Origin of the sequence: Halorubrum aethiopicum, assembly GCF_001542905.1 — an archaeon.
Taxonomy (GTDB): Archaea; Halobacteriota; Halobacteria; order Halobacteriales; family Haloferacaceae; genus Halorubrum; species Halorubrum aethiopicum.
This window is the reverse complement of the sequence record NZ_LOAJ01000001.1, coordinates 497,132-554,191: the sequence shown is the minus strand read 5'-3', so window position 1 is coordinate 554,191 and position 57,060 is coordinate 497,132. Positions and strand designations below refer to the sequence as shown.

Sequence of the window (57,060 nt, the reverse complement as noted above, 5' to 3'; positions counted from 1 at the left end):
TCCCCGCAGTCGAGTCCCGACCAGAAGTTACCTCGCCTCCCCGGGTTCCTGGTCGCGTCGAACAGGCTGTCGACCAGCGTCCTCGCGGTCCCCCGGTCGACCGACGGGTTCCCCTCGAGAAGCTCCATGACCCTCGTTGCGCTCGGCGAGTCCTCGCGTTTCGCCAGCAGCTCCAGTTCCCCCGGCGGCTCGCTCGAGTACAGTCTGCGTCCCGTCAAGGCCAGGAACCCCAGGAACAACGCGGACATCGCGAGGCTCTTGACCGCGTCGCCTCCCCCGACGGCGTCCAGGACGGCCAAGGCCAGCCCGCCGACGAACAGGTACACGAGGAAGTACAGCGCTATCATTCGGAGCTGACTCTTGACAAACCAGTAGTAGCGTGTGAGCCGGTTCATATGGATGACTCTCCTTGTTATAAGTTGACATTTGCCAACATGTGTGATAAAACTTCGGCGGGCCGTCGTCGCCGCGGATCCGCCCTCGGCGAGCCGAGCGGGCCTACTCGAACCGGTACGTCGCCCCGTCCGGGCCGTCCTCGATCTCGACGCCAACGTCGCGGAGCGCGTCCCGGAGCTCGTCGGCGCGCTCGTAGTTGCCGGCCTCGCGCTCGGCCTCGCGGACGTCCAAGACGAGTTCGACTACGTCGCCGGCGAGATCGACGTCGCCGTCGGTGGGGGTCTCGAACTGGAGCCCCAACACGTCGCCGCCGAGTTCCTCGAACGCCTCGACGGCCTCGCGGAGCCCGCGGTAGTCGTAGGGGGGCTCCGCGTCGACGTGGCGGTTCACGGCGTCGGTGAGTCGTAGCAGGGCCGCGGTCGCCTCCCGGAGGTTGAGGTCGTCGTTCATCGCCGTCTCGAAGTCGTCGCGGGCGTCGGCGACCGCCCGGCGAAGCCCCTCATCGACCGTCTTCGCGTGCGCGTCGACGGAGTCGAGCGCGTCGACAGCGCGCTCGTGGGCGCGAGAGAGCCGGTCCCACCGTTCCTCGGCCTCCGCGATCGTCTCCTCGGTGAGCGCCTGCTCGGAGCGGTAGGCCGCCCCGGCGTAGAACGTCCGGACGGCGTTGACGCCGAGCTCGTCCAAGGCGTCCGGGACGGTCCAGAAGTTGCCGATCGAGGAGGACATCTTCTCGCCCTCCATCGCCAGCAGGCCGACGTGGAGCCAGTGGCGGACGAACTCCTCGCCGGTCGCCGCCGTCGACTGGGCGATCTCGTTCTCGTGGTGCGGGAAGACCAGGTCGCGCCCGCCCATGTGGATATCGAGAGTGTCGCCGAGGTGCGTCGTCGACATCGCGGAACACTCCACGTGCCAGCCGGGGCGACCCTCGCCCCACGGCGACTCCCACGTCTCGCCCTCGGGGACCGCGTCGCCGTGGTCGTGTTTGGCGTGGTCGCGCGCGGCGGTCTCGCTCACCCCGCCGGCCTTCCAGAGCGCGAAGTCCGCGGGGTGGCGCTTCTCCGACCGCTCGTCGGGTTCGCCCTGCGCCTCCAGCTCCTCGACGTCCTGGTTCGAGAGCGTGCCGTAGTCGTCGAACGTCGTGACGTCGAAGTAGACGGAGCCGTTCGACTCGTAGGCGTACCCCTTCTCGACCAGCGTCTCCACGAGGTCGAGTATCTCCGGGACGTGCTCGGTGACGCGGGGGTACACCTCCGCGCGCAGCAGGTTCAGCCCGCGCATCGCCTCGAAGGTGCGCGCCGTGAACGTCTCGGCCACGTCCCGCTCCTCGGTCCACTCCTCGCGTTCGCCCACGCGGGCCGTGATCTTCTCGTTGACGTCGGTGACGTTCTCGACGTGGCGCACGTCGTAGCCGAGGTGCTCGAGCCACCGGTGGAGCACGTCCGCGTGGAACCAGAGGCGGGCGTGCCCGAGATGCGGGTCGTCCGACACCGTCAGCCCACAGACGTACAGCGTGACGTCGCCGTCGGCCGTGAACTCGACGCGCTCGTCTTCCAGGGTGTCGGTAACGACGAGACTCATTACGCGCCGGTACCCGCGGGGAGGCTTTGAAATCGTCGGATCGTCGTCGGATCATCGCCGGAGCGGGGTGTTCGAACCGGCTCGATCGGGTCGGCCCGCCCGAAGGCTACAACGAGAGCGTGAGTCTCCCGACGGGTTATGACGCCGGAACCGAAACGTCGATCCACCATGGGTCAGCACGCGACCATCGGAGCCGACGCCGACGACGCCGTCGACGACACGGGCCGCGGTGACGCCGCCGGCGACGCGGTCCGAGCCGACGGCGACGCGACCCTCCGAACCGAGACCGTCGACCTCTCCGACGGCCGCGAGGTCGCCTACTCGGTCCGTGGCCCCGCGGACGGCTCGGCGGTCGTCCTCCATCACGGAACGCCCGGCTCGCGGCTGTTCGCGGCGCTGCTCGCGGACGCCGCCGTCGACGCGGGGATCCGGATCGTCACCCCCGACCGCCCGGGATACGGGCGCTCCTCGCCGCCGCCGGACGGTTGGGGGTGGAACGAGTGGCGCGAGGACCTGACGAGGGTCCTCCGCGCGGAGTCGATCGACCGCGCCGGGATCGTCGGCTTCTCCGGCGGCGGCCCGTTCGCGGTCGCGGCCGCGGAGAGCGATCGGGCCGCTCGGCTCGCGCTCGTGAGCGCGGTCGTTCCGCCGAGCGACGAGGGGCTCGCCGGTCTCGCCCGGATCCCGTACGCGATCCGGCTCCTCTTCCCGCTCTTCGGGAGGGTCGCGTCGATATTGGGGCCGGACGCGGTCGTCTCCCAGTACACCGACCGGTCGGTGTCGCCGGCGGTCGCGCGGGCGACGGCCGCGGACTTCCACGAGGCGCTCTCCGGCGGACTGCTCGGGAGCGGCGCGAGCGCGGTCGAGCGCGAGAGCCGGTCGTTCGCGAACGACCCGGTCGACCCCGACCGGATCGCCCTCCCGGTCCGCGTGTGGCACGGTACCCGAGACGACAACGCCCCGATCGCGCCGGTCGAGGCGTTCGCGGACGCCTGCGGCGGGACGCTTCGCTCCGTCGACGCCGACCACCTCGGGACGCTTCTCGACCGCGGTTCCGAGGTCCTTCGGTGGGTCGCGCCCGAGTAGGCGGTCCCGATCCCCCGCGCTACTGCCGGGAGCCGACGTCGGTCCGGGAGGTCACCTCGTAGCCCGCCTCGCGGACCGCCTCGACGACGCGCTCCATGTGGGCCGGACCGTTCGTCTCCACCTCGAAGACGAGGTCGGCGTCGCCGACGGGGAGGTCCGGCCGGCTCCGCTCGTGGCGGACGGTGCGGATGTTCGCGCGCTCGCCGCCGATCAGCGTCGCGATCTCGCCCATCTTCCCCGGCGTGTCGTCGATGCGGACGGTGAGCTCGACCAGCTGGTGGCGGTCGACCAGCGCGTGGGTCAACACCTCCTGGAGCGACGTGATGTCGATGTTGCCGCCACACAGAAGCGGGACGACCGTCTCGCCGGCCAGCTCCAGTTCCTCGACGATCCGGTCGTCGAGGAGCGCGGCCGCGGCGGTCGCGCCCGCACCCTCGACCATCTGTTTCGCGCGCTCCAGAAGGAGGAGGATCGCGGCGGCCACGTCGTCGTCGCTGACGACCACCACGCCGTCGAGGTGTTCCTCGAGGAGGTCGAAGGTGAGGTCGCTCATCCCGCCGGTGGCGATCCCGTCGGCGATCGTGTCGGGCTCCTCGCGCGTGACGAGTTCGCCGGCGGCGAGGCTCTCCGAGAGCGTCGAGGCCCCCTCGGTCTGGACCCCGACGACGCGCACGTCGGGGTCGCGCGCCTTGATCGCGGTCGCGACCCCGCCCGCCAGCCCGCCGCCGCCGACGGGGACGAGCACGGTGTCGACGTCGGGGGCCTGCTCGAGCACCTCGAGCCCGATGGTGCCCTGTCCGGCGACGACGTCCGGGTCGTCGAAGGCGTGGACGAACCGCGTTCGCGGGTCGTCGACGAGCGTCCGCGCGTGGGCCATCGCCTCGGCGAAGACGGCCCCCTCGAGGACCACGTCGGCCCCGTACGACCGGGTGGCCTCGATCTTCGCGCCCGGCGCGGACTCGGGCATCACGATCGTCGAGTCGAGCCCCGCCGCGGTCGCCGCCAGCGCGACCCCCTGTGCATGGTTGCCCGCGCTCGCGGCGACGACCCGCTCGGCCGACGGGTCCGACTCCACGAGCCGGGAGATCGCGTTGTACGCGCCGCGCGGCTTGAACGAGCCGGTGCGCTGGAGGTGTTCCATCTTCAGTCTGACCTCCGCGCCGCACCGCTCGGAGAGCGACCGGCTCCGCTGGACGGGGGTGCGCTGGACGATGTCGGCGTCGGCGAACCGCGCCGCCGCGGCCTCGACGTCGTCGATCGTGACTCGGGACATGGGCGGCCGGTTCACGCCCGGACGCGAAAAGGACTCGGTCGCGGAACCCGGTTTTTCCGTAGTGGCGCGTGCCGTGAGCGGCCCGGTGGGCCGCGAACGCACCGCGCGAGGGAGGCGACCGACCGGAGCGAAGCGGAGGGCGGTCGCCGAGGCTGGGGAGGCGTGAGGTGCGGGGCTGTGCGGCTGGGGCTTTGGCGGTGTTCTCCGCGCTTACCACGACCTACGGCCGAACGACCGGGGCGTTGACGACGTCATCCGCGACGTATCGATCACGCACTCACTCGTCGTCGTCGCCCGGGACCGCGGCCAACACGTCCTCGACGACCCGGAGCGCGGTCGCGCCGTCGCGCCGGTCCACGACCGCGACGAGCGAGCCGTCGGCGTCCCCCGCGACCTCGCCGTTCTCCGCGACCGCGACGCCCGCGGCCGCGACCGCCACGCCCGCCGCGTCGAGCCGGCCGAGCGCGGCGGCCAACGCGGCGGCGTCGACCTCGCCGGTCGCGAGCAGCGCGGTGTGTGAGCCCTCGGGGACGACCGCCGCGCCGCCGACCCGGAGGAGGGGATCGCCGGTCCTCGAGTCACCGGCTCCTCCGGACTCGTCGTCGCTCACGACGCCGACGCCGCTCCGCATCGTGACGCTCGCCTCGCGCCGGGCGGTCGCGTACGCCGGGAGGTCCTCGCGGAACCGGCGGAGCGCGGTCGCGACCGCGTCCGCGTCGCCGTCGAGGTCGGTCGACTCGAGAAGCCACGCGGCGGCCGCGCTGTGGTTCAGGACCCCCGCGCGGAGCGCGTCGAGCAGGAAGGGGTGATCCCGCACCGCCTCGCGGGTGTCGGCTGCCAGCGACATGCCCCTCCCTGCACGTGCGGTCGGCATGGCGGTTTCGGTCGGTGCGTGCCGTTTCGGTCGGTGCGTGCCGTTTCGGTCGGTGCGTGCCGTTTCGGTCGGTGCGTGCCGTTTCGGTCGGTGCGTGCCGGCTCGGCCGGTGCCCGTCGCTCGTCGAGCGTTCCCGCGCGCTCGCAGCCTCCGAAGTCCCTAAGAGCGGCGCGCCCCCAGATCGGGTATGCAGTCGCTCGTCATCGTCGCGCACGGCTCCCACCTCAACCCGGAATCGAGCGCGCCGACGTACGACCACGCCGACACGATCCGCGCGTCCGGCGCGTTCGACGAGGTGAAGACCGGCTTCTGGAAGGAGGAACCGCACTTCCGGGAGGTGCTCCGCACCGTCGAGGGCGACGAGGTGTACGTCGTCCCGCTGTTCGTCTCCGAGGGCTACTTCACCGAGCAGGTGATCCCCCGCGAGCTCCGCCTGGAGGGGTGGGACGTCTCCGAGTGGGACTCAGACGGGCTCTCCGCCGACCAGGCCACCCTCGTCGCCGAGGACGTCGGCCGCGAGGTCCACTACTGCGGCCCCGTGGGAACCCACCGCGCGATGACCGACGTGATCGAGCGCCGCGCGGAGTCGGTCACCGGCGACCCCGACGTGGGCGAAGGGTTCGGCCTGGCGGTCGTCGGGCACGGCACCGAGCGCAACGAGAACTCGGCGAAGGCGATCGAGTACCACGCCGACCGGATCGCAGAGCGCGGCCGCTTCGACGAGGTGAAGGCGCTGTACATGGACGAGGATCCCGAGGTCGACGACCTCCCCGAGCACTTCGAGAGCGACGACGTCGTCCTCGTCCCGCTGTTCATCGCCGACGGCTACCACACCCAGGAGGACATCCCGGAGGACGTGGGGCTCTGTGAGGACCACACCGAGGGATACGACGTGCCGACCGCGGTCGACGGCACCCGGATCTGGTACGCGGGCGCGGTGGGCACCGAACCCCTCATGGCCGACGTGATCTTAGAGCGCGCGGCCGACGCCGGCGCGGACCTCGGCGACGCGCTCGCGGCCGTGCGTGAGACCACTCGCGTCGCCGCGGGGGACTGACCGTGGCGGAACCGACCCCCGACGCCGCTCCCGCGACCGATGACGACGGAACGGCGACGACCGACGACGAGCTCACGGTCCCCGAGATCGACCTCCCGAGCGACGCGTTCGACGCGGTGCTCGACGCTCTCTCCGACCTCGCGCCCGACGAGCGGCTTCGATTCGAGGGGTTCGCGGTCGGGCGGGACGCCGCGGACGAGGACGCCGCCTACGTCCTCGACCCCGCCGGCGACGACGCCCGGACGGGCCTGAGCGAGCGCGACCTCCACGCGGCGCTCGTCGACCGCGCCGCCGCCGTCACCGACTGGTACGTCTTCGAGCGCGTCGTCGGCGAATTCGGCCCCCGGCGGGCGTTCCTGCGGTGGATCGAGGACGCCGACGGCGCGACGGTGGAGGCCCGATACGCCGCGCTCGCGGCAGGGATCGAGCGCGCGTGGGGCCAGCTCCGGATCACGGCCACGATCACCGACCGCGGCGAGCGCCGGTACGAGGTGCGTCACGAGGCGGACGCGGGCGTCTCCCGCGAGGAGCTGACCGCCCACGACGACCCGCTCGACGCCCGCGAGATCGTGAAGCTGGACGGGACGGGACGGTACCGGCCGCTCAAGACCGCCCCCACGCTGCGGACCGGGTGGGTCTTCCCCGACCTGGGGCCGAAGGTGGTCTACGAGACGGTCGAGACGATCTATCCGGCCACGGTCGCCAACTGGCACCGCGAGCGCGAGGGCGAACTCGACGTGAACCACTGGCGCGAGACGATGGAGCGGCAGTCGGGCATCTACGGCGTGATCCAAACCTGGGACCGCGGCGAGGGCCATGAACACGTGAACTGGGTCGCCGAGGCCTGCTGTGACGACTCGCAGTGTCTGAAACGCCGAGAGTGGGAGTACGACGACGACACCGACCTCGACGTCGACGGCGGCGACGGGGTCTTCCCCTGCCGGGAGCCGTGCTCGGTCGTCGTGAGCGCCGCCCGCAAGTGGACCCGTCTGGAGAGCGAGCAGCCGCGGACCTACGAGTTCGAGCTCACTCCGAGCGAGAAGGACCAGCTCGAGGCGATCGTCGACGCGGTCGCGGACGGCCGGATCGACGAGATCCGTGAGGCCGACACGAAGGAGGGCGCGAACCGCTACCGGACGCGGTTCCTCCGCGCGAAGCTGTTCGACGACGACGGGAACCTCGGCGGCGTGCCGACCGACCCGGACGACGCCGAGTAGGGGATTCCGGAGAGCGACGAGTGCTCTGGGATCGCAGCGGCGACCTCACCTGAAGTCCGCGATGCCGGATCATCCGTTTCGCCCGAATCCTTCTATTATACTTCTGGTTATCGCTGAGATCGCTAGAAATGAGATCTCAAATCAAAAATATATCCATCAAGATTCGGAGCTGAATTTCACACTAAAACCATTATGAATTGAAATGCGGCATATAGAAGTGCAATCAACACAATGGCTTTGATGATTAGGCCGGGCGCATTGTTTGGTATCTCTTCCCATTGCTGAGCTAGACCGGGTTGGCCCGAAGAGCCTCCACTTACTGTATGATTGCCTCCAAAGATGTCTTCTCCAAACATTTGTTCCATTTCTCTATCCTGCCGATCCATCATAGCTTCAAATTCGTTGTAGTCGTCAAACCGATTTTTGACGGTACTAACGTATGAAGCACTACAATCACAAGCTTCGGCGATCTGCTTGTTTGTTGCATTCGGATTCTGGTACCACGCCAGTAGTATATCTCGTTGTAATTCTGTTTTTTGACTGCCTGACATGGTCATGCCAACACATCCCAATATTTTAATTCTTTTTGATAGTCATGTTCTCATCAAACTCCCGAAACAGGAATTCGTATTTGTATTTAAAGTCGTAAACTTGGACACGCACATGCCGCCGGTTACTCTTGAGGAGCTCTCAATAGATCTCGACTCGTGACTCTGTTGAAATTCTATTTTTCGGACACAAACGCTTCTGAAACAGCGAATTCATGAAGAATGCCTATCGAACGGGTGTTTCGACGGAGATCGAGGTGGGCAGAACGGGATCGTTGCTGGAGCGGTGAACTCTTCCAAAGCCCCAGCCACGAGAACTCGCGCGGCTCGCTGTGCTCCTCGCTCAGTCGCTCGTTTCACTCGTTCCTTCGCTGCGGTGCTTACGTCGCCGTGCTTCGTCCTCGCGGCTGCCCCTTTGGTCCCCCCCGCTCCGCACAGCCCCGCACCTCACGCCTCCCCAGCCTCGCTGCTCACTTCGTTCGCAGCGTCCCTCGCGGGCTCCTCGCGCCCCTTGGGCGCTCGGAGGCGCGCCACTGCTCCGGAGATCGATCGTTGCTTAGGCTGTACAGATCGTAAGGAAAAGGAAATGTCTATCTCTCTAACGATTTCAACAGAGTCGGATTAATCTATAACCAACCAGTAATGATGGCCGCTCACATGAAGTCCGCGATGCCCGACTGCTTGTTCGTGTCGTCCTCGAAGATCGACTCCAGGGCGTCCTCGAGCACGTACAGCCGCTGTTTGGTGTAGGGCCGGCAGCCGAACCGCTCCGCGACCTCGATGGCGGTGTCGACGTACTTGCTCACGGAGCCCTCGTGGACGGTGAGGTTCACACGGCCTCCGCACTCGCGACAGTCGCCCGAGAGCGGCATCCGGCGGTACTTCTCGCCGCAGTCGAGACACCGCGTCTCCTGGCGCGAGAAGGCCCGGAGGTTCCCGATGATGTCCGGCAGGAAGTGGTACTCGATGACCCGCTCCGCCACGTCGGTCTCGTCGACCGCGCGGACCTTTCGGGCGAGTTCGAGTTGGGCGTCCATCTTCTCCATCATGTCGCCGAGCGTCTTGTACGCCGACAGATCCGGCCCCATCGCGATGTCCGTCGTGTCGTGGGTGTGGTCGAACCCGCGGTACTCGTCGTCGGTGCCGAGCGTGTCCTCGCCGAGCTTGATCCGGTCCTCGACCGCCTCCGGATCCGCCATCTCGCGGGTCGCCTCGTAGAACTCCAGCGGGTACCGCCGCACGATGTCCATGTTGTGCGCCTCGTCGTCGATCTCCGAGGGGTCGATCCGCGAGGACATCACGAGCGGCGCGTCCATCTTCCCGCCACGCTGGTTCGGCAGAAACGTTTTCGAGAAGTTGAGAAGACCGTCCATGAGGAGCATCACGCAATCCTCGTCACCATCGCAGTTCCGACGCTTCGCGGCGTGAAAGTACGGATGAGCGTATCCGACCGCGGCCGAGGTGAAACCAATCACCCTTCCGACAGTAGCGGCGCTCGTGTGGGGAGCCATCCCGAACACGAGCTCGCCGACGAGGTCGTCGCGCTCGTTGACCTCGTAGAAGCGAGGCAGGTCGTAGAACTGCTCGAGGAGGTCGTCGACGAAGTCGGCGGTCCGCAGCATGTGTTCGGCCGCGCCGTCCGAGAGCACCACGTCCTGGACCTTGAGCTCGACGAGCTGGTCGTCGTGACGGAGCGGGTCGCCGTCGATGTCGGTCTCGTAGCCCAGCTCCCGGAAGTGGTCGGCCGTGACGTCGAGCTCCTCGGGCCGGACCGACGTGACCGGGAGGTCGGTCATGTCGTACCGGACCGTCCCGTCCTTGAACGAGGTGACGCCGTTCTTCGCGCGGAGGATCCCCTTCTCGATGGGTTCGGGCGTCTTGTTCGTCGAGGTGAGCCCCTGGACCCCCTTCAGTATCTCGAAGGCGGACTCCCGCTCGCCGACGGACTCCAGCGCCGAGCGGTAGGCGTCGTTGAGGTCGACCTCCTGGCGGGTCGCGGCGGTCACCTCCCACTCACAGCGCGGGCACTCGACGCGGCCGGCCTCGTCGGGCTCACAGACGGTGCCGCAGTCGCCGCACTCGTAGTGGGGCTCGGTGTGGGTGCCGCAGTCGGGACACGCCGACCGGTAGGTGTGGGTGCCGCAGTCGGGACACGCCCGGTCGGCGACCTCGAGTTCGTGGCGGCCGCGTCGCCCGCGGTCGTCCATCGTCCGGGCCGCCTCCGCCACGTCGCGCTGGGGGCCGCCGGCCTCGTTGATCGGGAACAGCGTGTGGACCGCCGGGGAGAGGTCGCGGCTCTCCGACTTCTCCGGGCGGCCCATCCGGTTGCCGATCCGGACCGGCGCGCGCTCGCGGACCGCGAAGGGCGCGACCGCGTTGACCGCCTTCACCGCGTCGTCGCCGCCGTCCCACTCGCGGGCCTCCCGCGGGAGGTCCTCCGGGGTCCACTCCTTCCGCAGCCCGTCGTCGACCCCGAGCGAGCGCGCGAGCGGCCGCCACGTCGGGATCCGGAGCGCGTCGGGCGTGGCGGCGTGCTCGACGAGCAGGGTCTCGAGCGACCGCGCGACCCGCTCGGTGTGTTCGATCGCCAGCACCCCCTCGACGACCTCGCCGCCGGCGACCGCCTCCGCGAGCGCCTCGAAGTCGGCGACCGACACGTCGTGCCAGAGGTAGGTGTAGGCGGGGTGGAGCGGGCAGTCGTACGCCTCCGCCCACTCGAGCGCCGCTCCGGGCCCCGGGCGTTCGAGGTCGACGTTGGGGTCGTCCGCGAGCGCCTGGACGTCCGCGCCCGCGGCCTCGAACTCCTGAACCCACCACTCGTAGACGTACGACGCGGGCGCGAGGGGGTGGTTGTTCTCGACGAACTCCCCGTAGTTGACGAGGTACTCGCCGAGATCGAGGATCTCCTCCACGCCGTTGCGGACCGCGAGCGCCTCCTCGGGATCGTCGATCCGGCGGACCTCGCCGTTCGCGAGCTTCACCGTCGGCCCCTCGATGGAGTCGACGGGGACGACGCCCGCGGCCTTCCCCGGCCGTTCGGTCTTGATCTGCGTCCCGGTCGCGAGGAAGTCGTCCACGAGGTGCATCGTCGCCGGGTGGACGCCCGCGGTCGCGAACCCGTGGTTTCTCGCGCGGCCGTACCGGAGCCGGAACCCGCCCTCCTCAGAGGGGTGTGTGAACACGGGGCGTCCGGCGATCAGGTCACGCAGGAACTTCTGTGAGGGCTTCGGTCGGAGGGGTCCGGCGGCCTCGTCGTCGCTGTTCCCGGCCTGCGTGTCGTCGCCGTCGCCGCTCGCCTCGTCGCCATCGTCGTCCGTGCCGCCGTCCCCGCCGCCCGCGTCGTCGCCATCGGATCCCTCGGCTCCCTCCGCCCCGCCGTCCTTCCCGATCGTCCCGTCGATGAGGTCCTGGAGCCACGGCCAGTCGACCTCCTCCAGGTCGCGGGTGTACCGCTGGATCTTCGGGGCCTTCAGCGCGATCCCCTCCGCCGCGACGAGACACATCCCGCCGCGCGCGGAGTTGGTGTCGACCCGTTCGAGGTCGCGGAAGCCGGAGACCTCCTCGTCGCCGGTGGCCTCCCCGTCGAGCATGATGGGGATGTTCTCCGCGATGAACTTCGCCTCCTCGTCCTTCGGCGTGTACTGGAGCCCGGTCTCGCGGTCGTAGAGGGCGATCTCCTCGGCGTACCGCTCGATCTCCTCGGTTCGAGCGTGGTACTCGTCGATCCCCAGAAGCGCCCGCGCGTAGTCGGCCACCAGCACCGACAGCGCCTGTGCGGTCCCGCCCGCGGAGCGGATCGGTCCCGCGTAGTAGACGTTGATGAACTCGGTGCCGTCGTCGTTCTCCAACAGCTCGACGCGGTCGATCCCCTCGATCGGCGCGGCGACCACGCCCTCGGTGAGCAGGGCGACGGCGGTCCGGACCGCCCCCTCGATCTTGCCGGCGCGGGAGTCGTAGTCGCCGACGGTCCCCTCGACGAAGTCCGTGACGAGCTCGAGGGCGGCCTCCTCCCGGGACATCTCGCCTTCGAGTTCGCGGACGCGCTCCGCGACCCCGTCGATCCCGAGGATGTTCTCGACGCGGTCGGCCATGTCGCGCGCGACCGGGATCTCGATCTCCGGCTCGGGGTCCTTCCCCTGTGCCTTCGCCGTCTCCGCCACCTCGAACGCCTCGTCGAGCCGCTCCTCGAGCCGCGCGAAGTAGCGCTCGTCGTCGGCTCTCATCGCGGCCGCCGGGTCGGTGCGGTCGGTCCCGCTCTCAGAGCCATAGGTCCAGGTCGGTGACCGGGTCGTGTTCGCGCTCGAGCGGTTCGGCGAACGACCGGAGGTGACACTCGCCCGCCCAGACGGTCGCCGAGTCGAGGTGGCCGGCGAGCGCCTGCCCGCTCGGCCGCGACAGCACGGCGTGGGTGTGCGCGAACACGTCCCCCTCCAGAAGCGCGACGTTGCCGACGCAGGCGGCGACCTCGAGCGGCTCGTCGAAGGTCACCGACCGGTACTCCGTCTCCTCCTGGTCGTAGAACCAGACCTCCGCGTCCTGTACCGCGCCGAGCGCCGAGAACCACCCGGCGTCGACGTCCTCCTCGCGGGCGAGGTCCTCGATCTCCTCGCGCCAGTCGGCCCCCGTCTCGAACCGCGCGACGTACTCCGCCGTCGGTTCGACTTCGCGGTACTGCATAGGAACCGGTGACGGGCCGCGGGACAAAAAGCCTTCAGTCGGGCGGGACGAGCGCGACGATCCCGTTTTGATATCGCGACATACGATTTATCAAGACGATCGATACGGATTCGAGGTCGAACGAGCGATCTCGAAGAACGCGGCCGCTAGGCCGTACGGCAGAAAGACGGCAGAAGACCGTTCAAAACGGGTTTAGAAGGGGGCCTGCGGCCCCTCGTCGTCGTCGCCGTCGGTCGTCTCGCCGGGGAAGGAGGGGGACATGCCGCCCCCGCCGGTGCCGCCGAGGTCGCCGTCGGCGCCCGCGCCCATGCCGGTGTCGGCGTGGACGGTCTCGATCTCGGGGATCTCCTTGACCATCCGGGACTTGATCGCCTGGATCGTCATCGGGGAGATGCCGCAGCCGGAACACGCCCCGCCGAGCTGGATCTGGACCTCGCCGCTCTCGCGGTCGAGGTGGCTGATCGCGGCGCTCCCGCCGTGCATCTGGATCTGCGGGAAGTTCCGCCGCAGGAAGTTCGTGATCCGCTCGCGGAGGTCGTTGTCCGCGTCGCTCGTATCCGTGCTCATGTCCCCGAGTTGGCGGTCGGTCGGCTTATGCCTTTGGTTCGTGGGTATCTCCCGGCTATTCGGGGGCGTCGACGCCGAGCGTCCGGTAGAGCTCCGTCTCGATCCGGTCGACGTACTCCTCGAGCGTCGCCTCGAACTTCTCGTCGTCGACGAGGACGCCTTGGAGCCGCTCGCGGGGGTTCTCGGGCAGTTCGACGCGGAACTCGCCGTCCTCGTACATCGGCTCGGACTCGTTGAGCACCATCTGATCGATCCCGTGGATCAGCTCGGAGTCGTAGCGCTCGTTCATCTGGTTGAACGCGTTCTTGTACGCCCGCTGGAGCTCGGGGAAGTAGTGGACGTACTTGTCCTCGAACTTCTCGGGGTCGAACTCGTCGGCCATGCCGAGAGCGAGGGGCTGCCGGGGAAAAAGCCGGTCGATCCGCCGGAACCGGCGACGCGATCGACCGACCTGCCGGCGTACGTCGATCCGGAAGGTTCCGGATCCTGTCCGTTCGTATATTGTATATCGCGATATGAAAACGAGAAATGAGCCGTCCGTGAGGCTGCGCTCGCGACGCTCGCGGCGTCGGGTGGAAACGGAGGATCCGAGTGGAAACGTGGTCTACCGGTTCAGCGTGTGGATCGCCTGTCCGCGGGCGTTCTCGGCGGCCTCCATCACGGCCTCCGAGAGCGTCGGATGGGTGTGAACGGTCGCGGCGACGTCCTCGAGGGTCGCGCCGAGCTCGATCGCGAGCCCGACCTCCGCGATCAGTTCCGAGGCCTCCGGACCGACGATCTGCGCGCCGAGGACGAACCCCTCGTCCGCGTCGGCGACGATCCGGACGAAGCCGTCGGTGTGGCCGGTCGTCAGCGCGCGGCCGGAGGCGTTGAAGGGCATCTCGCCGACCGCGACGTCGAAGCCGGCGTCCTCGGCGTCGGTCTCGGTCATCCCGACCGTTCCGATCTCGGGATCGGTGAAGACGGCGGCGGGGATCGCCTGCTGGTCGAGCGCGGCCGGCTCGCCGGCGATCGTCTCGGCGGCGACGATCCCCTCCTTCGAGGCGGCGTGCGCGAGCATCGGCTCGCCGGCGACGTCGCCGACGGCGTGGACGTGTTCGACCGCGCTCCGGGTCCGGTCGTCCGTCTCGATGAACCCGCGATCGTCGGTCTCGACGCCCGCGTTCGCGAGGTCGAGCCCGCCGGTGACGGGCTCTCGACCGACCGCGACGAGGACTCTGTCGGCGGGGTACGTCGACTCTTCCCCGTCCTCGGTCTCCGTGTGGACGAGGTAGCCGCCGTCGTTCGCCTCCGACCAGCCGGTCGCGCCCTCGCCGAAGCTGAACGCGATCCCGAGCTCCTCGGCGCGCTTCCGGACGACGCGTTTCACGTCGTCCTCGTAGGGGTCGAGGACGTCCTCGAGCATCTCGACGACCGTGACCTCGGCACCGAGCTTCGCGTAGACCGTCGCGAGCTCCATCCCGATGTAGCCGCCGCCCACGACGACGAGGCGCTCGGGGACGCTCTCGGCCGCGAGCGCGTCGGCGGAGCTCCAGACGTGTTCGTCGGCGAACGAGAAGCCGGGGATCTCGACCGGCCGGGAGCCGGTGGCGACGATCGCGTGCTCGAACTCGATCGACTCGGAGCCCTGGCCGTCGCCGCCGTGGGCGACCCGGACCGTGTGGTCGTCGACGAACCGCGCGGTCCCCTCGACCAGGTTCACGCCGTTGGCCTTACACAGCTTCTCGACGCCGCCCGTGAGCCGGTCGACGACCCCCTCCTTCCACTCGATCATGCGCGAGAGGTCGACGGCCGGGTCGGCGTGGATCCCCATCTCCTCGGCGGTGCCCGCCTCGTGGGCGAGCCCGCTCGCCGTGATGAGCGCCTTCGAGGGGATACAGCCGCGGTTGAGACACGCCCCGCCGTAGGCGTCCTTCTCGACGAGCGTCGCGTCGAGCCCCTTCTGTGCGGCGCGGATCGCGGCGACGTAGCCGCCGGGTCCCGCGCCGATGACAAGTACCTCCGTTCCCGTCGAGATGTCTCCGACCACCATCACTCGTTCAACAGCAGCAGCGGCTCTTCAAGGTGGTCCATCACGACGTTCGCGAACTCGGCGGCGACCGCGCCGTCGACGACCCGGTGGTCGATCGACAGCGACAGCGGCAGCGTCGAGGCCGGGACGACCTCCTCTCCCGCTCCGTCCTCGGACTCCCGCACGACGGGCCGCTTCTCGATCGCGCCGAGTCCCAGGACGGCGGTCTCGGGGTAGTTGATGATCGGCGTCGCGTACTCGCCGCCGATCGCGCCGAAGTTGGTGAGCGTGAACGTGCTCCCGCGGAGCTCCTCCGGCGCGAGCGACCGGTCGCGCGCCCGCGACGCGAGGTCGCTCACTTCGGCGGCCAGCTCGAAGAGCCCCTTCTCGTCGACGTCCTCGACCACCGGGACCATCAGTCCCGCGTCGGTCGCCACCGCGACGCCGAAGTGGTACTCCCCTTTCAGGAGGATCTCCTCGTCCTCCTCGCGGAGCTCGCTGTTGAGGATCGGGTACTCCCGCAGTCCGGCGAGGACCGCCTTCATCACGAACGGCAGGTAGGTGAGCGTCACTCCCGCCTCCGCCGCCCGCGGTTTCAGCCGCTCGCGGGCCGCGACGAGGTCGTCGATCTCGGCGGTGTCGTGGTGCGTGACGTGCGGTGCCGTGAACTTCGACTGTGCCATGCGCTTCCCGATCGTCCGGCGGACGCCCCGGTACGGGATCGTCTCTCCCGGCCCGTCGGTCGTTCCGGCGTCGGCGTCGATCGACGCCGTGGTCGCGGTCGACGTCGGCGCGTCGGTCGCCGGATCGGCCGGCGTCGGCTCCGTTTCCACGCCCGGTTCGTCCTCGCCGGCGGGCGGCGCGGCCTCGGCGTCCGGCCGCGCGCTCGCCTCGGCGTACGCCCGGACGTGCTCCGCCGCGACGAACGCCTCGCCCTCGCGCGTCTCGCCGGTGGGCACGTCGTCGAGGTTGACGCCCAGGTCGCTCGCCAGCTTCCGGGTCGCCGGCGTCGCGAGCGTCCGATCGCGGCCGGCGGGTTCGGGACCCGAACCCGGTTCCGCCGCGGTCGTCATGTCCGTCCCCGCCGCGGAGCCGCGCTTGCTCACCGCCGACGTCCGGTCGCCGGACCCGATGTCGACCGGCTTCGGGCCGGTCGCGGCGTCCTCGCCGTCTCCGTCGTCCGCGGGGCCGCCGGAGTCGGCGTGCTCGCGAACGTCGCGCTCGGAGATCCGGCCGCCGGGACCGCTCCCGTCGACCGCGGAGAGGTCGACGCCGAGCTCGCGCGCCAGCCGACGGACCGACGGCGGGGCGAACGTGCGACCCGACGGGGAACCCGGTTCGTCGCTCTCGGCAGGGGCGGGAATAGGCTCCGAGTCGGTCGATTCCGCGTCGGCCGACTCCGCATCGGTCGATTCCGCGTCGGTCGACTCCGCGTCGTCCTCGCCGACGCGGAACGAGATGATGACGTCGCCGACGGGGACGATATCGCCCTCCGCGACGAACAACTCCTCGACGACGCCGTCGTAGCTGGAGGGGACCTCGACGAGCGCCTTGTCCGTCTCGACCTCGGCGACGGGCTGGTCCTCCTCGACGCGGTCGCCGGGCGCGACGAGCCACGAGACCAGCTCGCCCTCCGCGACCCCCTCGCCGACGTCCGGGAGGCGGAACTCCTCGATCGTCATGGCTCGAACTCCGCGGCCTCCCTGATACCCTCCTCGATACGCGTCGCGCTCGGGAGGTAGTAGTCCTCGAGCGCGTACAGCGGGTACGGCACGTCGAACCCGGTGATCCGCTCGATCGGGGCCTCCTGGTACAGCAGCGCCTCCTTCTGGAGGATCGCCGTGATCTCCGCGGCGAGCCCGGCCGTCTTCGGGGCCTCGTGGACGACCGCCGCGCGGCCGGTCCGCTCGAAGGCGTCGACGATCGCCTCCCGGTCGAGCGGGGATATCGTCCGGAGGTCGAGCACCTCACAGTCGATCCCCTCCTCGGCGAGCGTCTCGGCCGCCTCGAGGGTGGGCCGGGTCATCGCGCCGTAGGTGAAGACGGCGACGTCGTCGCCCTCGCGTCTGGTCGCCGCCTCGCCGATCGGGACGGTGTACGCTTCCTCGGGGACCTCCTCGCGGAACGCGCGGTAGATCAGCTTCGGCTCGAGGAAGATCACGGGGTCGGGATCGCGGATCGACGCCGCGAGCAGCCCCTTCGTGTCGTAGGGGGTAGAGGGGACCACGACCTTCAACCCCGCCTCGTGGGCGTAGAAGGCCTCCTTCGACTCCGAGTGGTGTTCCGGCGCGCGGATCCCGCCGCCGTAGGGGGCTCGGAGGGTCATCGGCAGCGTGAACCGCCCCCGCGAGCGGGCCCGGAACCGGGCCATGTGCGAGACGATCTGGTCGTAGCCGGGGTACATGAACCCCGAGAACTGGATCTCGGGGACCGGCCGCATCCCCATGGCGGCCATCCCGACCGCGCAGCCGACGATGGCGGACTCCGCCAGCGGCGTGTCGACGACGCGGTCGCCGCCGAACTCGTCGTACAGTCCCTCGGTCGCGCGGAAGACGCCGCCGTTCTTCCCGACGTCCTGACCCATCACGACCACGTCGTCGTCCGCGCGGAGCTCGCCGTGGAGCCCGTCCCGGACCGCCTGTACCAGCGTGAGGTTCTGCGTGTCGCTCATTTATTCACCCAGGAAGGCCGCGTCGCCGCGCTCCTCGCGGAGCGCCGTGAGCTCCGCGTACTGTGCCTCCAGTTCGGGCGGGAGTTCGGCGTAGGCGTGCTCGAACAGCGCCCGCGGCTCCGGCCGAGGGGCCGACTCCGCCGCCTCGATGGCGTCGGCGACGCGCTCCTCGACCTCGGCTTCGATCGCGTCGACCCGGTCGTCGTCGAGGATCCCCTCGTCGCGGAGGTACCGCTCCAGCCGCGGGATCGGGTCCTTGCGCCGCCACCGCTCGACCTCGTCGTCGTCGCGGTAGACGGTGGGGTCGTCGGCGGTGGTGTGCGCGCCGAAGCGGTACTGGACCGCCTCGATCAGCGTCGGACGGAGCCGGCCGTCCGGCGGGTCGCGCGCCTTCTCGACGGCCGCCTCCGTGACCGCGTACACCGCGAGCGGGTCCATCCCGTCGACCTGGACGCCGTCGAAGCCGTACGCCTCCGCCTTCTGCGCCAGCGTCGCGCTCCGCGTCTGCCGCTCTCGCGGGACGGAGATCGCCCACTGGTTGTTGTTACAGAAGAGGACGGTCGGGGTGTCGAAGACGCCCGCGAAGTTACAGGCCTCGTGGAAGTCCCCCTCGCTCGTCGCGCCGTCGCCGAAGTAACAGACGAAGACGTCGTCGTCGCCCCGCAGCTTCGACGCCCACGCGCCCCCCACCGCGTGGGGGACGTGCGAGGCGATCGGCACGGCGATCGGGAAGACGTTGACGTCGTCCGGCGCGCGCGCGCCGTCGCCGTGGCCCATCCAGTAGAGCAGCGTCCGCTCCGGCGGGAGCCCGTGGACGAACGCCGCGCCGTGTTCGCGGTAGGAGGGGACGATCCAGTCGTCCTCGGCGAGCGCGGTCGCCGACCCGACCTGCGCGCCCTCCTGGCCCGACAGCGGCGGGTACGTCCCCATCCGCCCCTGGCGTTGGAGGCTCACCGCCCGGCCGTCGAAGTGCCGGGCCAGCCGCATGTCGCGGTAGATCCCGACGAGTTCCTCCGTCTCGAGGTCGGGCACGTCGCCGACGACCGTGCCGTCCTCGTCGAGGACGCGAACCGGGTCGTCGTACGCCCTGTCGAACACGTTCACGGTCGGAGCCACCCCTTCATGTCAGTACAGTCCGACGCCCGGGTAATATCCTTTTCGTCAGTCGGTTTACGATGGCCAGAAATCCCGCCGATGAGATGACGGTTCGTTCACTCGATCGAATTCTGACTGATGATGTATAGACAAACGGGCTCAGAAGTGAACTCCTTTCGTCGGAGCGCCGCGTTCGGTGAATATACTGAACGAACGTGATGGTTCGGGGTCGACGGGACGATCGGATGCGGAAGTCGTCGGTGCGGTGGCGCGCCCGGGAGCGGGCCGAAGGCCCGCGACCGCCCGCGAGGGACGCCGCGACCGGAGGGAGCGGCGAGGCTGGGGAGGCGTAAGGTGCGGGGCGGCGCGGTTGGGTGGGACTCAAAGGGGCGTCGCCCTCGCGGCTGGGGCGTTGGCGGTGGTCACCGCACCAGCAACGATCTCCACGCGATCGAGAACGCTCCGCGGCGAACGGGCGTTTCGGACGGGAACACGTCCGAAAAGCAGACTCTCGACGGACCCGAAGGGAACTCTACGGCTCGGCGAGGCGGATCGAAAGGCCGGGAGACTATCCGAGCCGGAAGGAGGGCTCGTCGGGCTCGCCGTCGAGGTCCTCCAGCTGGATCACGTCCTCGTCCTCGTCCTCGAGCTGCTCGCGGAGGTAGTTGACGTAGCGTTTGTGCTCCTCGAGCTGCTCGCGGAGGTGGTCGGCCTCGAGCTCCAGGCGTTCGTGCTCCCGAACGAAGCTCTTCGGAACCTCGATCTTCGGGGGGAACGACTCGCCGCTGTCGCCCATGCTCTCGAGCTCCGCCTCGGGAATGACGCGGACCTGTCCGTCGTGGGCAACGAGCGTATCCACGTAGTCCCGGAAGACGGCCGAAAGCGAGATGTCCCGCTCCTCGGCGATGTCCCGGAGGGTCTCGAAGGCGTCCTCGTTGACGCGGAACGAGATCGTCTTGTTCTTGTTGCCCATCACCGTCCGATCGTCACGCGGACTACTTAAACATTTGTCAGACGGTGGCAGGGCTCCGCTCGCGCCGGATCCGGAAAAGGACCCGTCGAGGGGGCGTCGGATCCCGGACGCGCCGGGCGATCAGATGCCGGCCGCGTCCGGCGTCTCCGCGTCCTCAGCCGCGTCGTCCCCCGCGGCCGACCCGTCCGTGACGGGGCCGTCATCCCCGCCGTCGGCGAGCTCGTCGGTGTCGTCGAGGTCCTCGAGCGCCGACAGCGCCGCGGCCTTGTACGTCTCGGGATCGAGGTCGTACTGCTCGCGGGCCATCCGCGCGTACTCGTTGCCCTCCTCGTCGAAGGCGGCCACGCGCTCGACCGTCCGACTGGCCGTCTCGGCGACCCAGCGGTCGCGGACGGTCGCGTCGACCTCCGTGATCGACTCGGGGCGGACCGAGACGCGGACCGTCCCGTCGTCGGTCTCGTACGTCCGCGGTTTGCCGACGACCGCGACGTACGCGGGCGGCTCCAGGTCTCGGAGCTTCGAGGCGGCCTCGGGCTGGTACTGGCCGGCGTAGACGAAGAACGTCCCCGTCGGATCGACGACCCGGCCCCGCCAGTACTCCGAGTCCTCCCCGACGTCCTCCTTCTCGGTGAGGGTGCCGACGAAGAAGACGCGGTTCGCGGACTCGCCCGTCGGCAACAGCAGGTAGACGGGGGCGCGCTCGTCGTCGGACTCCTTGAACGTGTAGCCGGCGTCGTTGAACTCGCTCGCGAACACGCGCCGGGCGACCTCTCGGGTGGGGGTTGACTGGCTCATTTCAGATCGACCTCGCTTCGATGAGCGCGCTCTCGACGTCCACGCTCCCGGACTCCTCCATCTCGTCGACCAGGACGTACCGGCCGAACGTCGGCCCGGTGACCCGGTAGTAGCGGCCGAGCACGTCCTCGGCCATCTTCTCGGCGACGACGGTCGTGTCGAGCGCGTCCATCGCCATGTCCTTGGCCTCCTCGAGGCCCATCCCGGTGAGCTCCTCCGTGGCCTCGCGGTCGAAGATCACCTCGGTGACGGTCTCGCCGTCGTCGAGGACGCCCTTGATCCGCAGGTCGAACTCGCCGTCGACCTGGCCGTGTTCGGAGCACCGGCCGTTCTGGAGGACGCGGGTACAGTCCTCCTCGGGACAGCGCTTTATCAGCCCGGAGCCGGACTGGATGTCGACCAGCGCGCCCTCGACGGTCTCGGCGTTGTCGCCGACCTCGATCTCCTCGTCGATCTCGGTGATCCCCGTCGTGCGGTTGAGCTTCACCGAGTAGCTCCCCTCGTACTCGTCGGTGACGACGTTCGAGAGCTCGTAGGAGGCTCCTTCCTCCAACTCGGGGAGGTCGGAGGTCTCGAAGGCGACGAACTTGATCGTGCCCGACTCGTCGCCGACGAGCCCGACCTGCGAGATGGAGTCGCTCCTCGGCTCCCAGAGGTCGACGAGTTTCACGCGCAGGTCGACCCACTGCTCGTCCTCGTCGATGTCGTTCACCCGGACCCGCTCGGTGCCGCCGCGGCCGAGCTCGTCGCGCTCCATCCCGGCGTCGTCGAGGTAGCTGTTGGTGACGCTCCGACGCGCCTCCTCGAGCGGCACGCGGTACTCGTTGACCAGGTTTTCGAGCCGCTCTTCGACTTCGTCGGGGCCCACGTCGAGGTGGTCCGAGAACTGTTCCGCTATCGCTTCCGCTTCCTGTCGCAGTTCGCTCATGGGTGTCTCGCCTCCGGTCGTGTTTCAATGGGAGGCGTACGACGGTTGGTTCCTCATGGTATTAAAACGACGGTGACCGCGGTGAAAGTGGCGCTCGACCGACCGACCGCGGCTCGAGTCGCCCGATCGCGACGGTTCGTTCGAGGGAGCGTCGGGCGAGCGTCCGACGCGCGTCAGCCGCACGCGGGCTGCGTTTCGAGTGGAACGTTCACACGAGTCGCGTTCGCGGACGCAGACACGGTTGCTCGTGAACGGGAACGATCGATGCGGACGGAAACGATCTGCGGACGGGAGCGTTCACGAGCGGCGCGCCTTCGGTCGGGTCGTCGGCAACGGACCTATACTCCGGGCGGTCGAACCCCGCGGTATGGACGACCGGCTCGAACGGGTGATCCGCCAGCAGCTCCGGAAGGCCGGCCGGCAGTTCGAGGAGGCCAGGCGGGCGTACGCGGAGGGAAGAGCGGACCCCGACGGCGAGAACGCCGGCACGGAGCGGTACGACCTGCCGACCGACGAGGACGGGCGCGCGCGGATCGTCTGCCGACGGCACGCCGAAAAGCGGGCGGTGACCGTCGACGCCGAGGGACGCCCGGCCTGTTTCGAGCCGGATCACGCCGACTGCGAGGGGTGTGCGGAGGACGTGCGTGACGGCTACGTCGAGACGTGGTGATCGCGCCGCGGTCGGCCCGGGGAGATTTTATATATCGAACGCGTGCGAACCGGCCATGGACCGGACGCGGGTCGTCGTCGCCCTGCTGCTCGTGGTCGGAGCAGGGCTGGTCCTCTCGGGGCTGCTCGGCGGGACCGTCGAACGGCCGGAGCCCGGCGAGGTCCCCGAAGAGTCGCTCATCGAGGTCGAGGGCGACTACGAGCTGTGGCCGTACACGAGCCGGAGCCGATCCGTCTACGGACAGACCCTCGCGATAAACGTCGTGTTCCGGAACGACGCCGAGACGATCGAGGGGACGCTGACCGCGGACCCGAACGCCGACTGGCGGGAGACGGAGGAGGCGGAGGAGACCGACGAGTTCGGCGACAGGGCGGAAGGCGACAACGGGACGGCGCTGACGGATCCCGTCGATCCGGATGGACCGGATCCGGTTCGTGACCTCGTGGAGGGGAACTGGGAGAGCGCCAGCGGGTCGGAGCGCTACTCGTATTTCAGGGGACCCGACGGCGGCGTCTGGAAGGCGGTCACGTTCGAGATCCACGACGGGACCTACCTCGGCACGCGCGATCACATCCGGGCCTACGAGTCGCCCGCCGGGGAGTACACGGCGGTACAGATCCACGAGGAGTACTACGACTGGTTCCGCCTCCGTCACACCGTCTCCGACATCGACGATCCGGCGACCCGGCTCGAGGACGAGTTCATCGACAACCCGACCGCCGCCGAGGTGACACGGGAGTACCGCGGGATCGAGGGCGGCTGGAGCGACGGCTGGCTCTCCGTGATCGAGGTCATGGTGTTCCTCCCGACGGCGGGGGCGCTCCTGCGACGACGGACCCGCGAGGCGACGTTGGAGGCGGCGTACCGCCTCCGCCGGGAGGGGAACCGACACGGTGCCGCGCTGGCCCTCGCGGTGACGCTCGCGGCGGTCTTCGCCTCGGTCAGATACGTCGGGGTCGCCGTGGAGACGGCGTACCCCGCCCTCCCGCCGAAGGCGATCGCCGCGCCGCTGTACCTCGTGATCGCGGTCGGGCTCCCGACGATCGTCGTCATCGGGAGCGAACGGGCCGACCCGACCGCGGCGTTCCTCGGGGTCGTGTTGGGGCTCGGCGCCGGGTTCGTCCTCGACTTCGCCGCGGTCGGGGTGGCGGTGCCGCCGGGACTCATCGTCCACCGCGTGGCGGTCCTCGCCGCGCTCGGGCTGATCGCGGTGGGTCGGGCCGCCGAGGACCGGCCGGTCCTCGTCGCCGGGGCGGTCGCCTGGGCGATCGGGCTCGCCCTCCCGCTCGCGGACGTGATCTGAGATGCCGGACGACGCTCGTCGACGGGCGAACCCGGGAGACGGGAGCGGGGACGACACCATAGAACTGATATAGTTTCGGGAACGAGTCCGGCTGGAGAATGACGGGACCGATCAGTCGTCGTGAGGCGCTCGCGGGTATCGGCCTCGCCGCCGGGAGCGCCGGCTGTGTCGGTCGCGCGCGGAACATCGCCGGACGGGACGGGTCCTCACAGCTCGTGTTGGAGATCCGGACCACTCCCGCCGACGAGGACCCGAACGGGATCCGGATCGCGCGGGCGCTCGCGGAGAACCTCTCCGCTGTCGGCGTCGACGCACGGGTCGAGACGATGAACGGGACGGACCTCCACCGGACGGTGCTCCTCAACCACGACTTCGACGTGTACGTCGGCCAGTACACGGAGGTGCTCCCGTTCGATCCGGACGAGCTCTACGGACTGATCCACTCGCGGTTCGCCGCCGAGGCGGGATGGCAGAACCCGTTCGGGTTCACCGACCTCGAGACCGACGAGCACCTCGAGGCACAACGGACCGCCAACGGGTCCGACCGGGTCGACGTCGTCGCGGACCTCCTCACCGGCACGTGCGAGAAACAGCCCTTCACGGTCGTCGCCTTCCCGGACGCGCTCGCGGCGACGCGGACGGACCGGTTCGTCGGCTGGGCGACGGGACCGCCCGTCTCCGCGGTCGGGCTCCTCAACATGGAGTACGTCGACACCGAGAGCGGAGACGGCGCGGATCCGGTCACCCTCCGTCTCGTGACGACCGACGGGCGCATCTCCGAGAACTGGAACCCGATCGCGGCGGAGTACCGGCGATACGGGACGTTCATGTCGATCCTGTACGACCGGCTCACGGTCGTCGACGACGGGAGCGCGATCCCGTGGCTCGCTCGCAGTTGGGGGTGGCACGATCCGGAGACGCTCGAGGTCGAGCTGCGGCCGTCGACGTGGCACGACGGGGAGCCGCTGACTGCGGCGGACGTGGCGTTCACCTACGAGTTCCTCCGGGACACCTCGATGGGAAACGCCGAGACGCCGATCCCCGCGCCGCAGTTCCGCGGGCGCGGCTCGATCGTGGAGTCGGCCACCGCCGTCGACGACTCCACCGTCAGACTGCGGATCGGCGACACCGCCGCGGACGTGGCGAAGCGGGCCCTCCAGGTCCCGATACTCCCCGAGCACGTCTGGCGCGATCGGGCCGAGACCGCGACGGTCGGCGGGTTCGAGTTCGACCTCGAGACCACGGAGGCGCTCGTCATCCCCAACGAGGAGCCCGTGGGGAGCGGCCCGATGCGCTTCGTCGAGGCGACGCCCGGCGAGCGGGTCGTCTTCGAGCGCAACCCCGACCACTTCCTCGCTCGCGCCGGACCGGTCGACGCGGACGACGGCCGGTCGGGCGGATCGACGGTCGCGGACGAGGGCTGGGGGTCGATCCCGGACGCGTATCGGGGGAAGCCGTCGTTCGACCGGCTCGAGGTGTCGGTCGTCGGGTCGGACGTGGAGGCGGTACAGTGGGTCGCCGACGGCCACGCCGACGGGACCGTCTCCAATCTGGGACCGGACTCGGTTCCGCGGATCGGTCGGGAGGACGACATCCGTCTCGTGAGCACGCGGTCGGCCGCGTTCTACTACGTGGGATACAACGCGCGTCGCGCGCCGCTCTCGAACCCGCGGTTCCGCGGGGTCGTCGCGTCGCTCGTGGACAAGGCGTCGCTCGTCGACGACGCGTTCGCCGGGTACGCACACCCGGCGAGCACTCCGCTCGCGGCGTCGCCCGAGTGGGTCCCCGAGGACCTCCGCTGGGACGACGAGCGCGACGAGGACCCGGTACACCCGTTCCACGGGGAGGGCGGGTCGCTCGACGTGGCCGCGGCGCGCGAGGCGCTCCGCGAGATCGGCTATCGGTTCGACGAGTCCGACAGGCTGCTCGCGCGGAGCCCATGAGTCCGCTCCTCTCGATCGTCACGAGCGTCCTGTTCTGGGTGACCGCGATGTGTCTCGTGGCGGGGGTCGCGATCGTCGGCCCGCGGCGGCTGTACGGGATCGGCGGGAACCTCGTTCCGCACCTCCGCGAGTCGCGCCGCGAGGTCGCCGCCCTGCTCGTCGTGCTCGTCGTGAGCGGGATCGGCCGGCCCGCGCTCCAGTCGGTTTCCGAGGTGTTCGGCCTGCGACTGACCGGCGCGATCATCGCACTCGAGGGCGACTTCGTTCCGTGGCTCCAGGCGACCTTCCAGAGCCCGCGGCTGACGCTGTACTTCTCGTCGGTCTACGTGTTCGGATACGCGTTCCTGCTCGTGTTCCCGTTTCTCGCGTACGCGGCGCTTCCGGAGCCGAAGACGCTGAAGCGGCTGATCGTGGCGTACACGCTCAACTACGCGATCGGGCTCGTGTTGTACACCGTCGTGTTGGCGTACGGCCCGAGAAACGTGATGCCGGACCTCGTGACCTCGCTTTTGTACACGTTCAACCCGGACTTCCAGACGCTCACCGGGGAGGTGAACGTCGAGACGAACGTGTTCCCTTCCCTTCACACCTCCCTGTCCGTGACGGTCGCGGCCTTCGCCGCGCTCACGCACGACAGGTATCCGAGGTGGACGCCGGTCGCCTGGTGGATCGCGGGCTCCGTGGTCGTCTCGACGATGTACCTCGGGATCCACTGGCTCACGGACGTGGTCTTCGGAACCGCGCTGGCGCTCGGCTGCGTATACGCCGCCTGCCGATACGTGGATCCGGGCGGGGACGGGTCCGACGACGCGGAACCGGACGGAACGGAACCCGGAAACGCGGAGGCGAACGCCTGACCGCCGCGGGACGGAGCTACGCTCCCTCGATCAGCCGACGGAGGTGCTCGGGCGGGACCGCGCCGCGGGCGGCGTGGCCGTCGTACGCGAACGTCGGGACGCCGGTGACGCCGCGACGTTTCGCCTCCTCGAACAGCTCCGTGACCTCCTCCCGCAGCGTGTCGTCGTCCAGCGCGGAGCGAACCTCGCCGGGGTCGACGCCGGCGTCCTCGGCGAGCGAGACGAGGAGGTCGCGGTCGCCGATGTCCTCGCCGTCCTTCCAGAGCGTGGCGAAGACGGCTTCGTCGAACGCGAGCCACGTCTCGTAGGGGTGGTGTTGTTTCAGGTAGTAGGAGACGACCTGCGCGTCGAGCGAGTCCACGTCGGTCGCGATCTCGAGATCCATCTCGGCGTCGTACTCCTCCTGGAGCCGGCGGACGTTCTCTTTCGCCTGTTCGTAGTAGTCCTCGTCCTTCCCGTCGTCGACCGATGTATCGATGCTCCCGTCGGGTCGACGCTTCCCGCTCCGGAGGTCGAAGGGGTGCCAGTCGATCTCGAGGTCGCTCGCGTCCTCCCCGCGCGACTCACGGTACCGCTCGAGCGAGCGGCGGCCCAGGTAGCAGAACGGACAGACGTAGTCCGAGAATATCGTGACGGTGACTGGGTCTCCGCCGCTCCCGTCGCCGGCCGTCGCGCTCGCGTTCTCGCCGTCGTTTTCGGTATCGCTCATGCCCGCCCTCCGCCCTCGACGCGGAAAGCCCGTTCGGCGGCGGCGATCGCCAGCCACTAGTAAAACCGACGAATACCACTCGGATATGACACCTTCCCTCGATCCCGTCTCGCCGCCCGTCGCGCTGACGATCGCCGGCAGCGACAGCGGCGGCGGAGCGGGGATACAGGCGGATCTGAAGACGATGACGACCCACGGCGTCTTCGGCACGTCGGTCGTGACGGCGACGACCGCCCAGAACACCCGCGGCGTCCACGACGTGGTCCCGCTGTCGGCCGAGCACGTGACCGCCCAGTACGACGCGGTCGTCGAGGACTTCGCGCCCGAGGCGGCCAAGACCGGAATGTTGGCGACGCGGGAGATCGTCGAGGCGGTGACGCGGAAGGTACGGGGGTTCGACGGCCCGGTCGTCGTCGATCCGGTGATGGTGGCCGCGACCGGCGACCGGCTGCTGTCGGCCGGGGCCGAGGCCGCCTACGAGGACCTGGTCGCGTCGGCGACGCTCGTCACGCCGAACGCCGACGAGGCGGCGATCCTCGTCGACGGCGCGGTCGAGACGCCCGCCGACGCCGCGGCGGCCGGGCGAACGCTCGTCGAGCGCGGTGCCGACGCGGCGCTCGTGAAGGGCGGGCACCTCGACGGTGACGGAGAGGTCGTGGTCGATACCCTGGTGTGGGGAACCGAGGGCGAGGACCCTCGCGTGCGGCGGATCGAGAACCCGCGGATCGACGCCGCGGCGACCCACGGCTCCGGCTGTACGCTGTCGAGCGCGATCGCCTCGCGGCTGGCCCGTGGCGAGCCCCTCGAGGAGGCCGTCGTCGCCGCGGTCGACGGGATGGGCGAGGCGATCCGGCGCGGCTACGACGTGGGTGAGGGCCCGGGGGCGGTGAACCCGACCGCGACGGACGCGCGGTGAACGGCTCCGCCCGCGACGGACGCGGAGCGATCGCCCGACGGGGTCGCGAGCGACCCGTAGGGTTTTAGCCGCCGACGGCGGGAGTACGGGTATGCCAACGGGGATCGTCGGGGAGTTCCTCGAACTCAAGGAGTCGACGGACGCGGACGTCCTCGCGATGCAGTGCGGCGACTTCTACGAGTTCTTCGCCGACGACGCCGAGCTGGTCGCCGACGAGCTCGACTTGACGGTCTCACAGAAGTCCTCGCACGGGTCGTCGTACCCGATGGCGGGCGTCCCGCTCTCGGAGCTGACGCCGTACCTGAAGGCGCTCGTCGAGCGCGGCTACCGGGTCGCCGTCGCGGACCAGTACGAGACGGAGGACGGCCACGCGAGGGAGATCACCCGAGTGGTCACGCCGGGGACCCTCCTCGAGACGAGCGACGACGACGCGCGGTACCTGGCGACCGTGGTGCGCGGGGGCGGCGGGAGCGGCGGAAACGGCGGCGACGCCGCCGACGGCCCCTACGGCGTCGCGTTCGCGGACGTCACCACCGGCCGGTTCCTCGCCGCCGAGCTCGCCGACCGGAGCGACCTCCGCGCGGAGCTGTACCGGTTTGACCCCGCGGAGGTGCTGCCCGGCCCCGACCTCCGGAACGACGACGCCTTCCTCGGGGCGGTCCGCGAGGACCTCTCGGGGTCGGTCTCCGTCTTCGACGCGGAGGCGTTCGCGCCGGGGCGGGCGGCCCACGCGGTCCGCGAGCAGTTCGGCGCGGAGACCGCCGACAGCGTCGGACTCGACTCCGACCCCGCGACGCGGGCGGCCGGCGCGGCGCTGGCGTACGTGGCCGAGACGGGCGCGGGCGTGCTCGCGTCGATGACCCGCCTGACGACGTACGCCGCGGCGGACCACGTCGAGCTCGACGCGACGACTCAGCGCAACCTGGAGATCACGGAGACGATGCGCGGGGAGGCGGCGGGATCCCTCTTCGACGCCGTCGACCACACGGTCACCGCCGCGGGCGGACGGCTGCTCCGCGAGTGGCTCACGCGGCCGAAACGGGACCGCGACGAGCTCGACCGCCGGCTCGACGCGGTGGAGGCGCTCGCGTCCGCGGCGCTCGCGCGCGACCGGCTCCGCGAGACGCTCGGCGACGCGTACGACCTCGAGCGGCTCGCCGCCCGGACGACGAGCGGGAGCGCGGGCGCGCGGGAGCTCTCGGCGGTCCGGGACACCCTCGCGCTGCTGCCCGCGCTCGCGGAGGCGGTGGAGGGGACGCCGCTCGCCGACTCGCCGGTCGCGGGGATCCTCCGGCGGCCGGACCGCGACCGCGCCCGCGACCTCCACGGCGAGCTCGACGGGGCGCTCGCGGCGGACCCGCCGAAGACGAAGACCGAGGGCGGGCTGTTCCGGACGGGGTACGACGACGAGCTCGACGACCTCATCGAGCGCCACGAGGCCGCCCTCGAGTGGCTCGACATGCTCGCCGAGCGCGAGAAGCGCGACCACGGCCTCTCTCACGTCACGGTCGACCGCAACAAGACGGACGGCTACTACATTCAGGTCGGCAAGTCGGTCGCGGACGGAGTCCCGGAACACTACCGGGAGATCAAGACGCTGAAGAACTCCAAACGGTTCGTCACCGACGAGCTGGAGGAGCGGGAACGGGAGGTGCTCCGGCTGGAGGAGGCGCGCGGCGAGCTGGAGTACGAGCTGTTCGAGGAGCTCCGCGAGCGGGTCGCCGAGGCGGCGACGCTGCTCCAGAACGTCGGCCGGGCGGTCGCGGAGGTGGACGCGCTCGCGTCGCTCGCGACGCATGCGGCGGGAAACGACTGGACGCGGCCGACGCTGACGGAGTCGCGGACCCTCTCGATCGAGGCGGGCCGGCACCCGGTCGTCGAGCGGACGACGGACTTCGTGCCGAACGACCTCGAGCTCGACGCCGAGCGCGGCTTCCTGATCGTCACGGGGCCGAACATGAGCGGGAAGTCGACGTACATGCGGCAGGCCGCGCTGATCCAGCTGCTCGCGCAGGCGGGCTCGTTCGTCCCGGCGCGGTCGGCCGAGGTCGGGCTCGTCGACGGGATCTACACCCGCGTCGGCGCGCTCGACGAGCTGGCGCAGGGGCGGTCGACGTTCATGGTCGAGATGCAGGAGCTGTCGAACATCCTCCACTCCGCGACCGCGGACTCGCTGGTGATCCTCGACGAGGTGGGCCGCGGCACCGCCACCTACGACGGCATCTCGATCGCGTGGGCGGCCACGGAGTACCTCCACAACGAGGTGCGCGCCCGCACGCTCTTTGCCACCCACTACCACGAGCTGACGACCCTCGCCGACCACCTCCCGCGCGTCGAGAACGTCCACGTCGCGGTCGACGAGCGCGACGGCGACGTGACCTTCCTCCGGACGGTGCGGGACGGGCCGACGAACCGGTCGTACGGCGTCCACGTCGCGGACATCGCGGGCGTCCCCGAACCCGTCGTCGACCGCGCGGACCGGGTGCTCGACCGGCTGCGCGAGGAGAAGGCGATCGAGGCGAAGGGCGGCTTGGAGCGCGGGGAGGGGGGCGGCGGGACGAGACAGGCCGTCTTCGACCTCTCGACCGGCTCGTTCGCGGGGAGCGAGGACGGGAAGACCGACGCGCGAAACGGAACCGAAGCCGACCGCGGCGACGGCACCGACCACGGCACCGACCGCGGCGACGGATCGCCCGGCGCGACGGCCGCGACCGTCGGGGACGCCGGGACGGAGGTCGAGGACCCGACGGAACTCGATCCGGAGGCGCGCGCGGTGATCGAGGAGTTGGCCGACGTCGATGTCGCGGCGACCGCGCCGGTGGAGCTGCTCTCGCGGGTCCAGGAGTGGCAGGAGCGACTCGACGAGGACGACTGACGCCTCGAATTCCCGCTCGACGAGGGCGACTGACGCTCCCGACCTCCCGCTCGACGGGCGGACTCGATGGCCGTCGACGGGCGGATCCGGCGACCGCGTCTGACGTAAGAACTAATGTGCGACCTCGTCGTAACACGGGTATGGGCATTATGAGCAAGATCCTCGGCGGGGGCGGACAGCGCTCCGTCGACGACTACGTCGAACTCGACATAGACGACTTCGCCGAGGCGAGCGCGGAAGCGGGCATGAAGGTACACATCGCGGAGATCGGCGACCAGAGCGACGTCATCCCGATCAAGGACGCGGTCTACGACGGCGACTTCGTCATCGCGGACATCACCCGCCACTCCACGTCGGACCGGACCGTCGAACACATCATCGACGAGCTCCGCCAGGTGGCGGAGGAGGTCGACGGCGACATCGTCCAGAAGGGCGACGACCAGCTGGTGGTCGCGCCGACGGGCGTCACCGTCTCGCGCCAGAAGCTCTCGTGAGCGCGCCGCTCCCCGGGAGCGTGAGCCGTTCCGTGCGGGTCCGAATCGTCGCGTGAGCGCGCGGACCGGCGATCGGCGCTCTCGGCGGTCGAACCGTGTCATATATGCCGTCCTCGCGTCCATAGTAGGCTGAATGGACGATCCGGTCCTACTCACTGGCGCGGGCGGGCGGGTCGGCCAGGCCATCCTCGATGGCATCGGCGAGGAGTACGACTGGCGGCTCCTCGACCGCGAGCCGCTCCCGGCCGCGAAGGTCCCCGACCGGGTGACCGACGCCGACCAGTACGTCGCGGACATCACCGACGAGCGCGCCGTCCGCGAGGCCATGCGGGGCGTGAACGCGGTGATCCACCTCGCGGGCGACCCCCGGAAGACCGCGCCGTGGGACTCCGTCCTCCGGAACAACATCGACGGGACGCAGGCCGTGATGCGCGCCGCCGCCGAGGCCGGCGTCGAGAAGTTCGCGTTCGCCTCCTCGAACCACGCCGTCGGCGGCTACGAGACCGACGACCGGACCCCCGACCTGTACCGCCCCGACGACGACTACCGGCTCGACGGCGACGAGCTCCCCCGACCGGGCAACCTCTACGGCGTCTCGAAGGCGACCGGCGAGTTCCTCGGGCGGTACTACCACGACGAGTTCGGGATGGCCGTCGTCTGCGTCCGCATCGGCAACCTCACCAAGGACCACCCGCCGCGCGAGTACGAGCGCGGCCAGGCGATGTGGCTCTCACACGGCGACTGCGCGCACCTCTTCGAGCGGTGTCTCCTGGCGGAGTACGGCTTCGAGATCGTCTACGGCATCTCCGATAACGACCGGAAGTACTACTCGATCGACCGCGCCCGCGAGGTCCTCGACTACGACCCGCAGGACAACTCCGCGAACTACACCTTCGAGGGCGAACCGATCGCCGAGGACCCGCCGACAGACGAGCCCTGAGGGTCCCACGCGGCCGACGTCGCCGTCGTTACCGCCGACGCACCTGATGTCGCCCTACCGCCGACGCGCCCGTTCACTCGAAGAGTCCCGACACGTCCCGTCGCTCGCGACGGTCCCGGTCGACGTGGTCGGCGATCCGCGCCGCGATCTGCGGGCGCGCCTCCGCCCGCCGGAGGTACGCGAACACGAGCTCCGTGACCCGCGTCCGGCCCGTTCCGCGTTCCTCGCGCGCGAGCCGCGCCGCCGCCGCCAGCGTCTCCGGCTCTCCGGCGTCGATCGCGGCCGCCAACGCGGGCGCGGCCGAGAGCGTTGCCGCGAGATCCAGGTCCCCGAACCCGACGGCGACGCCGTCGACCCGGAGCGTCGGACGGTCGGAAGCGTCGAGCGCGTCGGAAGCGTCGAGCGCGTCGGAAGCGTCGAGCGCGTCGGAAGCGTCGGAAGCATCGGGTGCGTCGGGGACGGACCCGGCCGCGTCGACGTCGGCGGCGAGCAGTCGACACCACTCGCGAACCGGCTCGAGGGCGAGGCCGCGATACGTCCCGCCCGTCCCCTCGAGGAGGTTCAGCGCGCGTGTTCCCTGCTCTGCGGCGTCGGACCGCTGCACGCCTCGCGTGCGATCCGACCGATCCTCGTCCGATCGATCCCCGTCTCTCGCGTGGTCGGTCGCGGTCGCGGCCGCGATCAACCCCCGCAGAACCCGCGCTTCCTCGTCTTCGGGCTCGGCGTCCTCGGCGATCGCGCTCCGCGCCGCCTCCCACCGATCGCGCGCCGCGAGGACGTATCCGGCGTTGAACAGGGCCGCTCCCGCCTCGAACGCCGCGTCGATGGCCTCGTCGCCGGCATCGCCGTCGCCGTCGACGGTGCCGCCGCTGGCATCGTCGGGGTCGTTGCGGGCGTCGCGATCCCCGCCGTCGCCGCGAGCGTCCCGTGTCACGTGACGGTCTCGGTCGGGAACGAAAATAAACCCCGAGTTCGACCGGTCCGGAACCAACACGGTAATGTGCGGTGGCTACAATAGTCGGACAGACGTGTCAAGTAGCCTCCTGCCGGTCGTCGCGGTCGTCCTCGTCTCGGGCCTCGGCGTACAGCTCCTCGCACACCGGCTGAAGGTTCCGAGCGTGGTCTTCTACCTCGTCATCGGCGTGGTGCTGGGTCCCGAGGTGCTCGGGCTCGTGACGCTCGACACGTTCGGAGACGGCCTCGAGATCATCGTCGGCCTCAGCGTCGCGATCATCGTCTTCGAGGGGGCGTTCGCCCTCCGGATCGACCGGATCCGGCGCGCGTCGACGGTCTCGCTCCGGCTGGTCACGATCAGCGCGGTCGTGATGTTCCTCGGGACCGCGGTCGCGGTCCGCGTCCTCGAGGGCGCGACCTGGGAGATCGCGCTGCTCATCGGGGCGCTTCTCGTCGCGACCGGCCCCACGGTGATCACGCCCATCCTCGACGTCGTCCGGGTCAGGGACCACGTCGCGACCGCGCTGGAGACGGAGGGGATCGTCAACGACGTGACCGCGGCGATCGTCGCGGTGGTCGTCTTCGAGACGCTGCTTCTCGACGACCTCGGGGTGCCCGCGACGCTCCTGTCCTTCCTCCAGCGGTTCGGGACCGGCGTCGCCGCCGGGATCCTCGCGACGGTCGTCATCTACCTGCTCCTGGAGAGCGAGTTCGTCCCCGAACGCGACGTCCAGGCGTCGCAGTTCCTCGTGTTGGCCGCGGCGGTCGGGTCGTTCGCGGCCGCGGAGGCCGTCGCGGCCGAGGCGGGGATCGCCGCGGCGGCGACGAGCGGGATCCTGCTCGGGAACGCCGACATCGACAACAGAGAGGAGATCGAGCGGTTCGCACAGAACACGACGCTCATCGTCCTCTCGTTCGTGTTCATCTCGTTGGCGGCGCTGATAGACGTCGAGGCGATACTCGAACTCGGCGTCGGCGCGATCGGGCTCGTCCTCGTGGTGGTGCTCGTGTTGCGCCCGCTGGGGGCGTTCGTCGCCACCGTCGGCGTCGAGCGGTTCACGCGAGCCGAGCGGCTGTTCATCGCGGCCGTCGGGCCGCGCGGGATCATCCCGGCGAGCGTGGCGACGCTCTTCGCCATCGAGCTGGAGCTGGCGGGGAACGTCGCGGCCGGCGAACTGCTCGTCGGAACGGTGTTCGCGGTCATCTTCGCGACGGTCGCGGTCGAGGCGGGGCTGGCGCGGCAGATCGGCGAGTACCTCGGAGTGTCACCAATGCGCACGATAATCATCGGCGGGGGCCGGGTCGGCCGCGCGCTCGCCACACGACTGGAGAACAGGGGCGAGTTCGTCGTCGTCGTCGAGTCGGACGAGGACGCCGTCGAGAGCGCGCGGGCGGAGGGGTACACCGTCCACCGGGGCGACGGCAGCGAGGCGGCGGCGCTGCGCAAAGCCGGGATCGAGGACGCCAAGCGGTTCGTCACGACGACCGGCGACGACGACATCAACCTCCTCGCGTGCCAGCTCGCCATCACCAAGTTCGACGTCGAGTCGGTGTACTCGCGGGTGAACGACCCCGACAACGTCGACGCGTTCGAGAGCATCGGCGTCGAGGCCATCGACGCCACCACGGCGACCGCGGTGGCCATCGACGACGAGATCGAGCGCCCGGCGCTCACCCACTGGATGAACGAGCTCGGCGACGATCACGACGTACAGGAGATCGAGGTGACCTCCGAGGAGTTCGCCGGCAAGAGCATTCGCGATCTCAACTCGGACATCCCCGACGGGGCGTTCGTCGCCGTCGTCAGCCGCGACGGCGAGAACTACGTCCCCTCGGCCGACCGCGTGCTCGAGTACGGCGACCGCGTCACGTTCGTCGGCGACGCCGACGCCGTCAAGCGAGCGATGAACCGGTTCCACCCCCACGACTGACGGCGGGGATCGACCCGATCGATCGGGGTCGGTTCGGATCGAGCGTCCCTCACAGTTCCAACGCCGACCGGAGGTCGGCGACCCGGCTCTCGGTCTTCTCGTCGGGCTCGCCGTCCGGCTCGACCGGGGTTCGGCCGTCGTACGTCTCGTGGACCATCGAGACGCCCTCCGCGAGCGTGTCGAGGCCGTAGCCGCCCTCCAGGACGTACGCCACGGCCGCGTCGACGCCGTCCGCGACCGACCGGATCCGGTCGGTCAACAGCGCGTACCCCTCCGAGGAGACGCGCATCCGCGAGATGGGGTCGTGGCGGTGCGCGTCGAACCCCGCGGAGACGATCACGAGGTCGGGATCGAACCGGTCGAACGCCGGCTCGATCGCCTCGTCGATCGCGTAGAGGTAGTCGGCGTCGCCCGCGCCGGCCGCGAGCGGGAGGTTCACCGTCGCGCGCGTGCCGTCGCCCTCGCCCGTCTCCGTCAACTCGCCCGTCGCCGGGTAGAGCCCGTCCTCGTGGATCGACGCGTACAGCACGTCTCCCCGGTCGTAGAAGATGTCCTGGGTGCCGTTGCCGTGATGGACGTCCCAGTCGAGGATCGCCACCCGGTCGGCGCGGCCGGCGTCGACGACGCGCTGGGCCGCGACCGCGGCGTTGTTGAAGAAACAGAACCCCATCGCGTCGTCCGTGACCGCGTGGTGGCCCGGCGGCCGGCCGATGGCGAAGGGAGTCTTCCGACCGTTCTCGCCGTCCAACGCCGCCTCCGCCGCCCACCGGGCCAGTCCGGCCGCCGAGAGCGCGGCGTTCCACGTCGCCTCGCCCGCGACGGTGTCCGGGTCCCAGTTGCCCCCGCCGTCCGCACAGAACGCCTCGAGTTCGTCCACGTAGTCGTCGTCGTGGACGGCGGTCACCGCCTCGCGGTCCGCCGGCTCCGCCTCGACGTACTCGACGCCGTGTCGCTTCGCGAGCCCCCGCCGGATCGCGCGCAGTCGGTCGGGATTCTCGGGATGTCGGTCGCCGGTGTCGTGGTCGAGACACCGCTCGCTGTAGCCGAAGCGCATCTATTCGAACAGCGCGAAGTACGTCTCGATGTCCTCGGCCTGTACGGTCCGGCGGTCCGCGTGGCGAGCCAGCGTCGCCGCGGCGCTCGCCACGTTGTCGGCGTAGTCCTCGAGGATGTCGGCCAGCGCGATCCGCGCGTCGACGCCGACCCGATACCGGTCGTCGATGCGGAGCCGCGCGATCCGGTCGATCGGCGCGACGGGGAGGGACAGCTCCTCGCGGGAGACGACCTGCTCGACGCCGAAATCGGACGCCATCAGCGTCTTCCGTCCGTCGGCCGTCGCGCGGTCGGCCGCGTCGATCGCCAGTTCCGCGCCGTGCGACTGGATCCGCCGGGCCAGCTCCTCGGCGGCGTCGGCGCTGACCCGGAGCTCGCCGGCGTTCCGCCGGATGATCGTGTCCACCGGCGCGAACGGCAACTCGACACTCATACACACAGTCGGGTCCGTCCACCGTATAACGCTTTCCGTTACCGGCGTCTACGCGCCCGAACGACGGCCTCGGGGGCACTCAGCGGGTCGTTCCGTCACGGCGTCCCGAGCGGTCCGTCGGCGCCCCGGCGCTCGCGCTCTCGATGGGAAGACCTCCCGCGCGTGTCAGAACACGTCCTCGGCGTGGATCGTGCCGTCGCGCTCCGGCCCGCGGACCGTGATCTCCTCGCCGAGCCGCAGGCTCGCGCCCGTCTCGACGCTCTTCGTCCGCTCTCCGTCGTCCAACACGACCGGGTCCCCCGTCTGGACGACCGTTCCCGTGAACTCCACGTCCTCGGTCGCGTCGGGGTCGGCGGTCGCCGTGGCGGCGCCGTCGCCGTCCGTCACCGCTTCGGCTTCGCCCCCGCCGGCCGCTCCCTCCGCGTCGCCGAAGGCGTCCAGCCCCGTGTCGGCCGTCGACTCCGTCGTCGCGTCGGCGGTCCCCGCGCCGCCCGTCGACCCTCCGGCACCCGCTCCGTCGCCGTCGGCGTCGAGCACGGAGACGGTCGAGCGCCAGTTGGCGGACGCCTCCAGGTCGTCCTGCCACCCGTCCTGGATCTCCACGTCAGTGAAGACGACGCGGTCCGCCAGTTCGATCTCGCGGTCGGCCTTCTCGCCCCAGAGCGCGACGCGGATCTCCCCGGTGTCGTCTTTGATCCGGACGTTGCGGACCTGTCCCTCGCTCCCGTCGTCGCGGTCGAACGTCCGTTTCGGGTCCGTCTCGATGACGCCGCCGCTGATGTCGACGGTCTCGCCGATCTCCAGTTCGGCGATGTCCGTCGTCTCCGGGACGTACTCGACGTCCTCGTCGACGCGGTCGACGGTGCCGCGGTCGCCGACGTGGAGCTCTAGGTCGCCGTCGCGCTCGCGGACGTAGCCGTCGCCCACCTCGACGACCTCGCCCGACGCGAACTCCTCGACGAGGTCGGCCTTGTCGTCCCACAGCGTGACCCGGACGCGGCCGGTCTCGTCGCCGACGGTGAGGTTCGCCACCCGGCCCTCGCTCCCGTCGTCGCGGTCGAACGTCCGGACCGTGTCCGTGTCGAGCACCTTCCCGACGAGGTCGACGTCGGAGGCCCCGAGCGTGAGGTCCTCGACGCGGTAGGTGTCGAGCACCTGGACGTCGACCTCGGCGTCCTCATCGGGTTCGACCTTGTCGGCGCTCACCTCGAGGCCGCTGTACCCCTCCTTCGGCCGGCCCATGACCCGCAACACCTGGCCGACCTCCAGTTCCTCCTCGGCCGCGGTCGCCATCTCGTCCCAGAGGGCGACGCGGACGGAGCCGGAGGCGTCCGCGACGTCGACGTTACAGACGCGCCCCTCGGCGTCCTCGCCGTCGCGCTCGAACGTGCGGACGTCGCCGATGGAGGTCACCTTCCCGAGGAACTTCACGTCGTTCATGCCGGGCTCGATGTCGGCGATGGTGTCGGCCTCCTCGTCGCGGAGCTCGTGCGCGATGAGCATCGCGGCGGTCTCCTCGTCCGCGAGCCCGCCCATCTGCTCGACTTTGTCCTCGACGGCGGCCGCGAACTCCTCGAACTCGACGTCGGTCTCGAGGTCCTCGTAGACGTCCTCTATGGCTCCCATACGCGTACCTCGTAGGGTCGTCGACTCGGCGGATAAGCGTTGTCCTTGCGCCGTTTCCGCGCCGTCGCCGGCCGCGTTCTCCGTCCGCTCTCCGGCCGCGTGTTCTCCGGGCATGCCGGGCTCTGGTCCCGGCTCCGTACAAAAGCGTTCAGTCGACTCGTCGCCGTCGGGCCGGGAGCGGTGCTCGATCCGTGCGACCGCCGGACACGGAGGAGAGCGGACCGTAACCGTCTTAAGTATCTCGGCGGTACGTGTAATCGAGTCCTGGTAGGGTAGTGGACTATCCTCTTGGCTTGCGGAGCCAGGGACCGGAGTTCAAATCTCCGTCAGGACGTTCACTTTGCGGCTCTCTCACTTCGTTCGACAGCCGCCGCGTTCACGTCCTGACGTGCCCCACGCTCGCTTCGCTCGCGTGGGACTCCGTCAGGACGTTTCGGACTGGGGGCGTCTCGGACTGGGAACGCGTTCGGACACGTCGAGCGGGGGTGATCCCGTCGAGGCTCCCAACGACGAACTGTCGCTCGCTACGCTTTCCGGTCGTCGTCGGCGTCGATAGAACACGCCCGGAGCGGGATTTGAACCCCAGTCGTTCCGTTCGCTTCGCTCGCTCCACTCCTTGGTTCAAATCCCTCGGCGCTTCGCTGTCGCAGCACTCGCTCGTCGCTCCGCTCCTCGTTCGTTTTGCGGCAGCGAGAGACGCCCGGAGCGGGATTTGAACCCGCGTCACGACCGTGACAGGGTCGTATGATGGGCCACTACACCATCCGGGCAGACAGCGACGGGCCCCGAAAGAGGGGACGCCCGGAGCGGGATTTGAACCCGCGTCACGACCGTGACAGGGTCGTATGATGGGCCACTACACCATCCGGGCGCGTCGCAACCTGTCGTACCCGTGTCTGGCAAATAAGGCTTGCCATCGGCGGCGGCGGTGGTGAACGCTCACAGGGAGGGCGGTACGTTTTTGTGTGTCACTCCCGAGCGTGAGGACGTGGAACGCCCCGCGCGGAGAGCCGCGCGCGGCGGAGTTGACAAACCTTATGCGGCTGGAGTCGGTAACACGCTGTAGTATCTCGTGATAGCTTTTCCCCACCACCACCACCCATGGTAGACGTAAGCCAACACGAACTCGTTCCGGACCACGTCCTGATCGACGATCCCGAGGAGATCGAGGCGGTCCTGTCCGAGTACGACGTGAAGAAGACGAACCTACCCAAGATCAAACGCACCGACCCCGCGACCCCCGACGACGCCGAGGTCGGGGACGTGGTGAAGATCGTCCGAGACTCACGCACGACCGACCGAGCGGTCGTGTTCCGACTGGTCGTCTCATGAACAGGCAAGACCGACGCGTGGTGTCACGCGAGTACTTCTCCGACGAACGGCTCGCCGAACACCACTTCCGATCGTTCAACAACTTCCTGGGCCGCGGGATGCAGGAAGTGGTCGACGAGAAGGAGACGATCGAGACCGACATCGGCGACAAGGAGGGCCAAGAGCCCGTCTACGTCGAACTCGGCGACGTGCGGATGGTCACGCCCCGAGTCCGCGAGGCCGACGGCTCCGAGGAGCTTCTGTACCCCCAGGAGGCCCGCCTCCGGAACATCACCTACTCCGCGCCCGTGTTCATGGAGATGTCCATCGTGCGCGGCGGCGACGAGGAGCCCGAGACCGTCGTCGACAGCACGGAGACGAAGGTCGGCCGGATGCCGATCATGGTCGGCTCCGACAAGTGTAACATGGCCGACTTCTCCGACGAGGAGCTGATCGACATCGGCGAGGACCCCGTCGACCCCGGCGGCTACTTCATCGTCAACGGCTCCGAGCGCGTGCTGATGACGAGCGAGGACCTCGCACCGAACAAGATCCTCGCGGAGTACGACTCGAAGTACGGCGACGAGATCCAGGTCGCGAAGACGTTTTCCCAACGGCGCGGCTACCGCGCCCTCGTCCTGTGTGAGCGAAACCGCGAGGGGCTCCTCGAGGTGTCGTTCCCCTCGGTGTCCGGCTCGATCGACTTCGTCACGCTCGTCCGCGCGCTCGGACTCGAGTCCGACGAGGAGATCGTCCACCGCGTGAGCGACGACCCCGAGATCGTGAAGTTCATGCTGGAGAACTTGGAGGAGGCCTCGGTCCAGACCACCGAGGGGGCCATCGAGACCCTCGGCGAACGGGTCGCCTCGGGCCAGGGGAAGAACTACCAGCTCAAGCGGGCGAACTACGTCATCGACCGCTACCTCCTGCCGCACCTCCACGAGGAGGGCGTCGACGAGGAGGACGTCCGGATCAACAAGGCGTACTACCTCTGCCGGATGGCCGAGGCGTGCTTCGAGCTCGCCTTGGACCGCCGGGAGGCCGACGACAAGGACCACTACGCGAACAAGCGCCTGAAGGTCTCCGGCGACCTGATGCGCGACCTGTTCCGGACCGCCCTGAACAAGCTGGCGCGCGACGTGAAATACCAGCTCGAGCGGGCGAACATGCGGAACCGCCAGCTCACGGTGAACACGGTGGTCCGCTCCGACGTGCTGACCGAGCGGCTCGAACACCCGATCGCGACGGGCAACTGGGTGGGTGGTCGCTCCGGCGTCTCCCAGCTCGTCGACCGGACCGACTACATGGGCGTTCTCTCTCACCTGCGCCGCCTCCGGTCGCCGCTTTCCCGCTCGCAGCCGCACTTCGAGGCGCGGGACCTCCACGCGACCCAGTGGGGTCGCATCTGTCCCTCCGAGACGCCGGAGGGGCCGAACTGCGGGCTCGTGAAGAACTTCGCGCAGGCGATGGAGCTGTCACAGACCGTCGAGGACGAACAGGGGCTGAAACGAGAACTGGCGTCGATGGGTGTCGAGGGGATCCCCGGCATCGAGGGCGTCGAACGACAGACGGCGGACGACTAACATGGCACAAGCAGAACGCGAAGCGAAGGTGTACGTCAACGGGAGCCTCGTCGGGACCCATCCGGACCCGCACGAGCTCGCCGACCAGATCCGCGAAGCGCGCCGACGCGGCGACGTGAGCGAGATGGTGAACGTCTCGGTGAAAGAGCGGACCCGGGAAGTGATCGTCAACGCGGACGCGGGGCGGGCCCGTCGTCCGCTCATCGTCGTCGAGAACGGCGAGCCCCTCTTGGGTGACGAGGAGATCGCCGCCCTCGAGCGTGACGACGTCGACTTCGAGGACCTCGTCGACCGCGGCTACATCGAGTTCATCGACGCCGAGGAGGAGGAGGACATCCTCGTCGCGGTCGACGAGGAGGACGTGACCGACAAGCACACTCACCTCGAGATCGACCCGCAGCTCGTCTTCGGCATCGGCGCGGGGATGATCCCGTACCCCGAGCACAACGCCTCTCCGCGCATCACGATGGGCGCGGGGATGATGAAACAGTCGCTCGGGCTCCCCTCCGCCAACTACCGGATCCGGCCGGACACCCGCCAACACCTGCTACACTACCCGCAGCTGGCGATGGTGAAGACGCAGACGTCCGACCAGATCAGCTTCGACGAGCGGCCGGCCGCCCAGAACTTCGTGGTCGCCGTGATGAGCTACGAGGGGTTCAACATCGAGGACGCGCTGGTGATGAACCAGGGCTCCGTCGACCGCGCGCTCACGCGCTCACACTTCTTCCGGACCTACGAGGGCGAGGAGCGCCGGTACCCCGGCGGCCAGGAGGACCGCTTCGAGATACCGGACCAGGACGTCCGCGGCGCGCGCGGCGAGGACGCGTACACGCACCTCGACGAGGACGGCCTCGTCAACCCCGAGACGCGGGTCGACGAGTCCTCGGTACTGCTCGGCAAGACCAGCCCGCCGCGCTTCCTCGAGGAGCCGGACGACATGGGCGGGCTCTCCCCCCAGAAGCGCCGCGAGACGAGCGTGACGATGCGCTCGGGCGAGTCCGGCGTCGTCGACACGGTCACGCTGATGGAGGGCGAGGACGGTTCGAAGCTCTCCAAGGTGAAGGTGCGCGACCAGCGGGTGCCCGAACTCGGCGACAAGTTCGCGTCCCGACACGGCCAGAAGGGCGTCGTGGGCCACCTCGCGCCCCAGGAGGACATGCCCTTTACCGAGGAGGGGGTCGTCCCCGACCTCGTGATGAACCCGCACGCGCTGCCGTCGCGGATGACGGTCGGCCACGTGCTGGAGATGCTCGGCGGCAAGGTCGGCTCGCTGCGCGGCTCGCGCGTCGACGGCACGCCGTTCCAGGGCGAGGACGAGGAGGAGCTCCGGAGCGGGCTGGAGGAGCACGGGTTCAAGTCCTCCGGCAAGGAGGTCATGTACTCCGGCGTCACCGGCGAGAAGATCGACGCGGAGATCTTCGTCGGGACGATCTTCTACCACAAGCTGTACCACATGGTGTCGAACAAGCTCCACGCCCGCTCGCGCGGGCCGGTCCAGGTGCTCACGCGCCAGCCGACGGAGGGGCGCGCCCGCGAGGGCGGCCTGCGCGTCGGGGAGATGGAGCGCGACACGATCATCGGCCACGGCGCGTCGATGGTGCTCAACGAGCGACTGCTCGAGTCCTCGGACGCCGAGCAGGTGTACGTCTCCGCGGAGACGGGCCTCGTCGCCGTCGAGGACAGAGAGCAGCGCCGCGTGTACGACCCGGTCACGGGCGACGAGGACGACATCCACGAGCTGGAGGTCAGCTACGCGTTCAAGCTGCTGCTCGACGAGATGATCGCCCTCGGCATCCGACCGAAACTCGAACTGGAGGACGCGATTTAAATGTCAATGCAAACACCGAAGGTGCTCGGCGGGATCGACTTCGGCCTCATGGACCCGGAGACGTACCGGGACATGTCGGCCACGAAGGTGATCACCGCGGACACGTACGACGACGACGGCTACCCGATCGACATGGGGCTGATGGATCCGCGGCTCGGCGTCATCGACCCCGGACTGGAGTGTCGGACCTGCGGCTCCCACTCCGGGTCGTGTAACGGCCACTTCGGCCACATCGAGCTGGCCGCCCCCGTCATCCACGTCGGCTTCACGAAACTCATCCGTCGGCTGCTGCGGTCGACGTGTCGCGAGTGCGGGAAGCTGGCGCTCACGGAGGCGGAACGCGAGGAGTTCGGAGAGCGGCTGGAGCGCGCCGAGGAGCTCGGCGAGGACCCCCACGACGTGTTGAAGGCGGCCGTCCGGCAGGCCCGGAAGGCGTCGACGTGTCCCTACTGCGGCGAGCCGCAGGCGGACATCAAACACGAGAAGCCGACGACCTACTACGAGGTCCAGGACGTGCTCTCGGGCGACTACTCCGAGCACATCGCGGCCGCGATGCAGCCCGACGAGGAGGCGGACGACCCCGGCACCTCCCCGCAGGAGCTGGCCGAGAAGACGGACATCTCCCTCGAGCGGATAAACGAGATCATGGCGGGCGAGTTCCGTCCGCGCAAGGAGGACCGCCGCGCCATCGAGAAGGCACTCGACATCGACCTCACGGAGGAGGACATGAACAAGCTGATGCCCTCGGACGTCCGCGACTGGTTCGAGGACATCCCCGACGAGGACCTCGAGGTGCTCGGCATCGACGCCGAACACTCCCGACCGGAGTGGATGATCCTGACGGTGCTGCCGGTGCCGCCGGTCACCACCCGCCCCTCCATCACGCTGGACAACGGCCAGCGCTCCGAGGACGACCTCACCCACAAGCTCGTCGACATCATCCGCATCAACCAGCGGTTCATGGAGAACCGCGAGGCGGGTGCCCCCCAGCTGATCATCGAGGACCTCTGGGAGCTGTTACAGTACCACGTCACCACCTTCGTCGACAACGAGATCAGCGGGACGCCGCCGGCGCGACACCGCTCGGGTCGCCCCCTCAAGACCCTCTCACAGCGGCTGAAGGGGAAGGAGGGCCGATTCCGCGGGTCGCTCTCCGGCAAGCGCGTCAACTTCTCGGCGCGGACCGTCATCTCGCCGGACCCCACGCTCTCGTTGAACGAGGTGGGCGTCCCCGACCGCGTGGCCAAGGAGATGACCCAGACGCTCAACGTCACCGAGCGCAACGTCGACGACGCGCGCCAGTACGTCCGGAACGGCCCCGAGGCGCACCCGGGCGCGAACTACGTGCGCCGTCCCGACGGCCGCCGGCTGAAGGTGACCGAGAAGAACTGCGAGGAGCTGGCGGAGAAGGTCGAGGCCGGCTGGGAGGTGAACCGCCACCTCGTCGACGGGGACATCGTGATCTTCAACCGGCAGCCGTCGCTCCACCGGATGTCGATCATGGCCCACGAGGTGGTCGTGATGCCGTACAAGACGTTCCGGCTCAACACCGTCGTCTGTCCGCCGTATAACGCCGACTTCGACGGCGACGAGATGAACATGCACGCGCTCCAGAACGAGGAGGCACGCGCCGAGGCGCGCGTGCTCATGCGCGTCCAAGAGCAGATCCTCTCGCCCCGGTTCGGCGGGAACATCATCGGCGCGATCCAGGACCACATCTCCGGGACGTACCTGCTCACCCACGCCAACCCCGAGTTCACGGAGACGCAGGCGCTCGACCTGCTCCGGGCGACGCGGGTGGACGAGCTGCCCGAGGCCGACGGGGTCGACGACGACGGCCGGGAGTTCTGGACCGGCCGGACGCTCTTCTCGGAGCTTCTGCCCGACGACCTCACGCTCGAGTTCACCTCCTCGACCGGCGACGCCGTCGTCATCGAGGGCGGTCAGCTCGTCGAGGGGACGATAGACGAGGACGCCGTCGGGGCGTTCGGCGGCGAGGTCGTCGACACCCTCACCAAGCAGTACGGCGAGACGCGCGCTCGCGTCTTCATCAACGAGATCGCCTCGCTCGCGATGCGGGCGATCATGCACTTCGGCTTCTCGATCGGGATCGACGACGAGTCGATCCCGCCGGAGGCCGAAGAGCAGGTCGACGAGGCGATCGGCAGCGCGTACGACCGCGTCAACGAGCTGATCGAGACGTACCGGGCCGGCGAGCTGGAGTCGCTTCCCGGCCGGGGCGTCGACGAGACGCTGGAGATGAAGATCATGCAGACGCTCGGGAAGGCCCGCGACTCCGCCGGCGAGATCGCCGACCAGCACTTCGGCGACGACAACCCGGCGGTCGTGATGGCCCGCTCCGGCGCGCGGGGATCGATGCTCAACCTCACGCAGATGGCCGGCTCCGTCGGCCAGCAGGCGGTTCGCGGCGAGCGGATCAACCGCGGCTACGAGGACCGCACGCTCGCCCACTACGAGGCGGACGACCTCTCCGCGGAGGCGCACGGCTTCGTGGAGAACTCCTACCGCGGCGGGCTCACGCCCGAGGAGTTCTTCTTCCACGCGATGGGCGGCCGCGAGGGGCTCGTCGACACGGCGGTCCGGACCTCGAAGTCCGGCTACCTCCAGCGGCGGCTCATCAACGCGCTCTCCGAGCTGGAGGCGCAGTACGACGGCACCGTCCGGGACACCTCCGGGCGGATCGTCCAGTTCGAGTTCGGCGAGGACGGCACCTCGCCGATCAAGGTCTCCTCCGGCGAGGGCGACGGCATCGACGTCGACGGCATCGCCGACCGCGTCCTCGAGTCGGAGTTCGACTCCGACGACGAGAAGGAGCGGTTCCTCGGCGAGCGCGCGCCGCCGACGAACCTCTCGGAGCACGCCGGTCCGGGCCTGAACAAGGCGGACGAGCTGGGGGTGGAGTCGGATGACTGAGTACGAGCACGTCACCGACGACATGGAGGCCGTCGTGGAGGCGACGGAGCTCCCGAAGCGGCTGAAGACGAAGGTGTACGAGACGCTGGAGGCGAAGGCCGACGAGCACGGCGAGATCTCGATCGAGCAGGCGACGGACATCGTCACCGGCGTCGAGAACCGCTACATCGAGACCCGCGTGGACCCGCTCGAGCCCGTCGGGACCGTCTCCGCGCAGTCGATCGGGGAACCCGGCACGCAGATGACGATGAACACCTTCCACTACGCCGGCGTCGCGGAGATCGACGTCACGCAGGGGCTCCCGCGGCTCATCGAGCTGGTGGACGCCCGGAAGACGCCGGACACGCCGATGATGACGGTCCACCTCGAGGGCGAGTACGCGACCGACCGCGAGCGCGCCCACGAGGTCGTCTGGTCCATCGAGTCGACGCGGATCTTAGCGCTCGGGGACGTCTCCACGAACGTCGCCGACATGCTGGTCCGGATCGACCTCAACGACGACACCCTCCTCGAGCGGTGGCCGACCCACTCCGACCCCACCGAGGTCGCCGAGATCATCACGGAGACGATCGAGGACTCGCTCGGCGTCGACGCCCGGCAGGCGGGCACCGTGATCGAGTTCGGCCCCAACGAGCCGAGCTACCGCGAGCTGCTCCAGCTCGTCGAGCGGCTCCGCGACATCGTCTTCAAGGGGATCGAGGAGGTCGAGCGCGTCGTCATCCGCAAAGAGCAGCTCGAGGGCGGCGAGGAGTTCGTCCTCTACACCGAGGGGTCGGCCTTCGGCGACGTCCTCGAGATCGAGGGTGTCGACGCCTCGCGGACGACGTGTAACAACATCCACGAGATCTACCGGAACCTCGGGGTCGAGGCGGCCCGTGAGACGATCATCGACGAGACGAAGAACACGCTCGAAGAGCAGGGGCTCGACGACGTGAACGTCCGGCATCTCATGCTCGTCGCGGACATCATGACGAACAACGGCGAGATCGAGTCGATCGGCCGCCACGGGATCTCGGGCTCGAAGGACTCCGTGCTCGCGCGCGCGGCGTTCGAGGTGACGGTCAACCATCTGCTCGACGCGGCGGTTCACGGCGAGTACGACGAGCTCGACGGCGTCATCGAGAACGTCATCGCGGGCAAGCCGATCTCGATCGGGACCGGCGACGTCGACCTCCGCATGGGATCGCGCGTCGTGGGCGACGACTAATGCGCGTCGAGCTCTCCGACGAGGCGCGGCGCTACATCGGCCGGTTCGACGAGCTGACCGGCGTGGCGCCGAAGGACTGCCTCGTGGAGGGCGACCGGCTCGTCTTTCTCCTCCCGGCCGGCGAGATGGCCGCGGCGATCGGCCAGGCCGGCGAGACCGTCGAGGCGGCCGAGCGGGACCTCGGCAAGTCGATCGACCTCGTCGAGGACGCGGACACGGCGGAGGCGTTCGTCGCGAGCGCGCTCGCGCCGGCGGCGGTCAACGCGGTGACCGTCTCGGAGCAGAACGACCGGGTCGCGTACGTGGAGGTTCCCGAACCGGACCGCGGCGTCGCGATCGGCGCGGACGGCCGGAACATCGAGACCGCGCGGACGCTGGCGAAGCGTCACCACGACATCGACGACGTCCAACTGACCTGATCCGACCTGTATCGGAGCCGACCGTGGTCGCGGAGCGCTCCCGTCGGCTCCGGTCGCCCGTCACCTTCGGCGGGCTTTTTCCGATTCGCCGCCACGGGCGAGTATGAACGGACGGCACGTGAACAGACGACGGGTTCTCACGGCGGTCGGCACGGTCGCCGGCGTCGGCCTCGCGGGATGTCTCGGCGGGAGCGCCGACGGTCCCTTCCCGGACGCCGCCTGGCGCGAGGGCGACGGGCTCGACGTCGCGACGCTGGCCGAGAGCCACGTCGAGTCGGCCGTCGAGTCGGGCGGGGTGACGCTCCTCTCGACGGCGGAGACGACCTACGACGGCGAGGGAGATCCGAGCCCGTGGCTCCCCACACAGGAGTACGAGTCGAGCTACGACCTCGAGAACGGCCGGTGGTACGTGAGACAGGAACTGACCGGGACCGAGGTGCGGGAGGTGTTCGAGCGGTACGTCGCGGACGGCGAGGCGCTGATCCGCGAGCGGACCGGCGAGAACGTGCGGTACGGCCGGCAGGCGGTCGACCGGTCGGCCGACGACTTCGAGGCGGCGCTTCGCTCCGAGGCGCGCGTGGGGATCCGGGTACCGCAAGGGAGCGACGACTCGGGCGAGACGACGTACGCGGGACTCGGGAACTGGGACCCGAAGACGGACGGGGAAGGAGAGGTCGACGGGCGAGCGACCGCCCGGTTCGTCTCCGAGTCGTTCGACGGCGATCGGGACGTTCCGGCGACCGTCGAGACGGCGTCGGCGACCGCCCACGTGTTCGAGTCGGGGTTCGTCCCGCGCGTCGAACAGTCGTGGGAGGGGCCACACGACGACGGGACCGCGATCGTCGAGGTCGACATCGCGTACCGCGACCGGGGCGCGACGGTCCCGGTACCCGACTGGGTCGAGACGGCGCGCGAGGAGACGGCGGGATGAGAGGGGAGCGGCGGGCTGAGACGGAAGCGGCGGGATGAGGCGGGGAAGACGGAGCGAGGCGTGAACGACGGAGCGAGGCGGGGTCGACGATGTAGTCGATCGCCGGGGCAACGACGGGCTCTCAGGGAGGCTTATCGGTTCAGCGGTCGGGAGCGCCCGTCGTTCTCATCCGGATCGATCGGCGAAACGCACGCAGATCCGCCGAGAGGTACCGCTCGAGCGTTCTGCGCGCGTTTCTCCGGGCGGAAAGACGACGCTTAAGTAGCTCCGTCGGGAAGACAGCGTACGATGGCGAACGGCAAATATGCCGCCCGTAAGCTCAAACAGGACCGGCAGAAGCGCCGCTGGTCCGACTCCGAGTACGCTCGGCGAGAGCGCGGGCTCAAGAAGAAGTCCGACCCCCTCGAGGGCGCCCCGCAGGCCCGCGGGATCGTCTTAGAGAAGGTCGGGATCGAGGCGAAGCAACCGAACTCGGCGATCCGGAAGTGCGTCCGGGTTCAGCTCATCAAGAACGGGAAGCAGGTCACGGCCTTCTGTCCCGGCGACGGCGCGATCTCCTTCATCGACGAGCACGACGAGGTCACGATCGCCGGCATCGGCGGCGCGAAGGGTCGCGCGATGGGCGACCTCTCCGGCGTCAACTACAAGGTCGAGAAGGTCAACGGCGTGTCGATGATCGAACTGGTTCGCGGCAACGCGGAGAAACCCGTCCGATGAGCGGGGAGGAAGTCGAGGCGGACGACGCGGACGTCGCCGCCGACGAGCCCGAACCGGACGCGCCCGCCGCCAGCGAGGCCGCCAACGAGAACGCGGAGCTGTTCGGCGTCTGGGACGTCACCGAGATCGCCTACGAGGACCCCTCGACGAAGCGGTACATGACGGTGACGCCGATCGCCCACACGATGGGGCGACACGCGTCCAAGCAGTTCCAGAAGAGCGAGATCTCGCTCGTCGAGCGGCTGATCAACCGGCTGATGCAGACCGACGAGAACACGGGCAAGAAACAGCAGACCACCCGGATCGTCCGTGACGCGTTCGACGTGATTCACGAGCGCACCGAGGAGAACCCGGTCCAGATCCTCGTGCGCGCCGTCGAGAACGCCGCGCCCCGCGAGGAGACGGTCCGCCTGAAGTACGGCGGGATCTCCGTCCCGAAGGCCGTCGACGTCGCGCCCCAGCGCCGCGTCGACCAGGCGCTGTTGTTCATCTCCGACGGCGTCGCGAACGCGACGTACAAATCCAGCACCTCGGCCGCCGAGGCGCTCGCGAACGAGCTGATCGCGGCCGCCGACTACGACGCCAACGCCTCCTACTCCATCTCACAGAAGGAGGAGCGCGAGCGCGTCGCCGCTGCGGCCCGCTGACGCGGGCGACCGAGCGACGGGCGGTTTTTCGTTCCATTTCTCGAGTTCTCGAAACCGTGAGCGGCCGCGCCGTGGAGACGTACTCCCGTCGACGATCACGGAGAGCGGTCGCTCGGGGGAACGGACGAAAGAGAGGAGAGAAACGGAGAACCCGGAGCGCGGCTCCGCGTTCAGTCGTCGGCGGGAGCGGCGTCGGAGCCGCCGTCGTGCTGCTGTTTGACCCACGAGAGCTTGCCGCCGGCCGCGAGGATGTCGCGCTCGCGCTCGGAGGCGTCGAGCTCGGCGGTGAACTCCCAGTCGCCGTTGACGCGTGCGGTGAACTCCGTCTGGCCGGAGTCGACGCCCGCGGGCACGTCGTCGACGATCTCGATGTCGTCGCCCTGGTCGATCTTCTCGTACGTCTCCGCGTCGATGGCGAGCGGGACGATCCCGAAGTTGAACAGGTTCGCCTTGTGGATCCGCGCGAAGCTCTGCGCGAAGACGGCCTCGATGCCGAGGTACATCGGACAGAGGGCGGCGTGTTCGCGCGAGGAGCCCTGTCCGTAGTTCTCGCCGGCGACGAGGACGCCGCCGTCGGCGTCGAGCGCGCGCTGCGCGAACGTGTCGTCGACGCGCGAGAGCGTGAACTCCGAGAGCTTCTCGATGTTCGAGCGGAACTTCAGGATGTCCGCCGTCGCCGGGATGATGTGGTCGGTGGTGATGTTATCCTCCATCTTGAGGAGGGCCTCGCCGCCGTCCACGTCGATCCCGTCCTTGATCGGCACGTCGCCGATGTTCGGCCCCTTGACGAGGCCGTCGTCGATGGCCTCGTCGGGCGAGATGATGTCGGAGTCGTCTCTCCCCATCCCGGGACCGTACTTCGTCCCCATCTCGAGGCCGGGGGCCTCGAGGTCGCCGAGCTCGTCGGCCAGGTCGCGCGGGTCGACGATCTCGCCGGTGATCGCCGCCGCGGTGGCGACCTCGGGCGAACAGAGGAAGACGGAGTCGTCCTCGATGCCGGAGCGGCCCTCGAAGTTACGGTTGAAGGTGCGCAGCGAGACGGAGTCGGAGGCGGGCACGTGGCCGATGCCGATACAGGCACCGCACGTCGCCTCGGAGAAGTTGACGCCGGCCGCCATCATCTCCGCGGTCCACCCCTCGCGGGCCAGCATCTCGGAGGCCTGCTTGGAGCCGGGCGCGACGATCATCTCGGTCCCCCTGTCGACCTCGCGGCCCTCGAGCATCTTCGCGCTCGGGAGGATGTCCTCGTAGGCGCCGTTCGTACAGGAGCCGATGATGACCTGCTCGACGTCGGTGCCCTCGTACTCGCTCACGGGGGCGACGTTGTCGGGCATCGACGGCGCGGCCACGAGCGGCTCGAGCTCGTCGAGGTCGACCTCGATCGTCTCGGCGTACTCGGCGTCCTCGTCGGGTTCGAGCTCGACGAACTCCTCCTCGCGGTCCTGGCGCGCGAGCCAGTCTCTCGTCTTCTCGTCGGTGCCGAAGATCGAGGAGGTGGCGCCCAGTTCGGTGCCGAGGTTCGTGATCGTCGTCCGCTCGGGGATGGTGAGCTTCTCCGCGCCGGGGCCGGTGTACTCGAAGATCTTGCCGACGCCGCCCTTGACGGTCAGCTCGCCGAGCAGGTGGAGCGCGACGTCCTTCGCGGTCGCCCACTCGGGGAGTTCGCCCTCGAGGTGGACGTTGACGACCTCGGGCATCTCGACGTAGTAGGGGCCGCCGCCCATCGCGACGGCGATGTCGAGCCCGCCCGCGCCGATCGCGAGCTGGCCCAGCCCGCCGGGCGTCGGGGTGTGCGAGTCGGAGCCGAGCAGCGTCTTGCCGGGCGCGGCGAAGTTCTCCTTGTGGACCTGGTGGCAGATGCCGTTGCCGGGCCGGGAGAAGTACGCGCCGTAGGTGCCGGCGGCCGAGCGGAGGAAGCGGTGGTCGTCGGTGTTCTTGAAGTCGAACTGGTACGTCTGGTGGTCACAGTACTGCGCGGCGAGTTCGGTCTGGACCTCGTCGAGCTCGAGCGCCTCGAACTGGAGCCAGACCATCGTCCCCGTGGTGTCCTGTGTGAGCACTTGGTCGATGTCGATGCCGATCTCCTCTCCGGGAGTCAGCTCGCCCTCGACGAGGTGATCGTCGAGGATCTTCTCCGTAATCGTCTTTCCCATATCGGTCGAAGATGGCCGTCCCGTGAATATAAAACCCGCGAGTGTTCCGCCGGATCGTCCGTGTGGAACCGCCGGATCCAGCAAGAATTGGGCGAACGCGGCCGTGATGACACACCGAACGGGAGGCGGTCGGCGGGGTCTCTCGACGTTCGCGACGCGCGGACGACACGGTTTTGCCCCCGCCGCGGCTCCGGAGTGACATGTTCGAATCGGGGGAGTTCGTCGCGGCCGCCCTGGAGGCCGCGGGCGCGACGCTCGAGCCGGAACAGCGACAGCCGAACGGGGTCGACCTCACGGCGGGGGCCGTCTTCCGACAGGCCGAAGCGGGCCGGATCGGTCGAGACGGGAAACGCGTCGGCGACCGGGAGGAGGTCGCGGTCGCCGACGGCGCGTATCGACTCGAGCGCGGTACCTACGTCGTCCGGTACGGCGAGCCGGTCCGGATCCCGGAGGGGCACGTCGGGTTCGTGCTCCCGCGGTCGACGCTGCTCCGCAACTCGTGTACGCTCGATACGGCCGTCTGGGACGCCGGCTACGAGGGCGTCGGCGAGGGGCGGCTCGACGTCGGCCACCCGCTCGAGGTCGAACCCGGCGCGCGGATCGCCCAGCTGGTGCTCGCGCGCGCGGACCACGACGGGACGTACGACGGCGACTACCAGTCCGAGGGGCTCTAAACGACGGTTACGCGGCTGTAGCTCGCGGTTCGAAAGGAACGAACGACCCCGCGTGCCGACAAAAGGTGGCACGCGGGGTCGTTCAGTAGGTCCCCGCTGACGCTTCGGCCCTCCAAGCGAAGCGTCATCTGGTGTCTGACGCGTGAACCACTTAACGGTGCCGGGGGCGGCAGATACGACGTGTTAACGATAGCTGTTTACTTAATAACCATGAGGAACCTGGCGATCCGGACGCCAACGCGGGTCGGAACATCGACCGGCGGCGCGGGCCGACACGTCGACCGGCGGCGCGGGCCGACACGTCGACCGGCGGCGCGGGTCGAAACGTCGATCGGGGCGACGATAGGGGTCGCTGACGCCGATCCGCCGACGGTCCCCTCACTCGGACGAGCGTGCGGGGTGGTCCGCGCGGAGTCGAGGCCCCGGCTCGCCGTGGAGTCGCTCGCGGAGGGTGTCGCCCGGCGAGTCGGCATCCGCGGGAGAGAGGAGCCCGCGCTCGCGCAGTTCGGGGACGACGAGGTCGACGAAGTCGACGAGCGAGTCGGGCCGGACCACCTCCTTCACGTTGAAGCCGTCGACGCCGACCTCCTCGTGCCAGTACGCCAGCTCGTCGGCCACGTCCTCGGCCGTGCCCACGATCGTCGGCGACGTGGTCCCGAGCCCGCAGAACTCCGCGACCTCCCGGACCGTCCACTCGCGGTCGGGCTGTGAGCGGGTGAACGCGTTCATCGTCCCCTGGATCGCGTCGGTCTCGATGTGTTCGACCTTCCGGTCGGGATCGAGATCGGACAGGTCCATGTCGAGGAAGCCCGAGAGGAGCGCGAGCGTCGCCTCGACGTCGACGTGGTCGCGGTACCGCTCGTGTTTCTGCTCGGCGGCCGCCTCGGTCTCGCCGACGATCGGGACGACGCCGATGAAGAACTGGAGGCTCTCGGGGTCGCGCCCGTGTTCGGCCGCGCGCGCCTTCACGTCCTCCATGTACTCGCGGACGCCCTCCTCGGTCGGCTGGCTCGCGAACACCGCCTCCGCGTTGGCGGCCGCGAACTCCCGGCCGCGGTCCGACGAGCCGGCCTGGTAGACGACCGGCGTCCGCTGCGGCGAGGGCTCACAGCCGTGCGGGCCGGGCACGGAGAAGTGCTCGCCCTCGTGGTCGATCGTGTGGACCTTCTCGGGGTCCGTGTACCGCCCGGCGTCGCGGTCGCGCTCGACGGCGTCGTCGGCCCACGACTCCTCCCACAGCGCGTAACAGACGTCGAGGAACTCGTCGGCGCGGTCGTACCGCTCGCCCTTCTCCATCCGTTCCTCGAGCCCGAGGTTCTCGGCGGCCGACTCCAGATAGGAGGTGACGACGTTGATCGCGATCCGGCCGTCGGTGAGGTGGTCGAGCGTCGAGAACTCGCGGGCGAGCTGGTAGGGATGGGTGTAGGTCGTCGAGCGCGTGACGGCGAAGCCCAGCTCGTCGGTGACGGCGGCCATCGCGGGGACGACGAGCTGCGGGTCGCTCGCCGGCGTCTGGACCGCGCGCTCGACCGCGGTCTCGCGGTCGCCGCCGTACACGTCGTAGATCCCGCGGACGTCGGCGAAGAACACCGCGTCGAAGCCGCCGCGCTCGGCGGTGCGGGCGACCTCGGTCCAGTACTCCGTGTCGGTGTACTCGGGCGAGCGGTCGCCGGGATACGTCCACGACCCCGGCGAGACGTGCTCGACGGAGGCCATCGTGAAGAGGTTGAGGTGTAGGTGGTCGCTCACGGTTCCCGTTGGGACGCCACCGGTAATACCCCCGAGGAAGGGGTGTATCTTGACGATTTCGCGGACGCGGGCGCGAGGGGCCGAACGAGTGACCGGACCGCGTCGCCTACGACGCGAGCGGCGAGGAGCTGGAGACGTACGCCGCGAAGTCGGAGGTGGTGATGATCCCGATGGGCGTCCCCTCGTCGTCGACGACCGGGACGTGGTGGAACCCGTGGTCGATCATGGTGGCGGCGACCGCGGAGACGGCGTCCTGTGCGTCCGCCGTGATCGGGTCCGAGGTCATGTAGCGTTCGACCGTCGTCTCGGCTTTGGGCTGGCTCTTCGCGACGATCTCGACGAAGTCGGTGGTGGTGAGGATCCCGACCAGCCGGCCGTCCTCGACGACGAGCGCGGAGCTGATGTCGTTGTCGAGCAGGACGGCCGCGGCGTCCTCGACGAGCGTGTCAGGGGTCACGGTGTGGAGGTCGGTCGTCATCAGCCGGGCGACGAAGACGTCTTCGATTCCGTTCATACCCGTGAATCCCTCCGTTGCCGTATAAGCGTTCTCACGACTGGAGACGGGCGATCGAGTCGAGTCTCGACGGACGCGGTTGTCGTCGAGACGCCCCTTCTTGGATCCGGGTTCGTTCGGAACCGTCGATCGCTGAAGGTTGCTAGTGGTACGGGGGTTTCGTGAGAGAATCTGATGGATAGAAGAGGATCGTTGCTGGCGCGGTGGACACGACTGTCGAGACCCAGTTCAAAGCCCCAGCCGCGAGGACTCGGGGGCCTCGTTGTCGTTCGAAAGGCGCTTCGCGCCTTTCGTGATGACGAGACGCCTCCGGCGTCTCGAACCACGCTCCTCAGTCGCTCGTTTCACTCGCTCCCTGCGGTTCTTACGTCGGCCGCCTTCGCCCTCGCGGCTGCCCCTTTGAGTCCCACCCCGCACAGCCCCGCAACCGCACCTCACGCCTCCCCAGCCTCGCGGTTCGCGCTCTCCGAGCGCTCACCGCGTCCCTCGCGGTCGGGTTCGTGCCCTTCGGGCACTCACCGGCGCGCCACCGCTCGGGCGATCGCTCACTCCTTTGCCCGTCCTGACCGCTCCAGGATAGAACGTATCGCCTGCTGGGTGTTTCAACCGAGCTGCCTCACCGAAATCGGGAGAGCCCCGACTGCCTGCGCGGGCCGTCGCCGTCGGGGTCCGCGACCCACGCCGTCCGCTCGTCGCGGAGGCGGTCGCGGCCGAGCGGCGGCGGGTCGGCGGGGTCGCGTTCGGGACAGCCGGGGCCGCACTCGCGACCCGGATCGACGACGCGGTCGAACCGCTCGCAGTAGGGTCGACCGTCGTCGGTGGCCGTCGCGTGTGCGCACGCCGGCGGCTCCGGTCGCCATCCCTTCCCGTAGGCGCGCTCCGCGATCCGGCGGCGCTTCCGCGCCTTCGCCCCCGGAGAGACGAGCGCGACGTCGGTCCGGAGCGACCGCTCCTCGCGGATCTCGACGCCCGGCGCGTCGGGGTCGAGTGGGATCGGTTCCCGGACCACCTCGCGCTCGCCCGTCTCCGGGTCGAACCGCCAGACGCCGACCGGGTCGGGGATCCGGTTGAGGTGCGCGCGGGTGACGTAGGAGGCGGTCGCGAGCACGACCCGATCGAAGAGCCCGAGCGCGGCGTCGTACCGGAGCTGGGCCGCCAGGTCGCCGGGCGTCCCGAGGTCGGGCTTGTTCTCGATCGCGGTCAGCGACCCGACCCAGTCGTCGGGGTAGCGGGCGGTCGCGCGCACGACCGGCCGCCCGCCGCGGCGCTCGCGCTCGAGGTAGCCGGCCTCGACGGCGGCGTCGGCGACCGCGTTCGCCCGCTCCGGCGGGAGGTCGAACGCGTCGGCGATCGGGACCGCCTCGCCGGGGCCGACGCGCGCCTCGATCGCCGCGTCCGGGATCCGGTCGGGCGTCAGGCCGGTCCGCGCGTCGAAACCCGGCCCCGGCGTCAGCACGCAGACGTCGACGATCCGCGCGCCCGGTCGCGTCACGCCCGCGCCGAGCTGTCGGGCGACCACGCGGTCGGACGACTCGAGGGCCGCACAGAGGGCCAGCTCGAACCGGAACTCCATGTCTGGGGGAGGGTCGCCGAGCGCTAAAGCGCGTCGGCCGGTGGCGGGTTCGACCACGCCCGTCCGCGGCCGAAACCCGTATTCGACGCCGCCTCCTAGCTCGCGTATGCGCCCGGTCACGCGGAACCTCCTCGTCGCGCTCGCGGTGGTCGCGCTCGCGCTGCTGGCGCTGGGCGCGCTGCCGAGCTACCTCGGGAGCGGCGACCCCTACTACCTCACCGCCGAGCCGATCGAGACCGACGAGCCGACCGCGAACGCCACCGGCCTCTCCGAGCGGCGCTACCCGTTCTTGACCGGTGCGATCGCGAGCGACGACGGCCGCTCGGAGCCGTACCTGACGGGCCCGTACGGCATGAAGGAGTGGTTC

General features: G+C 69.5%; 48 protein-coding genes and 3 tRNA genes (2 of these 51 only partly in view). 24 read left to right on the top strand and 27 right to left on the bottom strand.

Going from position 1 to position 57,060, the window contains the following annotated elements; translation table 11 throughout:
• Window positions 1–395 carry the start of a hypothetical protein gene (locus tag AXA68_RS02675; RefSeq protein WP_066412435.1) on the bottom strand. 589 nt of this gene lie to the left of the window's left edge, so only the first 395 of its 984 coding nucleotides appear in the window; its start codon is at window positions 393–395; its stop codon lies beyond the left edge, outside the window.
• Window positions 396–498: 103 nt separating this feature from the next.
• Window positions 499–1,974: a cysteine--tRNA ligase gene (gene cysS / locus AXA68_RS02670; protein WP_066412433.1), complete on the bottom strand. Its 1,476-nt coding sequence runs from the start codon at window positions 1,972–1,974 to the stop codon at window positions 499–501.
• Window positions 1,975–2,142: 168 nt separating this feature from the next.
• Here cysS and AXA68_RS02665 point away from each other — a divergent pair, with 168 nt between their 5' ends.
• The gene (locus AXA68_RS02665; protein WP_080505142.1) at window positions 2,143–3,060 is read left to right on the top strand and encodes an alpha/beta fold hydrolase; all 918 of its coding nucleotides are present in this window, start codon (window positions 2,143–2,145) and stop codon (window positions 3,058–3,060) included.
• Window positions 3,061–3,079: 19 nt separating this feature from the next.
• Here AXA68_RS02665 and ilvA read toward each other — a convergent pair whose 3' ends face one another.
• The gene (ilvA, locus tag AXA68_RS02660; RefSeq protein ID WP_066412430.1) at window positions 3,080–4,333 is read right to left on the bottom strand and encodes a threonine ammonia-lyase; all 1,254 of its coding nucleotides are present in this window, start codon (window positions 4,331–4,333) and stop codon (window positions 3,080–3,082) included.
• Window positions 4,334–4,610: 277 nt separating this feature from the next.
• The gene (locus AXA68_RS02655) at window positions 4,611–5,180 is read right to left on the bottom strand and encodes a DUF7523 family protein (protein ID WP_066412428.1); all 570 of its coding nucleotides are present in this window, start codon (window positions 5,178–5,180) and stop codon (window positions 4,611–4,613) included.
• Window positions 5,181–5,394: 214 nt separating this feature from the next.
• Here AXA68_RS02655 and AXA68_RS02650 point away from each other — a divergent pair, with 214 nt between their 5' ends.
• On the top strand, window positions 5,395–6,264 hold the full coding sequence (locus AXA68_RS02650; protein WP_066412425.1) for a CbiX/SirB N-terminal domain-containing protein: 870 nt from the start codon (window positions 5,395–5,397) through the stop codon (window positions 6,262–6,264).
• A gap of 2 nt (window positions 6,265–6,266) precedes the next feature.
• The gene (locus AXA68_RS02645) at window positions 6,267–7,481 is read left to right on the top strand and encodes a DR2241 family protein (RefSeq protein WP_066412422.1); all 1,215 of its coding nucleotides are present in this window, start codon (window positions 6,267–6,269) and stop codon (window positions 7,479–7,481) included.
• Window positions 7,482–7,657: 176 nt separating this feature from the next.
• On the opposite strand, the gene AXA68_RS15840 is transcribed toward AXA68_RS02645, so the two are convergent.
• The 12 genes from AXA68_RS15840 to AXA68_RS02590 form a co-directional block, all read right to left on the bottom strand.
• Complete coding sequence (locus AXA68_RS15840; protein WP_080505141.1) at window positions 7,658–8,032, bottom strand: winged helix-turn-helix domain-containing protein; 375 nt, start codon at window positions 8,030–8,032, stop codon at window positions 7,658–7,660.
• A gap of 650 nt (window positions 8,033–8,682) precedes the next feature.
• Window positions 8,683–12,252, bottom strand: a complete 3,570-nt coding sequence (locus AXA68_RS02640) for a DNA polymerase II large subunit (RefSeq protein ID WP_066412419.1) — start codon at window positions 12,250–12,252, stop codon at window positions 8,683–8,685.
• 34 nt (window positions 12,253–12,286) lie between these two features.
• The gene (locus tag AXA68_RS02635) at window positions 12,287–12,706 is read right to left on the bottom strand and encodes a PPC domain-containing DNA-binding protein (protein ID WP_066412417.1); all 420 of its coding nucleotides are present in this window, start codon (window positions 12,704–12,706) and stop codon (window positions 12,287–12,289) included.
• A gap of 192 nt (window positions 12,707–12,898) precedes the next feature.
• Entirely contained in the window at window positions 12,899–13,273 is a 375-nt protein-coding gene (locus AXA68_RS02630; RefSeq protein ID WP_066412415.1) for a NifU family protein, read from the bottom strand.
• Between the two features lie 55 nt (window positions 13,274–13,328).
• A complete protein-coding gene (locus AXA68_RS02625) occupies window positions 13,329–13,655 on the bottom strand; it encodes a DUF5783 family protein (RefSeq protein ID WP_066412412.1) in 327 nt (108 codons plus the stop codon).
• A gap of 222 nt (window positions 13,656–13,877) precedes the next feature.
• Window positions 13,878–15,305: a dihydrolipoyl dehydrogenase gene (gene lpdA / locus AXA68_RS02620; RefSeq protein ID WP_066412410.1), complete on the bottom strand. Its 1,428-nt coding sequence runs from the start codon at window positions 15,303–15,305 to the stop codon at window positions 13,878–13,880.
• A complete protein-coding gene (locus tag AXA68_RS02615) occupies window positions 15,305–16,966 on the bottom strand; it encodes a 2-oxo acid dehydrogenase subunit E2 (protein ID WP_066412407.1) in 1,662 nt (553 codons plus the stop codon). Before AXA68_RS02615 ends, lpdA begins: the two co-directional genes overlap by 1 nt.
• Complete coding sequence (locus AXA68_RS02610; protein WP_066412398.1) at window positions 16,963–17,955, bottom strand: alpha-ketoacid dehydrogenase subunit beta; 993 nt, start codon at window positions 17,953–17,955, stop codon at window positions 16,963–16,965. Before AXA68_RS02610 ends, AXA68_RS02615 begins: the two co-directional genes overlap by 4 nt.
• A complete protein-coding gene (gene pdhA / locus AXA68_RS02605) occupies window positions 17,956–19,059 on the bottom strand; it encodes a pyruvate dehydrogenase (acetyl-transferring) E1 component subunit alpha (RefSeq protein WP_066418323.1) in 1,104 nt (367 codons plus the stop codon). It lies immediately after the preceding gene.
• 559 nt (window positions 19,060–19,618) lie between these two features.
• Complete coding sequence (locus AXA68_RS02600; RefSeq protein WP_066412396.1) at window positions 19,619–20,023, bottom strand: CopG family transcriptional regulator; 405 nt, start codon at window positions 20,021–20,023, stop codon at window positions 19,619–19,621.
• A gap of 120 nt (window positions 20,024–20,143) precedes the next feature.
• A complete protein-coding gene (locus AXA68_RS02595; RefSeq protein ID WP_066412393.1) occupies window positions 20,144–20,818 on the bottom strand; it encodes an RPA family protein in 675 nt (224 codons plus the stop codon).
• A gap of 1 nt (window position 20,819) precedes the next feature.
• Complete coding sequence (locus AXA68_RS02590; protein ID WP_066412391.1) at window positions 20,820–21,746, bottom strand: replication factor A; 927 nt, start codon at window positions 21,744–21,746, stop codon at window positions 20,820–20,822.
• Window positions 21,747–22,113: 367 nt separating this feature from the next.
• Between AXA68_RS02590 and AXA68_RS02585 the strand changes: the two genes are divergently transcribed.
• The 4 genes from AXA68_RS02585 to AXA68_RS02570 all read left to right on the top strand — a co-directional run bounded on the left by AXA68_RS02585 (window position 22,114) and on the right by AXA68_RS02570 (window position 26,519).
• Entirely contained in the window at window positions 22,114–22,416 is a 303-nt protein-coding gene (locus AXA68_RS02585; RefSeq protein ID WP_066412389.1) for a DUF7091 family protein, read from the top strand.
• Window positions 22,417–22,471: 55 nt separating this feature from the next.
• The gene (locus AXA68_RS02580; RefSeq protein WP_066412387.1) at window positions 22,472–23,719 is read left to right on the top strand and encodes a hypothetical protein; all 1,248 of its coding nucleotides are present in this window, start codon (window positions 22,472–22,474) and stop codon (window positions 23,717–23,719) included.
• A 98-nt stretch (window positions 23,720–23,817) separates the two neighbouring features.
• A complete protein-coding gene (locus AXA68_RS02575; protein WP_066412385.1) occupies window positions 23,818–25,662 on the top strand; it encodes an ABC transporter substrate-binding protein in 1,845 nt (614 codons plus the stop codon).
• On the top strand, window positions 25,659–26,519 hold the full coding sequence (locus AXA68_RS02570) for a phosphatase PAP2 family protein (RefSeq protein WP_066412383.1): 861 nt from the start codon (window positions 25,659–25,661) through the stop codon (window positions 26,517–26,519). Before AXA68_RS02575 ends, AXA68_RS02570 begins: the two co-directional genes overlap by 4 nt.
• Window positions 26,520–26,535: 16 nt before the next feature.
• On the opposite strand, the gene AXA68_RS02565 is transcribed toward AXA68_RS02570, so the two are convergent.
• Window positions 26,536–27,228, bottom strand: a complete 693-nt coding sequence (locus AXA68_RS02565) for a DsbA family oxidoreductase (RefSeq protein ID WP_080505140.1) — start codon at window positions 27,226–27,228, stop codon at window positions 26,536–26,538.
• Window positions 27,229–27,313: 85 nt separating this feature from the next.
• On the opposite strand from AXA68_RS02565, the gene thiD reads away from it, so the two are divergent.
• From thiD to azf, 4 genes are all read left to right on the top strand, one after another.
• Window positions 27,314–28,144, top strand: coding sequence for a bifunctional hydroxymethylpyrimidine kinase/phosphomethylpyrimidine kinase (gene thiD / locus AXA68_RS02560; RefSeq protein WP_066412380.1), 831 nt, complete (start codon window positions 27,314–27,316; stop codon window positions 28,142–28,144).
• A gap of 91 nt (window positions 28,145–28,235) precedes the next feature.
• The gene (gene mutS, locus AXA68_RS02555) at window positions 28,236–31,019 is read left to right on the top strand and encodes a DNA mismatch repair protein MutS (RefSeq protein ID WP_066412378.1); all 2,784 of its coding nucleotides are present in this window, start codon (window positions 28,236–28,238) and stop codon (window positions 31,017–31,019) included.
• Between the two features lie 140 nt (window positions 31,020–31,159).
• Window positions 31,160–31,513 carry a cell division protein SepF gene (locus AXA68_RS02550; protein WP_066412375.1) on the top strand — a complete coding sequence of 118 codons (354 nt, stop codon included), beginning with the start codon at window positions 31,160–31,162 and terminating at the stop codon, window positions 31,511–31,513.
• A 133-nt stretch (window positions 31,514–31,646) separates the two neighbouring features.
• Entirely contained in the window at window positions 31,647–32,453 is an 807-nt protein-coding gene (gene azf, locus AXA68_RS02545; protein ID WP_066412373.1) for an NAD-dependent glucose-6-phosphate dehydrogenase Azf, read from the top strand.
• 73 nt (window positions 32,454–32,526) lie between these two features.
• Here azf and AXA68_RS02540 read toward each other — a convergent pair whose 3' ends face one another.
• Complete coding sequence (locus AXA68_RS02540) at window positions 32,527–33,387, bottom strand: hypothetical protein (protein WP_066412370.1); 861 nt, start codon at window positions 33,385–33,387, stop codon at window positions 32,527–32,529.
• Between the two features lie 64 nt (window positions 33,388–33,451).
• Between AXA68_RS02540 and AXA68_RS02535 the strand changes: the two genes are divergently transcribed.
• On the top strand, window positions 33,452–35,338 hold the full coding sequence (locus AXA68_RS02535; protein ID WP_066412369.1) for a cation:proton antiporter domain-containing protein: 1,887 nt from the start codon (window positions 33,452–33,454) through the stop codon (window positions 35,336–35,338).
• 49 nt (window positions 35,339–35,387) lie between these two features.
• On the opposite strand, the gene AXA68_RS02530 is transcribed toward AXA68_RS02535, so the two are convergent.
• The 3 genes from AXA68_RS02530 to AXA68_RS02520 form a co-directional block, all read right to left on the bottom strand.
• Window positions 35,388–36,392 (bottom strand): histone deacetylase family protein, encoded by a 1,005-nt coding sequence (locus tag AXA68_RS02530; protein ID WP_066412367.1) that lies wholly within the window; start codon window positions 36,390–36,392, stop codon window positions 35,388–35,390.
• On the bottom strand, window positions 36,393–36,824 hold the full coding sequence (locus tag AXA68_RS02525) for a histone (RefSeq protein ID WP_066412364.1): 432 nt from the start codon (window positions 36,822–36,824) through the stop codon (window positions 36,393–36,395).
• A gap of 165 nt (window positions 36,825–36,989) precedes the next feature.
• A complete protein-coding gene (locus AXA68_RS02520) occupies window positions 36,990–38,450 on the bottom strand; it encodes a single-stranded DNA binding protein (RefSeq protein WP_066418321.1) in 1,461 nt (486 codons plus the stop codon).
• A gap of 261 nt (window positions 38,451–38,711) precedes the next feature.
• Here AXA68_RS02520 and AXA68_RS02515 point away from each other — a divergent pair.
• A tRNA-Arg gene (locus AXA68_RS02515) sits at window positions 38,712–38,784 on the top strand.
• A 363-nt stretch (window positions 38,785–39,147) separates the two neighbouring features.
• Here the strand turns inward: AXA68_RS02515 and AXA68_RS02510 are convergent.
• Window positions 39,148–39,220, bottom strand: a tRNA-Asp gene (locus AXA68_RS02510).
• A 28-nt stretch (window positions 39,221–39,248) separates the two neighbouring features.
• Window positions 39,249–39,321, bottom strand: a tRNA-Asp gene (locus AXA68_RS02505).
• 230 nt (window positions 39,322–39,551) lie between these two features.
• Here AXA68_RS02505 and AXA68_RS02500 point away from each other — a divergent pair.
• The 9 genes from AXA68_RS02500 (at window position 39,552) to AXA68_RS02460 (ending at window position 50,030) form a co-directional block, all read left to right on the top strand.
• Window positions 39,552–39,782 (top strand): DNA-directed RNA polymerase subunit H, encoded by a 231-nt coding sequence (locus AXA68_RS02500; RefSeq protein ID WP_066412362.1) that lies wholly within the window; start codon window positions 39,552–39,554, stop codon window positions 39,780–39,782.
• Window positions 39,779–41,344: a DNA-directed RNA polymerase subunit B'' gene (locus AXA68_RS02495; RefSeq protein WP_066412360.1), complete on the top strand. Its 1,566-nt coding sequence runs from the start codon at window positions 39,779–39,781 to the stop codon at window positions 41,342–41,344. The genes AXA68_RS02500 and AXA68_RS02495 overlap by 4 nt, the downstream gene beginning before the upstream one ends.
• A gap of 1 nt (window position 41,345) precedes the next feature.
• Window positions 41,346–43,175, top strand: coding sequence for a DNA-directed RNA polymerase subunit B (gene rpoB / locus AXA68_RS02490; RefSeq protein WP_066412358.1), 1,830 nt, complete (start codon window positions 41,346–41,348; stop codon window positions 43,173–43,175).
• A gap of 6 nt (window positions 43,176–43,181) precedes the next feature.
• A complete protein-coding gene (locus AXA68_RS02485) occupies window positions 43,182–46,109 on the top strand; it encodes a DNA-directed RNA polymerase subunit A' (protein WP_066412355.1) in 2,928 nt (975 codons plus the stop codon).
• Window positions 46,102–47,316: a DNA-directed RNA polymerase subunit A'' gene (gene rpoA2 / locus AXA68_RS02480; protein ID WP_066412353.1), complete on the top strand. Its 1,215-nt coding sequence runs from the start codon at window positions 46,102–46,104 to the stop codon at window positions 47,314–47,316. Before AXA68_RS02485 ends, rpoA2 begins: the two co-directional genes overlap by 8 nt.
• Complete coding sequence (locus AXA68_RS02475) at window positions 47,316–47,735, top strand: NusA-like transcription termination signal-binding factor (protein ID WP_066412351.1); 420 nt, start codon at window positions 47,316–47,318, stop codon at window positions 47,733–47,735. Before rpoA2 ends, AXA68_RS02475 begins: the two co-directional genes overlap by 1 nt.
• Before the next feature lie 118 nt (window positions 47,736–47,853).
• Window positions 47,854–48,666 (top strand): DUF7537 family lipoprotein, encoded by an 813-nt coding sequence (locus AXA68_RS02470; protein WP_066418320.1) that lies wholly within the window; start codon window positions 47,854–47,856, stop codon window positions 48,664–48,666.
• Window positions 48,667–48,954: 288 nt separating this feature from the next.
• Window positions 48,955–49,383 carry a 30S ribosomal protein S12 gene (locus AXA68_RS02465; protein WP_004048726.1) on the top strand — a complete coding sequence of 143 codons (429 nt, stop codon included), beginning with the start codon at window positions 48,955–48,957 and terminating at the stop codon, window positions 49,381–49,383.
• The gene (locus tag AXA68_RS02460) at window positions 49,380–50,030 is read left to right on the top strand and encodes a 30S ribosomal protein S7 (RefSeq protein WP_066412350.1); all 651 of its coding nucleotides are present in this window, start codon (window positions 49,380–49,382) and stop codon (window positions 50,028–50,030) included. The genes AXA68_RS02465 and AXA68_RS02460 overlap by 4 nt, the downstream gene beginning before the upstream one ends.
• A 170-nt stretch (window positions 50,031–50,200) precedes the next feature.
• On the opposite strand, the gene AXA68_RS02455 is transcribed toward AXA68_RS02460, so the two are convergent.
• A complete protein-coding gene (locus tag AXA68_RS02455) occupies window positions 50,201–52,183 on the bottom strand; it encodes an aconitate hydratase (RefSeq protein WP_066412347.1) in 1,983 nt (660 codons plus the stop codon).
• 200 nt (window positions 52,184–52,383) lie between these two features.
• On the opposite strand from AXA68_RS02455, the gene AXA68_RS02450 reads away from it, so the two are divergent.
• Window positions 52,384–52,857: a deoxyuridine 5'-triphosphate nucleotidohydrolase gene (locus AXA68_RS02450; protein WP_066412345.1), complete on the top strand. Its 474-nt coding sequence runs from the start codon at window positions 52,384–52,386 to the stop codon at window positions 52,855–52,857.
• A 378-nt stretch (window positions 52,858–53,235) separates the two neighbouring features.
• Here AXA68_RS02450 and AXA68_RS02445 read toward each other — a convergent pair whose 3' ends face one another.
• The 3 genes from AXA68_RS02445 to AXA68_RS02435 form a co-directional block, all read right to left on the bottom strand.
• Complete coding sequence (locus AXA68_RS02445) at window positions 53,236–54,606, bottom strand: LLM class flavin-dependent oxidoreductase (RefSeq protein WP_066412343.1); 1,371 nt, start codon at window positions 54,604–54,606, stop codon at window positions 53,236–53,238.
• A gap of 106 nt (window positions 54,607–54,712) precedes the next feature.
• Window positions 54,713–55,120, bottom strand: a complete 408-nt coding sequence (locus tag AXA68_RS02440; protein WP_066412341.1) for a CBS domain-containing protein — start codon at window positions 55,118–55,120, stop codon at window positions 54,713–54,715.
• Window positions 55,121–55,736: 616 nt separating this feature from the next.
• On the bottom strand, window positions 55,737–56,693 hold the full coding sequence (locus tag AXA68_RS02435; RefSeq protein ID WP_066412339.1) for a DUF5787 family protein: 957 nt from the start codon (window positions 56,691–56,693) through the stop codon (window positions 55,737–55,739).
• A 106-nt stretch (window positions 56,694–56,799) separates the two neighbouring features.
• On the opposite strand from AXA68_RS02435, the gene AXA68_RS02430 reads away from it, so the two are divergent.
• On the top strand, window positions 56,800–57,060 hold the 5' portion of the coding sequence (locus tag AXA68_RS02430) for a hypothetical protein (protein ID WP_066412337.1). It continues 129 nt past the right edge of the window; 261 of the gene's 390 nt are visible here — the first part of the coding sequence; the start codon lies at window positions 56,800–56,802; its stop codon lies off the right edge, out of view.

Bases quoted from the DNA above. Each gene is read 5' to 3' on its own strand.
- AXA68_RS02570 (WP_066412383.1), top strand. From the start codon at position 25,659: ATGAGTCCGCTCCTCTCGATCGTCACGAGCGTCCTGTTCTGGGTGACC.
- AXA68_RS02650 (WP_066412425.1), top strand. From the start codon at position 5,395: ATGCAGTCGCTCGTCATCGTCGCGCACGGCTCCCACCTCAACCCGGAA.
- AXA68_RS02475 (WP_066412351.1), top strand. From the start codon at position 47,316: ATGCGCGTCGAGCTCTCCGACGAGGCGCGGCGCTACATCGGCCGGTTC.
- azf (WP_066412373.1), top strand. From the start codon at position 31,647: ATGGACGATCCGGTCCTACTCACTGGCGCGGGCGGGCGGGTCGGCCAG.
- AXA68_RS02435 (WP_066412339.1), bottom strand. From the start codon at position 56,693: ATGGAGTTCCGGTTCGAGCTGGCCCTCTGTGCGGCCCTCGAGTCGTCC.
- AXA68_RS02525 (WP_066412364.1), bottom strand. From the start codon at position 36,824: ATGAGTGTCGAGTTGCCGTTCGCGCCGGTGGACACGATCATCCGGCGG.
- rpoB (WP_066412358.1), top strand. From the start codon at position 41,346: ATGGCACAAGCAGAACGCGAAGCGAAGGTGTACGTCAACGGGAGCCTC.
- AXA68_RS02450 (WP_066412345.1), top strand. From the start codon at position 52,384: ATGTTCGAATCGGGGGAGTTCGTCGCGGCCGCCCTGGAGGCCGCGGGC.
- AXA68_RS02565 (WP_080505140.1), bottom strand. From the start codon at position 27,228: ATGAGCGATACCGAAAACGACGGCGAGAACGCGAGCGCGACGGCCGGC.
- AXA68_RS02455 (WP_066412347.1), bottom strand. From the start codon at position 52,183: ATGGGAAAGACGATTACGGAGAAGATCCTCGACGATCACCTCGTCGAG.
- ilvA (WP_066412430.1), bottom strand. From the start codon at position 4,333: ATGTCCCGAGTCACGATCGACGACGTCGAGGCCGCGGCGGCGCGGTTC.
- AXA68_RS02550 (WP_066412375.1), top strand. From the start codon at position 31,160: ATGGGCATTATGAGCAAGATCCTCGGCGGGGGCGGACAGCGCTCCGTC.
- AXA68_RS15840 (WP_080505141.1), bottom strand. From the start codon at position 8,032: ATGTCAGGCAGTCAAAAAACAGAATTACAACGAGATATACTACTGGCG.
- AXA68_RS02580 (WP_066412387.1), top strand. From the start codon at position 22,472: ATGGACCGGACGCGGGTCGTCGTCGCCCTGCTGCTCGTGGTCGGAGCA.
- AXA68_RS02635 (WP_066412417.1), bottom strand. From the start codon at position 12,706: ATGCAGTACCGCGAAGTCGAACCGACGGCGGAGTACGTCGCGCGGTTC.
- AXA68_RS02625 (WP_066412412.1), bottom strand. From the start codon at position 13,655: ATGGCCGACGAGTTCGACCCCGAGAAGTTCGAGGACAAGTACGTCCAC.
- AXA68_RS02465 (WP_004048726.1), top strand. From the start codon at position 48,955: ATGGCGAACGGCAAATATGCCGCCCGTAAGCTCAAACAGGACCGGCAG.
- AXA68_RS02590 (WP_066412391.1), bottom strand. From the start codon at position 21,746: ATGAGCGAACTGCGACAGGAAGCGGAAGCGATAGCGGAACAGTTCTCG.
- AXA68_RS02530 (WP_066412367.1), bottom strand. From the start codon at position 36,392: ATGCGCTTCGGCTACAGCGAGCGGTGTCTCGACCACGACACCGGCGAC.
- AXA68_RS02500 (WP_066412362.1), top strand. From the start codon at position 39,552: ATGGTAGACGTAAGCCAACACGAACTCGTTCCGGACCACGTCCTGATC.
- AXA68_RS02520 (WP_066418321.1), bottom strand. From the start codon at position 38,450: ATGGGAGCCATAGAGGACGTCTACGAGGACCTCGAGACCGACGTCGAG.
- mutS (WP_066412378.1), top strand. From the start codon at position 28,236: ATGCCAACGGGGATCGTCGGGGAGTTCCTCGAACTCAAGGAGTCGACG.
- rpoA2 (WP_066412353.1), top strand. From the start codon at position 46,102: ATGACTGAGTACGAGCACGTCACCGACGACATGGAGGCCGTCGTGGAG.
- AXA68_RS02665 (WP_080505142.1), top strand. From the start codon at position 2,143: ATGGGTCAGCACGCGACCATCGGAGCCGACGCCGACGACGCCGTCGAC.
- AXA68_RS02615 (WP_066412407.1), bottom strand. From the start codon at position 16,966: ATGACGATCGAGGAGTTCCGCCTCCCGGACGTCGGCGAGGGGGTCGCG.
- AXA68_RS02495 (WP_066412360.1), top strand. From the start codon at position 39,779: ATGAACAGGCAAGACCGACGCGTGGTGTCACGCGAGTACTTCTCCGAC.
- AXA68_RS02575 (WP_066412385.1), top strand. From the start codon at position 23,818: ATGACGGGACCGATCAGTCGTCGTGAGGCGCTCGCGGGTATCGGCCTC.
- AXA68_RS02595 (WP_066412393.1), bottom strand. From the start codon at position 20,818: ATGAGCCAGTCAACCCCCACCCGAGAGGTCGCCCGGCGCGTGTTCGCG.
- AXA68_RS02460 (WP_066412350.1), top strand. From the start codon at position 49,380: ATGAGCGGGGAGGAAGTCGAGGCGGACGACGCGGACGTCGCCGCCGAC.
- lpdA (WP_066412410.1), bottom strand. From the start codon at position 15,305: ATGGTGGTCGGAGACATCTCGACGGGAACGGAGGTACTTGTCATCGGC.
- thiD (WP_066412380.1), top strand. From the start codon at position 27,314: ATGACACCTTCCCTCGATCCCGTCTCGCCGCCCGTCGCGCTGACGATC.
- AXA68_RS02535 (WP_066412369.1), top strand. From the start codon at position 33,452: ATGTGCGGTGGCTACAATAGTCGGACAGACGTGTCAAGTAGCCTCCTG.
- AXA68_RS02585 (WP_066412389.1), top strand. From the start codon at position 22,114: ATGGACGACCGGCTCGAACGGGTGATCCGCCAGCAGCTCCGGAAGGCC.
- AXA68_RS02640 (WP_066412419.1), bottom strand. From the start codon at position 12,252: ATGAGAGCCGACGACGAGCGCTACTTCGCGCGGCTCGAGGAGCGGCTC.
- AXA68_RS02600 (WP_066412396.1), bottom strand. From the start codon at position 20,023: ATGGGCAACAAGAACAAGACGATCTCGTTCCGCGTCAACGAGGACGCC.
- AXA68_RS02610 (WP_066412398.1), bottom strand. From the start codon at position 17,955: ATGAGCGACACGCAGAACCTCACGCTGGTACAGGCGGTCCGGGACGGG.
- AXA68_RS02485 (WP_066412355.1), top strand. From the start codon at position 43,182: ATGCAAACACCGAAGGTGCTCGGCGGGATCGACTTCGGCCTCATGGAC.
- AXA68_RS02440 (WP_066412341.1), bottom strand. From the start codon at position 55,120: ATGAACGGAATCGAAGACGTCTTCGTCGCCCGGCTGATGACGACCGAC.
- cysS (WP_066412433.1), bottom strand. From the start codon at position 1,974: ATGAGTCTCGTCGTTACCGACACCCTGGAAGACGAGCGCGTCGAGTTC.
- AXA68_RS02630 (WP_066412415.1), bottom strand. From the start codon at position 13,273: ATGAGCACGGATACGAGCGACGCGGACAACGACCTCCGCGAGCGGATC.
- AXA68_RS02655 (WP_066412428.1), bottom strand. From the start codon at position 5,180: ATGTCGCTGGCAGCCGACACCCGCGAGGCGGTGCGGGATCACCCCTTC.